Raw genomic sequence first — 57671 nt, forward strand, 5'->3', positions numbered from 1 at the left:
CTGATCGCCAAGGCGGTCGCGAACTCGCTCGCCAAGAAGGTCGCCGAGGTCACCGGCCGCCCGCAGGGCAAGAGCTACTTCCTCAACATCAAGGGCCCCGAGCTGCTCAACAAGTACGTCGGCGAGACCGAGCGGCAGATCCGCCTGGTCTTCCAGCGGGCTCGTGAGAAGGCCAGCGAGGGCACGCCCGTCATCGTCTTCTTCGACGAGATGGAGTCGCTCTTCCGCACCCGCGGTTCGGGTGTCAGCTCGGACGTGGAGAACACCATCGTCCCGCAGCTGCTGGCCGAGATCGACGGTGTGGAGGGCCTGGAGAACGTCATCGTGATCGGTGCCTCGAACCGCGAGGACATGATCGACCCGGCGATCCTGCGGCCCGGCCGGCTGGACGTCAAGATCAAGATCGAGCGTCCGGACGCCGAGGCGGCCAAGGACATCTTCTCGAAGTACCTCAGGGACTCGCTGCCCTTCCACCCGGACGACCTCAAGGAGCACGACGGCTCGGTGGACTCCACCGTGGCGGCGATGATCCAGGCGGTGGTCGAGCGGATGTACACCGAGACCGAGGAGAACCGCTTCCTGGAGGTCACCTACGCCAACGGTGACAAGGAGGTCCTGTACTTCAAGGACTTCAACTCCGGCGCCATGATCCAGAACATCGTGGACCGGGCGAAGAAGATGGCCATCAAGGACTTCCTCGACCACGGCCAGCGCGGCCTTCGCGTCTCCCACCTGCTCGCCGCCTGCGTGGACGAGTTCAAGGAGAACGAGGACCTGCCCAACACCACCAACCCGGACGACTGGGCCCGCATCTCCGGCAAGAAGGGCGAGCGGATCGTCTTCATCCGCACGCTCGTCACCGGCAAGCAGGGTGCCGAGTCCGGCCGCTCCATCGACACCGTGGCCAACACGGGGCAGTACCTCTAACCAGGTCCCTCCCCGTTCCGCCGACCCCGTCCGGCTGTGGCGCCTCGCGGCCCCGCAGCCGGACGGCGCGTCTCGGGGCCGGGCTGTCGGTGCGGCGTTCTAGGCTCTACCCACCGTTCGCGGGCGTCCGGCTCGGGAGGGTGTTGTTCAGCGGTACGTCAGTGCGTTCCGCCCGTGGGGGGCGGCGCACAGGGCAAGGAGGGCCGCATGACCGTACGGCGCGTGATGGGGATCGAGACCGAGTACGGGATCTCCGTACCCGGGCACCCGAACGCCAACGCCATGCTCACCTCGTCCCAGATCGTCAACGCGTACGCGGCGGCGATGCACCGGGCTCGGCGGGCCCGCTGGGACTTCGAGGAGGAGAATCCGCTGCGCGACGCCCGGGGCTTCGACCTCGCGCGGGACGTCGCCGACGCCAGCCAGCTGACCGACGAGGACATCGGCCTGGCCAACATCATCCTCACCAACGGCGCCCGGTTCTACGTGGACCACGCCCACCCCGAGTACAGCTCGCCCGAGGTCACCAACCCGCGCGACGCCGTGCTCTGGGACAAGGCCGGTGAGCGGATCATGGCGGCCGCCGCGGCCCGCGCCCTGGAACTGCCCAACGGGCAGACCATCCACCTGTACAAGAACAACACCGACAACAAGGGCGCCTCCTACGGCACCCACGAGAACTACCTGATGAAGCGGTCGACGCCGTTCGCCGACATCGTCCGCCACCTCACGCCGTTCTTCGTCTCCCGCCAGGTGGTCACCGGCGCCGGCCGGGTGGGCCTGGGCCAGGACGGCTCGGTGCACGGGTTCCAGATCAGCCAGCGCGCGGACTACTTCGAGGTCGAGGTGGGCCTGGAGACGACGCTCAAGCGCCCGATCATCAACACCCGCGACGAACCGCACGCCGACGCGGAGAAGTACCGCCGGCTGCACGTGATCATCGGGGACGCGAACCTCTCCGAGATCTCCACCTACCTCAAGCTGGGCACCACGGCGCTCGTCCTGTCGATGATCGAGGACGCCTTCATCGCCTCCGACCTGGCCGTCGACCAGCCGGTGCGCACCCTGCACCGGGTCTCCCACGACTCCACCCTGAAGCACCTGATCACGCTGCGCAGCGGTCGCCGGCTGACCGCGGTCCAGCTCCAGCTGGAGTACTGCGAGCTGGCCCGCAAGTACGTCGAGGACCGCTTCGGCAACGACGCGGACGAGCAGACCCTCGACGTGCTGGCCCGCTGGGAGGACGTCCTCGGGCGGCTGGAGCGCGATCCGATGAGCCTGTCCCGGCAGCTGGACTGGGTGGCCAAGAAGGAGATCCTGGAGGGCTACCGCAGTCGCGACGGCGTCGGCTGGGACAACTCCCGGCTGCAGCTGGTCGACCTCCAGTACAGCGACGTGCGCCAGGAGAAGGGCCTGTACAACCGTCTGGTGGCCCGTGGGCGGTTCGACCGGCTGGTCACCGAGGAGGAGGTCCAGCGGGCCGCGGGCAAGCCTCCGGAGGACACCAGGGCCTACTTCCGCGGCCGCTGTCTGGAGCAGTACGCCGAGCACGTCGCCGCGGCCTCCTGGGACTCGGTGATCTTCGACCTCCCGGGCCGTGACTCGCTGCAGCGGGTCCCGACCCTGGAGCCCCTGCGCGGGACGCGCAACCACGTCAAGGAGTTGCTGGACCGCTGCCGCACGGCCGAGGACCTGGTACGGGTCCTCTCCGGCGACCGGGGCCGGAACGGCACCTGACCGCAGGCCGTCCGCCCGCGCCCCGCGTTCTCCGGGTAACTTTTCGATCACCACGGGTGAACGCCTCCTGAATGGGAATCATCCGGGGGAGCGTCGGACGTTGCACAGGAAGTGCCACACGCAAACCGGGAGCGATTCCCGCACCCGGTGTATAGGGTCGACGCAAGTGGCGAGGACCCAGCACCACCAAGCCGTGCCAGACGAATGAGCGGGGTGAGGGAAATGGCGAGCAAGGACACCGGTGGCGGCCAGCAGCGGGCGAACCGTGCCTCCGAGGAGGTCGAGGAGCAGGCCGCCGAGGCGCAGAATTCCGAGGAGCTCCAGGAGCGCCAGGAAAAGCTGAGCGACGACGTCGACGCGGTCCTGGACGAAATCGACGAGGTCCTCGAGTCGAATGCCGAGGATTTCGTGCGGCAATTCGTCCAGAAGGGTGGCCAGTAGCGGCCCGGGCGCAGTCGGGAGGCCGGCCGGGAGAGCGGTCGGGAGGCCGGTCCGGGGCCTGCGGGAAGAGCAGCCCGGGCCATTCGCGGAATTCACGGTTGCGACCGCCGAGGGCGGGCGGGCGGCGTCGGCCTCCCGTCCGTCCGGGTCCGCCCCCGTCACAGGTGGATAGTGATCGCCGGGCGGGTAGGGTGCGGGCAGCGCGCGCTTTCAAGCTACCTGGAAGGAATCGTGTGGAAGCCAACACTCGTGGCACCGGGCGTCTACCGGCTGCCTTCCTGACCCCCGGGTCCTCCTCGTTCATGGACTTCCTGGCGGACCACTCGCCGGAGCTGATCCCCGGCCGCCGCCGCCTTCCGGAGGGGCTGACGATCGAGGCCCCGCACGGCACGACGATCGTCTCGGCGGTGTTCGACGGCGGTGTGGTGATCGCGGGTGACCGCCGGGCCACCATGGGCAACGTGATCGCCCAGCGCGACATCGAGAAGGTCTTCCCGGCCGACGAGTACAGCGCGGTCGGCATCGCCGGAACGGCCGGCCTGGCCGTCGAGATGGTGCGGCTGTTCCAGCTGGAGCTGGAGCACTACGAGAAGATCGAGGGCACGGTGCTCTCGCTGGAGGGCAAGGCGAACCGGCTCACCACGATGATCCGGGGCAACCTGGGCATGGCGATGCAGGGTCTGGCCGTCGTGCCCATGTTCGCGGGCTACGACCAGGACCTGGAGCGCGGCCGGATCTTCACCTACGACGTCACCGGCGGCCGCTCCGAGGAGCGGGGCTTCGCCGCCACCGGCTCGGGCTCGGTGTTCGCCCGGGGCTCGATGAAGAAGCTCTACCGCGAGGGCCTCTCCTCGCAGCAGGCCTCCACGCTCGTCGTCCAGGCGCTCTACGACGCCGCCGACGACGACTCCGCGACCGGTGGGCCCGACCTGGCCCGCAAGATCTTCCCGATCGTCTCGCTGATCACCGAGGACGGCTTCCGGCGGCTCTCCGAGAGCGAGGTCTCGGACATCGCGCACTCGATCACCGACCAGCGCCTGGAGCACCCCAACGGCCCGCAGGCCCCGCTGCTCTAGCAGCCCCCGCCCGATCCACCTCCCGACCCTCCCTCCCTCGCCGTCGGGCCGGAGGGAGGCCCTGACAGAAGGGGACGACCGCCGGTGTCGACACCGTTCTACGTCTCGCCTCAGCAGGCCATGGCGGACCGCGCGGAGTACGCCCGCAAGGGCATCGCGCGCGGTCGCAGCGTGGTCGTGCTCACCTACGCCGACGGCATCGTCTTCGTCGCCGAGAACACCTCCCGGGCCCTGCACAAGGTGTCCGAGATCTACGACAAGATCGCCTTCGCGGCCGTCGGCCGCTACAACGAGTTCGAGAACCTGCGCATCGGCGGCGTCCGCTACGCCGACCTGCGCGGCTACTCCTACGACCGGGCCGACGTGACGGCCCGGGGCCTGGCCAACGTCTACGCGCAGACGCTGGGCACCATCTTCTCCTCGGTGGGGGAGAAGCCCTACGAGGTCGAACTGATCGTCGCGGAGGTCGGCCGGACGCCGGACGACGACCAGATCTACCGCCTCACCCCCGACGGTTCGGTGGTGGACGAGCAGAACAGCGTCGTGGTCGGCGGCAACGCCGACTCGATCGGCAACTACCTGGGGCAGCGTCACCGGGTCGGCCTGAGCCTCACCGAGGCGCTGAAGCTGGCCGTCGACTCCCTCGCCAGGGACCCGAACGGCGGAACCCCCCGCACCATGACGCCCGAGCAGCTGGAGGTGGCGGTGCTCGACCGCCAGCGCTTCCAGCAGCGCAAGTTCAAGCGGATCCTCGGCAGCCAGCTCGGCCGGCTGCTCGACGGGGACCAGTCCGCGGAGGCGGACGACGAGGACAAGCCGGCGGCGACGTCGGAATAGTCCAGGTGAGTGAATCCCGTACGGCCGGCCTCACGGCCGTACGGGATTCCGTGCCCCTACGGTGAACGGACGTCACATTCCCTGGGTCGGACCAGGTCGGTCGTGAACGCATGTGCACCGTGGAGGCGGTTTCGGACAGCTCCAATCAGAGAATGGATGCCTCATGGACCGCCGAATTTTCGGGCTGGAGAACGAGTACGGCGTCACGTGCACGTTCCGGGGACAACGACGTCTGTCCCCGGACGAGGTGGCCAGGTACCTCTTCCGCCGCGTTGTCTCCTGGGGCCGCAGCAGCAATGTCTTCCTGCGCAACGGTGCACGGCTCTACCTCGACGTCGGATCGCACCCCGAGTACGCCACTCCCGAGTGCGACGACGTCACCGAACTGGTGACGCACGACAAGGCGGGGGAGCGGATCCTCGAAGGCCTCCTGGTGGACGCCGAACGGCGGCTGCACGAGGAGGGCATCGCCGGCGACGTCTACCTCTTCAAGAACAACACCGACTCGGCCGGGAACTCCTACGGCTGCCACGAGAACTACCTGGTGGCCCGGCACGGCGAGTTCTCCCGTCTCGCCGACGTGCTGATCCCGTTCCTGGTCACCCGGCAGCTGATCTGCGGCGCCGGAAAGGTCCTGCAGACGCCGCGCGGCGCGGTCTACTGCGTCAGCCAGCGGGCCGAGCACATCTGGGAGGGCGTCAGCTCGGCGACCACCCGCTCACGTCCGATCATCAACACCAGGGACGAGCCGCACGCCGACGCCGAGCGCTACCGCCGGCTGCACGTCATCGTCGGCGACTCCAACATGTCGGAGACCACCACCCTGCTCAAGGTCGGCGCCACCGACCTCGTGCTGCGCCTGATCGAGGCCGGCGTGGTGATGCGCGACCTGACGCTGGAGAACCCGATCCGGGCGATCCGCGAGGTCAGCCACGACCTGACCGGCACGCACCAGGTCCGGCTGGCCAACGGCCGGGAGGCCAGCGCGCTGGACATCCAGGAGGAGTACTACAGCAAGGCGCTGGAGTTCGCCGACCGCAAGGGCATCAACACCGGCACCATCGCCCGGGTGCTCGAGCTCTGGGGCCGGACCCTGGAGGCCGTGCGCACCGAGGACCTCGCGAAGGTCGGCAACGAGATCGACTGGATCATGAAGTACCGGCTGATCGAGCGGTACCGCGAGAAGCACCAGATGAGCATGTCCAACCCGCGGGTGGCGCAGATCGACCTCGCCTACCACGACATCCACCGCCGGCGCGGCCTGTTCTACCTGCTGCAGGGCAAGGGGCAGGCCGAGCGGGTGACCACGGACCTCAAGACCTTCGAGGCGAAGTCCGTCCCGCCGCAGACCACCCGGGCCCGACTGCGCGGCGACTTCATCCGGCGGGCGCAGGAGCAGCGGCGCGACTTCACCGTCGACTGGGTGCACCTGAAGCTGAACGACCAGGCGCAGCGCACGGTGCTCTGCAAGGACCCGTTCCGCTCGGTGGACGAGCGGGTGGAGAAGCTGATCGCCGGAATGTGACGCGAACGGCCCGCCGCCCCGGGCCGCACGCCCCTCCTCGGACGGGACGTGCGGCCCGGGGCCGCGCCGTGCCGTGGGTGACGCACGACCGTGCCCCGGTGCCGCCTACCGGGGCGCGGCTCGGTCTCGGCATACGCTGTCGGAGGAGTCCGAACAGCTGCACTTGACCGACAGTTAGGAACACCGTGCGCCGCACCGCCGGTTTGCTCGTAGCCCTGCCCCTGATGCTGCTGGTGGCCTGCAGCAGCAACGCCAAGGCGCCGGCCGAGGTCTCGCCCACGGCGTCGAGTGCCGCGCCGACGGTGCCGGCCCCGGTGGACGAGGCCGCGCCGATGCCGACCGTCGAGGGCAGCTTCGGCAGCAAGGCCGTGATCACCATCCCGGCGGGGCAGCCCAGCGGCCAGTTCGTGATCAAGACCCTCAGCGAGGGCGACCGGCAGACGGTCGCCAAGGGCGACTGGGTCACGGTCAACTACTCCGCGAAGGACTGGACGACCGGCAAGGAACTGCCGAGCTCCTACGACTCCGGTGGCAAGCCGCAGCTCTTCCAGGCCGGCAGCGGCCAGCTGGTTCCGGCCTTCGACCAGGCCGTGGTCGGCAAGAAGGTGGGCAGCCGGATCCTGGTGGTCGCCCCGCCGGAGGCCGCCTTCGGCAGCCAGGGCAACACCACGCTCGGGGTGGCACCGGGCGACACCGTGGTGTTCGTGCTGGACATCGCCGAGGCGCTGCCGCAGGACGCCTCGCTGACCGGCGCCATGACCCAGGCGCCCCCGACCTCCCCGCAGGTCAAGGACAACGGCAAGGCCGCGCCGACGATCACCATCCCGGCCGGCCAGGCGCCGCCCACCGACCTGCAGACCTTCGTGCTGATCAAGGGCGAGGGCAAGCAGGTCCAGGCCGGGCAGACCCTGGTGGTCCAGTACACCGGGGTGCTGTGGAGCAACGGCCAGCAGTTCGACTCCTCCTGGAGCCACGGCGGCGCGCAGGCCCTGCAGATCGGCACCAAGAGCCTGATCGAGGGCTGGGACAAGGGCCTGGTCGGCCAGACGGTCGGCAGCCGGGTGATGCTCGTCGTGCCGCCCGCCCTCGGCTACAAGGACCAGGCGCAGGGCCAGGTGCCGGCGAACTCGACCCTGGTGTTCGTGATCGACATCCTTGAGGCGGTCTGACGCGCGGGCCGTCGTGCTCGTACGCTTGGCGGGCGCTCGTACACCAGGAGCGCCCGTCCTCATACTGACCTGTCATACTGCTGCCCTCCCGCACTGTGGTGGCCAGGGCTTCCCGGTGCGGCGGCAGTACGGCAGGATCTCGGCGATCAGCAAGCCGGCCGGTAGGCCTCGAAGACCTGGTGAGATGGATGGGGAGTCATGTCTGAGAAAGCGTCGAGCCCGGGCGGGACCGGCACCGCGAGCGGCGGCTCCGCCGGCGACCCGACGGACTCACGGCCGGGCGGTCCGCTGCCCGGCGACGGCGAGTCGATCGTGGTTCCGCCGTCGATCCTGAAGCAGCAGGCCGGCTGGGGCAGCCCCGGTGACGCGCCGCGGCCCGGCACCGGCACCAAGGCGGACGAGGCCCCGCAGATCTTCGCCTCGAACGTCCGCCGCCAGGACACCTCCGAGGCCGGGTACTACGAGAACCCGCCGAGCGTGGGCAAGCTCGGCATGATCCTCGGCACCGTGCTGGCCGTCCTGCTGGCCGGTAGCGCCGTGACGCTCTACCTGGTGAACCGCGACGGCAAGAGCTCGGCCGCCTCCACCCCCGTGGACGCCGCGCCGACCGCCCCCGCGACCCCCAGCGCGGACCCGGTGCCGCCGATCAAGGACACCGCCAAGGTGCTCCCGACGGTCACCGGCGACTTCGGCAAGAAGGCGGTCATCACGACGCCCGCCGAGGCCGCCGACGGCACCTTCGTGGTGAAGGTCCTCTCCGAGGGCAGCGGCCCGGTCGTCGAGAAGAACTCCTGGACCTCGGTGGACTACACCGCCAAGGACTGGACCACCGGCAAGGACATCCCCAGCTCGTACGACGAGAAGGGCAAGCCGCAGATCTTCCAGGCCGGCACCGACGCGCTGATCCCGGCGCTCGACCAGGCCGTGGTGGGCAAGAAGGCCGGCAGCCGCGTCCTGGTGGTGGCCCCGCCGGCCGCCGCCTTCGGCGCGCAGGGCAACACCGGCATGTCGATCGGTGCGAAGGACAACCTGGTCTTCGTGATCGACATCCAGCGGGTGAACGCCCCCGACGCGGTGGTCAGCGGCACCGTGACCCCGCCCCCGGCGGACTTCCCGCAGGTGAAGGACAACGGCAAGAAGGCCGCCGAGATCACCCCGGTTAAGGGTGCGGCCGAGCCGACCGAGCTCAAGAGCCACGTCCTGATCCAGGGCACCGGCCCCAAGGTCGAGTCGGGCGAGAAGGTGCTCGTCCAGTACACCGGCGCGCTGTGGAAGGACGGCAAGAAGTTCGACTCCTCGCTCGACAAGGGCCAGGCGTTCTCCTTCTCCGTCGGCGGCGGCCAGGTCATCGAGGGCTGGGACAAGGGCCTGCAGGGGGTGGCGGTCGGCAGCCGGATCGAGCTGGTGATCCCCGCCTCGCTCGGCTACAAGGACCAGGCCCAGGGTGACATTCCGGCCAACTCGACGCTGGTCTTCGTGGTGGACGTGCTGGACGCGGGCGTGGGCTGACCCGCCTTCGGGTGACAATAGATCGTGAATGACCTTCGAGCGGGGCCGCGTGGCCTGCGCTCGGGCGGGCGGCGGGCGCCCGTACCGTGGTTCCGGTAGGGACGGCGGTACGGGTACCTGCCGCTCCGTCGTGTACGTAACGAACCGTGAGAAGAGGCAGTTGTGAGCAAGCCCGAGATCGACTTCCCCGTTGGCGACCCGCCCACCGAGCTGCAGATCCGTGACATCACGGTCGGCGACGGTGCCGAGGCCAAGGCCGGCCAGGTCGTCGAGGTGCACTACGTCGGTGTCGCGTTCAGCACCGGCGAGGAGTTCGACGCGAGCTGGAACCGTGGCTCGTCCTTCAAGTTCCCGCTCGGCGGCGGCCGCGTCATCAAGGGCTGGGACCAGGGCGTCGTCGGCATGAAGGTCGGTGGCCGGCGCGAGCTGACCATCCCGGCGCACCTCGCCTACGGCAACCAGTCGCCGACCCCGGCCATCAAGCCGGGCGAGACCCTGATCTTCGTCGTCGACCTGCTCGGCGTCTGAGACCAGCTCGCCGCCGGGTCCGCCCGGCGTCCGACCGGCCGGGCCGGTCGCGCAGCACCACGGGCCGTACCCCTGCCGAGGGGGTACGGCCCCGCTGCGTCCTGGCCGGCAGGCGCGTGAGCAGGACTCGGCTTTCGCCGACGGCGGCGCTACCGGTACGGTCGGGGCGCCGGGTACACGGATTCCCGGTGGGCGCAACCCCGCGCGCGGCGCGGCACACCGGAAGGGTCAGCGATGGCGATCGCCAAGGCAGAGCGGCTGATGAATCTCGCCCTGTGCCTGATGAACACCAGAAGGCCGCTCTCCAAGAAGGAGCTGCGGGAGTCCGTCGAGGCCTACCGCGAGGCGTGGCAGAACGGCAGCGAGGACGCCTTCAACCGGATGTTCGAGCGGGACAAGGACGACCTGCGCGAACTCGGCCTGGTCATCGACGTCGACGAGAACTCGCTGGACGGCGAGCTCGGCTACCTGGCCCGCGCCGACCGCAACCGACTGCCGGAGATCGCGCTCGACGCCGAGGAGGCCGCGGCGCTCACCCTGGCCGCCCGGGTCTGGCAGCAGGCCAAGATGTCCGGCGCCGCCAGCGGGGCCCTGCAGAAGCTGCGCGCCGCCGGTGTCCCGTTCGCCGAGCCCGAGACGCACAGCGCGCTGGAGCCCCGGATCCCCGTCCGCGAGGCCGCCTTCGAGCCGCTGCTCACCGCCGCCCGGGACCGCCGCCCGGTCACCTTCGAGTACCGCAAGGCCGGCGCCGCCGCCACCGAGCAGCGCGCCGTGGAGCCGTGGGCCCTGGAGTGCTGGCGCGGCCACTGGTACCTGGCCGGCTGGGACCGCGACCGCCGGGACGCCCGGGTGTTCCGGCTGAGCCGGATCACCGGCAAGGTCCGCTCCCGCTCCGGCGCCTTCACCGGCGCGGTGCCCGAGCACGTGGACGTCCGCGCGTACGTCGCCACCTTCGCCGGCGAGGGCGCCACCGCCACCGCCACCGTCCGGCTGCGCCGCGGCGCCGGGTTCCCGCTGCGCACCAAGGCGCTGAGCACCAGCCGGGTGGACGAGCACTGGGACGAGCTGGAGATCCCGTACGGCAACGGGCTGGGCGCCGACCTCGCCGAGTTCGGCCCCGCCCTGGTGGTGCTGGGCCCGGACGACCTGCGGGCGGACGTCATCGACCGGCTGCGTGCGGTGGCAGGACTGGAGTCGGGCCCGGCCGTGGCCGGCGCCGCGAGCGAGGGAGCACAGGCATGAGCAACGCCATCGACCAGACCCGCCGGATGCTCTCGCTGGTCACCTACCTGCGCGAGCGGCCCGGCGCCGAGGTGGCCGAGGTCGCCCGCGCCTTCGGGATCACCGAGCGCGAGCTGATCGGCGACCTCAACGTGCTGCCGATGTGCGGCACCAGCTTCCGCGGCGGCGACCTGCTCGACATCGACACCGACGGCGAGCGGATCTGGTGGCACAACGTCGACGACGTGGCCCAGCCGCTGCGCCTGGCCGCCGACGAGGCGACCGCGCTGCTGGTCGCCGCCCGCGCCGTGGCGGGGCTGCCGGGCCTGCGCGAGCGCGACCGCGAGGCGCTCACCCGGGCCGTCGCCAAGATCGAGAACGCGGCCGGGGACAGCGCCGAGGGCAGTGCCCGGGTCGGTGTCACCTTCGAGGCCGAGAGCCACGTCTTCGCCGACATCGACCGCGCGCTCAGCGAGGGCCGCCGGCTGTGGCTGCGCTACTACTCGCACGGCCGCGGCGGCATGACCGAGCGCGAGGTCGACCCGATCCGCCTGGTCACCGAGGGCCACACCTACCTGGAGGCCTGGTGCCGGGTCTCCGAGGACCGGCGGATGTTCCGGCTCGACCGGGTGGCCGAGATCAAGGTGCTGGACACCCCCTCCGACCCGCCCCGGCTGGAGCCGCGCGACCTCTCCGGCGGCCTGGTCAACCCCTCCGCCGACGACCCCGAGGTGGTGGTCGAGGTCGGCCCCGGCGGGCGCTGGGTGGCCGAGTACTACACCCACGACTCGGCGCAGGAGCTGCCCGACGGCGGGCTGCGGATCACCCTGCGCAGCGCGGACCCCTCCGGGCTGCGCCCGCTGGCCCTGCGGCTCGGCCGGGACGGCCGGATCGTCTCGCCGCCCGAGCTCGCCGAGCAGGCCGCGGCCGCCGCCCTGGAGGCGCTGGCCGGCTACCCGCAGGGGCAGGTCTGAGCCATGGAGCCGGGTACCAGATTCAAGGTCTACTGCTCGGAGTGCCGGGAGAAGGTGGAGCTGGCCGCCGACCGGTTCCGCCTCACCATCGGCCGGACCCAGGCGCAGTCGTACTACAGCTTCAGCTGCCCCTCCTGCGGGGCGGCGGTCCGCAAGGCCGCGGGTGAGAAGATCGTCGAGGCGCTGACCGCCGCGGGTGTGCGCACCATGCGGCTGGTCCCGGCGGAGGGGTAGCGCGGGGGCGGGCGGAGCAGGCTCTAGGCTGGCGGGCATGTCGTGGACTCTCGTCGCCGCCGTTCTGCTCTCCACCGCCGGGCTGCTGGTGCTCGGCCTGCTCGCCGGGCGGCTCTGGCTGGACGTCAGGGTGCTGGCGCGGGAGGTCGACACCGCGTCCCGCGCCCTGGCCGAGGCGGCGGGGGAGCTCGCCGCCGCCGGCCGGGTCCGCTGAGTCTTCATTTTCCGGTGGCCCTGGGGTCTGCTCGGCGCAGGTGCGGCGGGTTACCCTCTGACCGTGGCTCCCGACCGTTCGGCGGGTGCTCTCCCCGACAAAGCGGCGGCGACGACCTCGTCACCGCGCAGAGGAAGGTGGCCGAGCATGCGGATCTCGCCGATCGCGATCCTGGTGGTCGTGGTCCTCGCCATTCTGCTCTTCGGTGCCAAGCGGCTGCCCGACCTGGCGCGTTCGCTGGGCCAGTCGATGCGGATCCTGAAGAGCGAGACCAAGGCCATGCGCACCGAGGGCGGCGAGGCCGAGGAGCCGCAGGCCGCCCCGGCGCCGAAGACCATCAAGGCCGCGCCCGGAGTCCCCGGACCGTCGCGGCCGGTCGTGGCCGACGAGCAGCCGTCGCAGGAGACCACGCAGCCGCGATGAGCCGGCGCGCGACCAGGGGGGCCCGCCGTCCGGCGGGCTTCGACGCACGAGTTGAGGACCGGGGTTGAGCAAGTCTTCCAAGGCGCTGAAGGCGCCCAAGGACTCCGAGGGGCGGATGGCCCTCGCCGACCACCTCCGCGAGCTGCGGAACCGGGTGGTGAAGTCGGTCCTGGCGATCGTGGTGCTCACGATCGTCGCGCTGATCTACCACAAGCAGATCGAGACCTTCCTGCTGAAGCCGCTGCCGCAGTGCACCGTGGACACGGCGGCGCAGTACAACGGCAAGTGCGCGCAGGTCTCCAACATCGGTCTCACCTCGGGTTTCACCTGGATGCTGCAGGTGGCGCTGACGGCGGGTGTGGTCGGGGCCGTGCCGATCTGGCTCTACCAGGTCTGGGCGTTCGTGGTCCCCGGGCTGCACAAGCACGAGCGCAAGTACACGATGATCTTCATGGCCTGCGGCGCCCCGCTGTTCCTCGCCGGTGCCGTCTGCGCCTTCCTGCTGCTGCCGACCACGGTCGAGGTGCTGATCTCGTTCACCCCGAACGGGACGACCCCGATCCTGCCGCCGAACGACTACTTCAACATCGCCACCCGGATGGTGCTGGTCTTCGGCTTCGCCTTCGAGTTCCCGCTGCTGCTGGTGATGCTCAACCTGATCGGCATGGTCAGCGGCCGGCGGCTGCTCGGCTGGTGGCGCGGCATGATCATGGGCATCACGGTGTTCGCGGCCTTCGCGACGCCGAGTGCCGACCCGCTGAGCATGCTGGCGCTGGCCGCGCCGATCTGGGCGCTGTACTTCGTCGCCGTGGGCGTCGCGATGCTCAACGACCGCCGCAAGTCCCGTCGCAACCCGGACGCCGGGCTGGACGACGAGGAGGCCTCGCGGCTGGACCTCTCGGTGGACGCCGTCGCCCTCCCCGGCCCGGTGGAGGCCTCGCTGGCCCCGGCCGCGAGCGCCCCGGTGCCGGCCGCCCGCCGCGAGCAGCTGGACGACATCACCTGACCGGGGTCGCCCCCGCAGCCGTAGCCCCGGTCCGCCGACACAGGCGGGCCGGGGCTTTCGCGTGCCGCCGGCCGGGTGCGGAACGGGGCCGCGTCGGGGTCGCCGGGGGCGGTCCGGTGTTGTCGTGGACAGGGCGCGGCGCCCTTGGCAGGCAGCAAGCAATGTGACATATTACTGAGGTGAACAGAGCTCCCCTGGACGTGGTCGTGGTCGGCGCCGGAGTCGTCGGCGCCGCCTGCGCGTACTACGCGACGCTGGCCGGACTGCGGGTCGCCGTCGTCGACCGGGGCCCCGTCGCGGGCGGCACCACCGGCGCCGGCGAGGGCAACCTGCTGGTCTCCGACAAGGAGCCCGGCCCCGAACTCGACCTGGCGCTGCTCAGCACCCGTCTCTGGCGCGAGCTGGCCGCCACCCTCGGTCCCGCCGTCGAGTACGAGCCCAAGGGCGGCCTGGTGGTCGCGGCCGAGCCGGCCGGGCTGGACGCGCTGCGCGCCTTCGCCGCCGGGCAGACGGCGGCCGGCGTGAGCGCCGTCGAAGTCCCCGGCGACGCCCTGCACGACCTCGAACCCCACCTGGCCCCCGGCCTGGCCGGCGGCTTCCACTACCCGCAGGACGCGCAGGTCCAGCCCGCCCTGGCCGCCGCGCACCTGCTGCGCGCCGCCCGCGAGGGCGGCGCCGAGCTGCGCCTCGGCGAGACCGTGCGGGCCGTGCGCACCGGCCCGGACGGCACCGTCCGCGGCGTCGGCACCGACCGGGGCGAGCTGGCCGCGCCCGCCGTGGTCAACGCGGCCGGCACCTGGGGCGGGGAGCTGGCGGCGCTCGCGGGGGTGGCGCTGCCGGTCCTGCCCCGGCGCGGCTTCGTCCTGGTCACCGAGCCGCTGCCGAGGATCGTCCGGCACAAGGTCTACGCCGCCGACTACGTCGCGGACGTCGCCAGCGGCTCGGCCGCCCTGCAGACCTCGGCCGTGGTCGAGGGCACCCCGGGCGGTCCGGTGCTGATCGGCGCCAGCCGCGAGCGGGTCGGCTTCGACCGGACCCTCTCGGTCGAGGTGCTGCACCGGCTGGCGGCCCAGGCGGCCCGGCTGTTCCCCGTCCTCGCGGACGTCTCGGTGCTGCGCGCCTACCGCGGGTTCCGTCCGTACCTGCCCGACCACCTGCCGGCCGTCGGCGCCGATCCCCGCGTCCCCGGGCTGTACCACGCCTGCGGCCACGAGGGCGCGGGGATCGGGCTGGCGCCGGCCACCGGGCTGCTGATCAGCCGCCAGTTGGTCGGGAAGCCGCCGGGGCTCGACCTCGGGCCGTTCCGGCCGGACCGCTTCCCGCAGGCGGCCTGACCCGCTCGGGCTCCGCCGCCCCGCGCCGGCCCGTGCACCGGCCCCCCGACCCGCATCCTCCGAGCACCGCGCCCCCGCCACGGGCGCCCACCGAACCCGCCCGCACCCGACCGGAACGGAAGACCCGCCGTGCGCCGAACCCCCGCCGCCCTGGTCAGGGCCCAACCGCAGCCCGCCCACACGATCGAGTTCGACGGCCGTCCGGTCCCCGCGCAGCCGGGGCAGAGCATCGCCGCCGCCCTCTGGGCCGAGGGCATCCTCGCCTGGCGCACCACCCGGGTCGGCGGCCGCCCGCGCGGCGCCTTCTGCGGCATCGGCGTCTGCTTCGACTGCCTGGCCACCGTCAACGGCCGCCCCAACCAACGCACCTGCCTGCTGCCGGCCGGCCCGGGCGACACCGTCACCACCCAGGAGGGCCACGGCCGTGCCGACCTCGCCGTCTGAGACCACCGCCGTCGCCGCCGCCGGCTACGACCTCGCCGTCGTCGGCGCCGGTCCGGCCGGGCTCGCCGCCGCCGTCACCGCCGCCGACCTCGGCCTGCGCTGCGCGCTGCTGGACGCCGGTCCGCGCACCGGTGGGCAGTACTACCGCCACCCCGTCCCGGGCCTCGGCGCCACCCGTCCGGGCCGGCTGCACCACGGCTGGTCGCACTACACCGCACTGGCCGCCAGGCTCGCCGCGCACACCCGGGCCGGCCGGGTCGACCACCTCGCCGAGCACCACGTCTGGACGGCCGAGCGGGCGGACGGGGGCTGGTCGTTGCACGCCACCCTCGGGCCGGCGGCGGACGCCCGCGCCGTCGTCCGGGCCCCCGCCGTCCTGCTCGCCACCGGCGCCTACGAGCGGCAGCTGCCCTTCCCCGGCTGGACCCTGCCCGGGGTGGTCACCGCGGGCGGCGCCCAGGCGATGCTGAAGTCGGGCCTGGTGCTCCCGGGCCGCCGGATCGTGGTCGCCGGCAGCGGACCGCTGCTGCTCGCGGCGGCCTCCTCGCTGGTCACCGCCGGCGCCGAGGTGCCCGTGGTGGCCGAGGCGGGCGACTACCTCGGCTACGCCGGGCGACCGGGCGTGCCGGCCGCCGTCCCCGGCAAGCTGGCCGAGGGCGCGGTGCACGCGACCGCGCTGCTGCGCCACGGAGTGCGGCTGCGCCGGCGGACCGCGGTGGTCGAGGCGCACGGCACCGACCGGATCACGGCCGTCACGCTCGCCCGGCTGGACCGGGACTGGCGCCCGCTGCCCGGCACCGAGCGGCGGATCGCCTGCGACGCGCTGGCCGTCGGCCACGGCCTGCTGCCGCAGATCGAGCTGGCCACCGAGCTCGGCGCCGAGACCCGCCGCACCCCCGACGGTGCGTCCGCCCTGCGGGTGGACGCCCGGCAGCGCACCAGCCTGCCGGGGTTCTGGGCCGCCGGGGAGACCTGCGGGGTGGGCGGCGCCGACCTCGCGATGACGGAGGGCGAGCTGGCCGCCCACGCGGTCGCCGGGCGGCCCGTCACCGCCCGGCTGGTCCGGCGGCGGGCCCGGCTGCGGGCCTTCGCCGAGCTGATGGCCGCCGCCCACCGCCCCGGTACCGGCTGGCCCGGTTGGGTCCGGCCGGACACCGAGGTGTGCCGCTGCGAGGAGGTCCCGGCCGAGCGGATCCGGGTGGCGGTCGAGGAGCTCGGCGCGGGCGACGCCCGGACGGTGAAGCTGCTGACCCGGGCCGGCATGGGCTGGTGCCAGGGCCGGATGTGCGGCCCGGCGGTGGCCTGTCTGGCGGGTGGCGCGCCCGCCGGCCCGGACAGCCGTCCGCTGGCCTGTCCCGTCCCGCTCGCGCAGCTCGCGGCGGACCCGGCTTCCTGAGACGCGCCCCGGCGGACCCTTGTCACGGACTGCGCCCGCTAATAAAATGTCACACCTCACCAAGGAGTAAAGCTGTGTCCATCACCCCGCACGACACGACCCGTCCCTGGCGCGGAATCATGGTCGCCACCACGACCCCCCTGCGCGCCGACCTCTCCGTCGACTACGACGCCTACGCCGAGCACGTCCGCCGCCTGATCGACGCCGGCTGCGACGGCGTCGTCCCCAACGGATCGCTGGGCGAGTACCAGACCCTCACCGCCGAGGAGCGGGCCCGGATCGTCACCACCGCCGTGGAGGCGGCCGGCGACGGCTCCCGGGTGATGCCCGGCGTCGCCGCCTACGGCAGCGCCGAGTCCCGCCGCTGGACCGAGCAGGCGGCCGAGGCCGGCGCCGGCTCGGTGCTGCTGCTCCCGCCCAACGCCTACCGGGCCGACGCCGCCACCGTCCGGGCGCACTACGCCGAGGTGGCCGCGGCGGGCCTGCCGATCGTCGCGTACAACAACCCGTACGACACCAAGGTCGACCTGGTGCCCGAGCTCCTCGCCCAGCTGCACGGCGAGGGCTCGATCGTGGCGGTCAAGGAGTTCAGCGGCGACGTCCGCCGGGCGTACGAGATCGCCGAGCTCGCCCCCGGCCTCGACCTGCTGATCGGCGCCGACGACGTCCTGCTGGAGCTGGCGCTGGCCGGCGCGGTGGGCTGGATCGCGGGCTACCCGAACGCCCTCCCGGAGGCCTCCGTGGCGCTCTACCGGGCCGCGGTCGCCAAGGACCTGGAGACCGCGCTGCCGCTCTACAAGGCCCTGCACCCGCTGCTGCGCTGGGACTCGAAGACGGAGTTCGTCCAGGCGATCAAGCTCTCGATGGACATCGCCGGGCTGCCCGGCGGTCCGACCCGCCCCCCGCGCGGACCGCTCTCGCCGGAGATCGAGGCGGCCGTCCGCGCCGCCACCGAGAAGGCCCTGGCCGAGGGCCTCGGCTAGCCGCCTCCCCGGCCGTGAACGGGCCGGCTGCGGCGGCAGCCGGCCCCCTCGACACCCGCCCCCTCGACACCCGCCCCCACCCTCACCCACGGGAGCCCCACCATGCGCAGCCGCCATGTCTTCCACGCCGTCGACTCGCACACCGAGGGGATGCCGACCAGGGTCGTCACCGGCGGCTTCGGCGTCATCCCGGGCGCGACCATGGCCGAGCGCCGGGTCTACTTCCAGCAGCACCTGGACCACTTCCGCACCCTGCTGATGTACGAGCCGCGCGGCCACGCCGCGATGAGCGGCGCCCTCCTCCAGCCGCCCACCCGGCCCGACGCCGACTTCGGCGTGCTGTTCATCGAGGTGTCCGGGCTGCTGCCGATGTGCGGGCACGGCACCATCGGGGTCGCCACCGTGCTGGTCGAGACCGGCATGGTCGAGGTGGTCGAGCCGGTCACCACCGTGCGCCTCGACACCCCCGCCGGGCTGGTGGTGGTCGACGTGCAGGTCCGGGACGGCGCGGCGCTGGCGGTGACGCTCCGCAACGTGCCCTCGTACGCCGTCGGCCTGGACCTCAAGGCGGAGGTGCCCGGCTACGGCACCGTCGGCTACGACCTCGCCTACGGCGGCAACTTCTACGCCGTGCTCCCGCTCGCCGAGTTCGGCCTGCCCTTCGAGATCGAGCGCAAGCAGGACGTCCTGGCCGCGGGCCTCGCCCTGATGGACGTGATCAACGTCGACCCGCCCGTCCACCCGGAGGACCCGTCGATCCGGGGCTGCCACCACGTCCAGCTGCTCGCCCCCGGCTCGACCGCCGAGCACTCGCGGCACGCGATGGCCATCCACCCCGGCTGGTTCGACCGCTCGCCCTGCGGCACCGGCACCTCCGCCCGGATGGCCCAGCTGCACGCCCGCGGCGAACTGCCGCTCGGGCGGGACTTCCGCAACGACTCCTTCATCGGCACCAGCTTCACCGGCCGCCTGGTCGAGGAGACCACGGTGGCCGGCCGGCCCGCCGTGGTGCCCACCGTCACCGGCCGGGCCTGGATCACCGGCACCGCCCAGTACTTCCTCGACCCGACCGACCCCTTCCCGGCCGGGTTCCTGCTCTGACCGCCCGGCGTCGCTCGACGCCGTCCGGAACCCCTCAGCACGCGCACCCCGGCACTCCCGCCCCGAAAGGCCCCGTCGTGACCGTCACCTCCCGCAACCCCGCCGATCCCACCGACCTGGTGGTCAGCGTCCCGGCCCCCGGCGCCGCGGGCGTCGAGGCCGCCGCCGCGCGGGCCCGCGAGGCCCGCCACGCCTGGGCCGGAGCCGGCGCCGCCGCCCGCTCCGCCGCGCTCACCCGGGCCGCCGACGCGGTCGAGGCGCACGCCGAGGAGCTCACCGCGCTCATCGTGCGCGAGGTCGGCAAGCCGCTCGCCGAGGCCCGCGGCGAGGTGGCCCGCACCGCCGCGATCTGGCGCTACTACGCCCAGACGCCGTACGCCCCGAGCGGCGCCGTGCACGAGCCGGCCGCCGGCCGGGGGATGCTGCTGACCCGCCGCCGCCCGTACGGGGTGGCCGGGCTGATCACCCCGTGGAACTTCCCGCTCGCCATCCCCACCTGGAAGGCCGCCCCCGCGCTCGCGGCCGGCAACACCGTGCTGCTCAAGCCCGCTCCGGAGGCGACCGCCTGCGCCCTGCGGCTGGCCGAGCTCGCCGGGCTGCCCGAGGGAGTGCTCACCGTCGTGCCCGGCGGCGCGGAGGAGGGCGAGGCGCTGGTCCGCGCCGCCGACGTGGTGTCCTTCACCGGCTCCACCGCCGTCGGCCGGGCCGTGGTGCACGCCGCCACCGAGCGCGGCATCCCCGTCCAGGCCGAGCTGGGCGGGCTGAACGCCGCCGTGGTGCTGCCCGACGCCGACATCGAGCAGGCCGCCGCCCACCTGGCCGCCGCGATCGCCGGGTACGCCGGCCAGAAGTGCACCGCCACCAGCCGGGTGATCGCGGTCGGCGCCGCCCACGGGCCGCTGCGCGAGGCACTCGCCAAGGCGCTCGCCGCCCTCGCCGAGCCCGCCGCGCTGGAGGGCGACTGCGGCCCGGTGATCTCCGCCGCCGCCCGCGACCGGCTCACCGGCGCGATCGCCTCGGCCGTCGCCCAGGGCGCCGCCGTGCTGGCCGGCGGGGGCGTGCCGGAGCGACCGGGCTGGTACCTCGAACCGGCCCTACTGGCGGACGTGCCCGCCGGGCACCCGCTGCGCACCGAGGAGTTCTTCGGCCCGGTCGCCGTCCTGCTGCCCGCCGCCGACCTGGACGAGGCCGTGGCGCTGGCCAACGACACCCGGCACAGCCTCGCCACCTCCCTCCACACCCGCGACCTCGACGCGGCGCTGGACGCCGCCGAGCGGCTGGACGCGGGCATGATCCGGGTCAACGCCCCCTCCAGCGGAGTCGACTTCCACCTGCCCTTCGGCGGCACCGGCGCCGCCATCCACGGCGACCGCGAGCAGGGCCTGGCCGCCCTGGACTTCTACACCGCGAGCCGGACCGTCACCCTGCTGCCGGCGGGAGGCCCGCGATGACCGACCGGACGACCCCTGCCGAGGCGGCCGCGACCGCCGACGGCACGCCGACGGCGCCGATCGACACCGTGGACTACCACGCCGGCGGCGAGCCGTTCCGGATCGTCACCGCCGGCCTGCCCGCCGTCCCCGGCGACAGCGTCGCCGAGCGACGCGCGATCGCGATCGGCGCCGGCGGCACCGCCACCGCGCCCCGGCCCGGCGCCCTGGACACCGTGCGGCGGCTGCTCACCCACGAACCGCGCGGCCACGCCGGCATGTACGGGGGCTTCGTCGTGCCGCCCGACGACGGCGGGGCGCACCTCGGGGTGCTGTTCTGGCACAAGGACGGCTACTCCACCGCCTGCGGGCACGGCACCATCGCCCTCGGTGCCTGGGCGGTCGACTCGGGCCTGGTCACCGCGCCCGCGGACGGCTTCGCGCGGGTGCGGATCGACGTGCCGTCCGGGCGGGTGACCGCGACAGTGCACCGGGCGGGCGGCCGCACCACCGGGGTGACCTTCCGCAACGTGCCGACCCGGGTCAGCGCCCGCAAGCTGCCGGTCGTCACCTCGCGCGGCACCGTCGAGGTGTCCGTCGCCCATTCGGGCGCCTGCTACGCGGCCGTCCCGGCGGCGGCGCTCGGGCTGGCGGTCACCCCCGCGCTGCTGCCCGAACTCACCGCCGTCGGCCGGGAGATCCGCGCGGCGCTGGCCGGGGCGCCCGAGACGCTGCACCCCGTCGACCCCCGGCTCTCCGGCGTCTACGGCGTGATCCTGTACGAGGACCTGCCGGACACGCCGGCCGGCCCGGCGCAGCGCAACGTCACCGTCTTCGCCGACGGCCAGATCGACCGCTCGCCCTGCGGCTCCGGCACCTCCGCCCGGCTCGCGGTGCTCGCCGCCGAGGGCCGGATCGGGCCCGGCGAGGAGTTGCGGCACGAGTCGGTGATCGGCACGGTGTTCACGGGCCGCCTGGCCGGCTACTACCCGGACGGCGTCGTCACGGACGTCACCGGCAGCGCCCACCGCACCGGCGAACACCGCTTCGTGCTGGACCCGTACGACTCCCTCGGAACCGGATTCCTGCTGCCATGACCGATCCCGGCGATCCCCGCCCCGCCCTGCCGGACCCCGGCCCGCACCCCGCGCCGCCCGTCACCGAGGCGGTCCCGCTCACCCCGGCCGAGGCCGCCGACGCGATCGAGCGCGTCCTCGCCGAGGGGCTGGACCCCGAGGACTGCCCGCCCCGCACCGGCGTACCCGTGCCGGCCGGCGAGCTGCTGCTGATGCCGGCGGCCTCGGCGGCGTACGCGGGCGTCAAGATCGCCGGGGTCGCCCCGGCCAACCCCGGCCGCGGGCTGCCCCGGATCACCGGCAGTTACCTGCTGCTGGACGGGCCCACCCTGCGTCCGCTCGCGCTGTACGACGGCGCGGCCCTCACCGCGGTCCGCACGCCCGCGGTCACCGCCGTGGCGCTGCGCCGTCTCGCCGTGCCGCAGGCCGCGCACCTGGTGCTGTTCGGGGCCGGGCCGCAGGCCTACGGGCATCTGGACGCGGTGCTGGCGATCCGGCCGCTGACCCGGGTCACGGTGGTCGCCCGGCGGCGCGGGCCCGCCGAGGAGCTGGTCCGGTACGCCCGGGCGCTCGGCCTGGCGGGGGTCGTCGGCACCCCGGAGGCGGTCGCCGGGGCGGACGTGGTGGTCTGCTGCACCACCGCCCGCACGCCGCTGTTCGACGGCGCCCTGGTGCCCGGCCACGCGGCCGTGGCGGCGGTCGGGTCGCACGAGCCGGCGGCGCGGGAGGTGGACGCGGCCCTGGTCGGCCGGTCCGCGCTGTACGTGGAGGCACGCGAGGCCGCGCTGCGGGAGGCGGGGGACCTGCTGCTCGCCGGGGTGGCGGCCGGGTCGCTGCACAACCTGGCGGAGCTGGTGGCGGGGAAGGCGCCGGTGCCCGAGGACCGGCCGCGGTTCTTCAAGAGCGTCGGGCAGGCCTGGCAGGACCTGGCGGTCGCGGCCGAGCTCCACCGGCGGGCCGCCGGGCTCCGCTGAGGGCGCCCCGGGCCGTGCCGACCGGGCGGTGGTGACCGGGGCGTTGTGGCCGGGGGCGGACGCTGCCACGATGGGGCCGGTACCCGCCCGGGCGGGCGTCCGGTCGGCGTCCGGATGACGGAATGTTGCACACTGCACGCAACGTGACATTGTACAATGGTGTCCTGCGACCAGCCGGAGGAACACCATGGCCGACCTCAAACCCCGCAACCTGATCTCCGTTCAGGAGCGGCTGCGCGACCAGGTCGCCCACGCCCTGCGGGCCGCCCTGATCTCCGGCGAACTGCGCCCCGGCGTCGTCTACTCGGCCCCCGCCCTCGCCGCCGACTTCGGCGTCTCCGCCACCCCGGTCCGCGAGGCCATGCTCGACCTCGCCCGCGAGGGGCTCGTGGAGGCCGTCCGCAACAAGGGGTTCCGGGTCACCGAGCTCACCGAGGGCGACCTCGACGACTTCACCGAGATCCGCGCCCTGATCGAGGTGCCGACCGTCGGCCTGGTCACCCGCACGGCCACCCCCGAGCAGCTGGAGCGCCTGCGCCCGGCCGCCCAGGCGATCGTCGACGCCGCCGGCCGGCACGACCTGATCGGCTACCTGGAGGCCGACCGGCAGTTCCACCTCGACCTGCTCGGCCTGGCCGGCAACGCCCGCCTGGTCGAGGTGGTCGGCGACCTCCGCAAGCGCTCCCGGCTCTACGGCCTGACCCGCCTGGACGAGCGCGGCGAGCTGGTCTCCTCCGCCGAGGAGCACCTGGAACTGCTCGACCTGATGATCTCCGGCGACGCCGAGGCCGCCGAGGCGTGCATGGCCCGCCACCTCGGCCACGTCCGCTCGCTCTGGGCCGAGGGCCGCGCGGACGCCCGCGAGGAGCGCCCGCTGCTGCGGCTGCGGGCGCGCTGACGGCACTCGTCCGGGTGAACCCGCGGCGAAGTCCGGTGGCGCCCGGTGCGCCCTACGATGATGGTCCCGACATCGGCAGCCAGGAGGAAATCCATGTCCGCCGCAGCAGTGGAACAGCCCTTCGAGCCGCCGACGCTGCTCGAAGCGGCTGACCTGATCTCCGACCAGCTGGTCGGGTACCGGGTCGAGATCATCGGGAGCCAGATCGCCGTGACGCCACCCGCCAGCGGTTCGCACGGCGACGCATTGACCGACATCATGATCCCCTTCCTGGCAGCCGGCCTGCACGGTTCACAGTCGCGGATCATCCAGGCGATCGGCCTGTGGTTGCCGGACGGCCCGTTCGACTACGCGGTGCCCGACCTCGCACTGGTCGACGCCGACTACGAAGACCACCGTGCCGAGCGCAACTGCTACGACCCCGCGGTCTTCCGGCTCGTCCTGGAAGTCACCTCCACGAACCACGCCTACGATCTGAAGGTCAAGCCCGCCGCGTACGCGAGCGCGGCCGTCCCGGTGTACGTGATCGTCGACCGGAAGCACCGGAAGGTTCGGGTGCTCACCGACCCCTCGGACGGTGAGTACCGAGTCCACGCGGTGCACCACCCCGGGCAGTCCTTCGAGCTCCCGGCGTCCGTCGGCGCACCGGTGACGCTCTCCGTCGACACCGTCCTCGGCCCCGAGAAGTAGCGCCGCGGCGCCGGGGCCCCGACCGAGGAGCCGGCCGGGGCCCCGGCGCCGTTCAGGCGCGGGCCGGCACGGTCAGTCGCCCGTCGTGCACCTCGGCGACCTGGTCGACGGCGGTCAGGTGCGTCCGGTCGTGGGTGACCAGGACGGTGGCGGTGGCCCGGCGGTGGGTGAGCTCGGTGATCAGGTCGATCACCGCGGCGCCGCGCTCGTGGTCCAGGGCGCTGGTGGGCTCGTCCACCAGCAGGACGGTCGGCTCGTTCACCAGCGCGCGGGCGATGTTCACGCGCTGACGCTGGCCGCCCGAGAGCTGGTGCGGGCGCCGGCCCGCCAGGGCCAGCAGCCCGACCGCGTCCAGCAGCTCCAGCGCCCGGGCGCGGGCGGCCCGCGGGGAACGGCCGTCCAGGTGGGCCATCACCTGGAGCTGCTCGGCGGCGGTCAGTGAGGGCAGCAGGTTCGGCTGCTGGAAGACGATGCCGATCCGCTGCCGGCGCAGTGCGCTCAGCCCCGCCCGGTCCAGCCCGGCGGTGTCCACGCCGTCCAGCACCACCCGCCCGCTGTCGGGGGAGATCAGCGTCGCGGCGACGGCCAGCAGGCTCGACTTGCCGGATCCGGACGGGCCCACCACGGCGGTGATGCTGCCGGCCGGGACCTCCAGCGAGACGTCGTCCAGCGCCGTCAGCCGGCCGTCGCCGTCCGGGTAGGTGAGGGTGATGTTCGCGAGCTGCAGGCTCATCGGGCGCTCCCCAGGGCGGTCAGCGGGTCGACGGAGGTGATGCGGCGGATCGAGAGGCCGGCGCCGAGCGCGCCGAGCGCGATCATCACGCCGGCGGGCAGGAGCACGGTCGGCGCGTCCAGGACGAACGGCACCGCCGAGCCGAGGGCCGCGCCCGCGCCGACCGCGATCGCGGTGCCGAGGGCGGTGCCCAGCACCAGCAGCACCACGGCCTGGCCGAGCGCGTCCCGCAGCAGGTAGCGGGTGGAGGCGCCGAGCGCCTTCAGGACGGCGACGTCGCCGCTGCGCTGGATCGTCCAGACCGTGAAGAAGGCGCCGACGACCAGCGCCGAGATCGCGAACAGGAAGCCGCGCATCAGTTGCAGCGAGCCGTTCTCCGAGGTGAAGGAGCCGATCGCCGCCAGCGAGTCGTCCGGCGTGAGCGACCTGGTGCCGAACCGGTGGTCGGCGTCCGCGAGGGCGGCGCCGGTGGTCAGCGACAGGGCGATCACGGTGGCGTGCTCACCGGTGCCGGCGGCGGGGGCCACCCGCTGCCAGTCGTCCAGGCCGGTCCAGACGACCGGCAGGTGGCTGAAGGAGGCGTCGCCCGCCACCGCGGCCACCGTCAGCTCCCGGCCCGCGAGGGTGAGCGTCGAGCCGGGCGCGACCTCGAGGTCCGCCGCGGCGGCCGTGGACAGCACCACCCGGCCGGGGGCGAGCAGCTCGCCGCGCGGCGCCAGCGAGGAGCCGGCCGGCACGCCGAAGGCGGACAGCGCGGCGGTGCGCTGCCCGGCGGCGGCCTTGGCGGTGCTGATGCCCACCGGCTGCGCCGAGGTGACGCCGGCGACCCCGGCCCAGCCCCGCCACTGCTCGGGGGTGACCTGGGAGTCGGTGAAGGACGGCTTCCGGCCGTCCGCCGGCGCCGAGAACACCAGGCGGTCGGCGGGCAGGCCGGTGATCGCCGAGGTGTTCTGCCGGCCCAGCCCGGCGGTCAGTCCGGAGAGCAGGCCCACCAGCACGGTGATGAGTACGATGACGGTCCCCATCAGGGCGAACCGCCCCTTGGCGAACCGCAGGTCCCTCCAGGCGACGAACACGGTGTTCCCTTCTCTCGGCAGCGGCTCGGACCGCCGGACGACGGGGAGCGCGGATCGCGGAGCGGCGCGCCCTGTCGCCGGGCGGTCCCGACCCCACCAATCTCCCGGTCGGACCTGCGCTCCGGCATCGCGCCGGGGATTGGATCCCCCGCATCGAAGGACACAGCCGCGGGTCAACCTTTCGATTGATGCCCGGGCCCCGTGCGGGCGCCTAGCCTGGAGGGATGGCGACCGACCGTTCACTGACCCCCGTCGCCGCCGTGCTCCGGATCTGTCTGCACCTGCTGGTGGCCGGCCTGCTCGCGCTGGCGGTGGCCCGCTCCTCCGTCCACAGCTCCCGGCCGGCGGCCGTCACCGCCGCCGCCGTCGCGATGGCCGCCGTCTACGCCGCCGGGCCCCTGCTCGGCGTCGTCCGGCGTTCGCGGACCGGCTCGGCCGTCTGGCTCGCCGTGCTGACCGCGGCCTGGCTCGCGCTGCTGGCGCTCACCCAGGACGGGGTCTGGCTCGCCTTCCCGCTGTACTTCCTCCAGCTGCACCTGCTCGGGCGCCGCATCGCACTGGTGGCGGTGGGCCTCACCACCGCGGCCGCCGTGCTCGGGTTCGCCTGGCACCAGCACCGGTTCGACGTGGCGGCGGTGATCGGGCCGACCCTCGGCGCCGCCGTGGCCACCGCCACCGTACTCGGCTACCAGGCGCTCTACCGGGAGAGCGAGGAGCGCCGGCGGCTGATCGACGAGCTCAGCGCCGCCCGCGCCGACCTCGCCGCCGCCCACCACACCGCCGGCGTCCTCGCCGAGCGCGAACGCCTGGCCCGCGAGATCCACGACACGCTGGCGCAGAGCCTGTCCAGCATCCAGCTGCTGCTGCGGGCCGCTGGCCGGGCCCTGCCCGAGCAGACCGAGGCCGCGGCCGGGTACGTGGAACAGGCCCGCCGCGCCGCGCAGGACAACCTCGCCGAGGCCCGGCGCTTCGTCCGCGCGCTCACCCCGCCCGATTTGGAGGACTCCTCGCTGCCCACCGCGCTGGAGCGGCTCTGCGCCACCACCTCCGAGCACAGCGGTGTGCCGGTCCGCTTCCACCTCTCCGGCGATCCGGCGCCGCTGCCGGCGCCGCACGAGGTGGCGCTGCTGAGGATCGCCCAGTCGGCGCTGGCCAACACCGTGCGGCACGCGCGGGCCACCCACGCCGAGGTCACCCTGAGCTACATGGACTCGGAGGTCGCCCTGGACGTCTTCGACGACGGCACCGGATTCGACCCGGCCGCCGTCGCCGCCCCCGGGACCGGCGACGCCGGGTTCGGCCTGCCCGCGATGCGGGCCAGGGCCCGCGCCCTCGGCGGCACCTTCACCGTGGAGTCCGCCCCCGGCCAGGGCACCGCGCTGGCCGTCCTGCTCCCCGAACCCGCCGAGGAGGGCGCCCCGTGAGCGAGCCGACCCGACCGCAGCCGACCCCCCGGACGGGCGACCCGGCGCCGATCCGGCTGCTGCTCGCCGACGACCACCCCGTGGTCCGGGCCGGGCTCCGCGCCGTCCTGGAGGGCGAGCGCGACCTCGCCGTGGTCGCCGAGGCGGCCACCGCGGAGCGGGCGGTCGAGCTGGCCGCGGACCTCGACGTCGACGTCGTCCTGATGGACCTCCAGTTCGGCCGGGGCATGAACGGCGCGCAGGCGACCGCCGCGATCACCGCCCGGCCCGGCGCACCCCGGGTGCTGATCGTCACCACCTACGACACCGACGCCGACACCGTGCCGGCCCTGGAGGCGGGCGCCACCGGCTATCTGCTGAAGGACGCCCCGCCGGAGGAGCTGGCGAGGGCCGTACGGGCGGCCGCCGCCGGGCGCTCTGCCCTGGCGGCCACCGTCGCCGACCGGCTGCTGGAGCGGATGCGCACCCCTTCGGCCGCGCTCAGCGTCCGTGAGGGCGAGGTCCTCGGGCTGGTCGCGGACGGGCTGACGAACCAGCAGATCAGCCAGCAGCTGCACCTCAGCCAGGCGACCGTGAAGTCCCACCTGGTGCACATCTACACCAAGCTCGGGGTGGACTCCCGGACCGCCGCCGTCCGGGCGGCCACCGATCGCGGGCTGATCCGGCGCGGCGACCGCTGAGCGACCGGCGACCGACCGGCGACCGACCGGCGACCGACCGGCGACCGACCGGCGACCGGCCGGCGAGCGACCGCTGAGCGCCCGGTGAGCCCGTCGGGCCGTCCGACGGACGGGTCAGCCGACCGCGCCGCCGGGCAGCGGCCGCCCCGCGAGGTAGCCGCGCCAGCCGCCGTACCCGGTGATGTCCTCGGCGCCCTCCAGGGCGGCCGGCTCGCAGAGGAAGCCCGCCACCCGGGTACCGTCGGCCAGCCGGACGCTCCCGACGGCCATCGGCTCGGGGAGCGCGGCGGTCAGCTCGCCCAGGCCGGCGGCCGGCAGCTCCCAGACCTCCGCCTCGACCGACGCGCCGCCGGCCGCCACCCGGACCAGGCCCGGCTTCGCCGGGACGGTGTCCAGCGCGTACAGGCGGTAGTCCGCGGCGGTGCCGGTACGGGCGGCCAGCGCGGCGCCCAAGGCGAGCAGTTGGCCGTTCAGCGGCTGGCCGCTCAGGTGCGCGCCGACCACCGCGAGCCGGACCGTGCCGGGCGGGCCCCCCGGACGCGGCGCCGCCGGTGGAGCCCCGGCGAGCTGCCGGGCCAGCAGGCCCAGCCGGCGTTCGGTGTGCGGGCGGCCGATCAGCATCACGCCGAAGGGCAGGCCCCCGACCTCGCCGGCCGGTACCGCGAGGGCGCAGAGGCCCAGCAGGTTGGTCGAGTTGGTGAACCGGCCGAGCCGGGTGTTGACCCCGACCGGGTCGGCGGCGACCTCGGCGAGGGTCGGATGGCCCGGGGTGGTCGGCAACAACAGGGCGTCGGCCTCGCCGAGTTCGGCCAGGGCCAGGGCGCGGAGCCGGTCCAGCTCGGCCAGGCCCTGGTGGAGCAGGTGCGCCGGGACGTCCCGACCGGCGGTGATGATCCGGCGCACCACCTCGTCCAGGTCCGCGGAGTCCCCCTGCTTCTCGATGAACTCGCCCACCGCGGCGTAGCGTTCGGCGACGAAGGCACCCTGGTACAGCATCTGCGCCACCGTGCTGAACGGCGTCAGGTCGAGGGTGAGCAGCTGCGCCCCCGCGTCCGCCAGTCGCTGCACCGCCGCCAGGTACGCCGTCGCCCAGCCCTCGTCCAGCTCGCCGAGCTGGTCGAGGGGCGGCACCGCGACCCGCCACGGCCCGGGCCGGCGCGGCGCGGGCGCGACCGGCACCGGGTCGGCGACGATCTCGTAGGCGAGTTCGGCGGACTCGACCGAGCGGGCGAACACCGAGACGCAGTCGAGGCTGCGGCAGGCCGGGACCACGCCCGCGGTGGGCACGACGCCCCTGGTGGGCTTGAGGCCGACGACGCCGTTGAGGGCCGCCGGCACCCGGCCCGAGCCCGCGGTGTCCGTCCCCAGGGCCAGGTCGACGAGGCCCAGTGCCACCGCGACCGCCGAACCGGAGCTGGAGCCGCCCGAGATCCGGGTGGGGTCGACGGCGTTGCGGACCGCGCCGTACGGACTGCGGGTGCCGACCAGGCCGGTGGCGAACTGGTCCAGGTTGGTGGTGCCGAGGGGCACCGAGCCGGCGGCCCGCAGCCGGGCCACGGCCGGGGCGTCCGCCTCGGGGAGCCGGGCGTAGGACGGGCAGCCGGCGGTGGTGGGCAGCCCGGCCAGGTCGATGTTGCCCTTCACCGCGAACACCGTGCCCGCCAGCGGGAGGTACTCCCCGGCGGCCCGGCGGGCGTCCACCTCGGCCGCCTCGGCCTCGGCCTGCGCCTGCGGGCGCAGCCCGATCCACACCTCGGGCCGGTCCGCCCCGGCGATCCGCCGGTAGGCCTCGCGCACCCGCTCGACGGCGCCGGGCCCGGTGCTTCCGGGCCCGCCGGCCGCACGGGTCGCGGCGCCACCGTCCGTCATGGTCGCGTCGGGCTTCACGAGGCCACCTCCAGTGCGAGTGCGGCCAGCACGACCAGCGGGGAGCCGGCCTCCACCTGGTCGCCGGGCTTCACCAGCAGCTGCGCCACCACGCCGTCCCGGTCGGCGAACACCGGGGACTCCATCTTCATCGCCTCCACCGCCATCAACTGCTGTCCCTTGCTGACGCGTTCGCCCGCCCGGACGTCCACCTTCCAGACGCAGGCGGTGAACTCGGCCTCGACCACGGAGCCGCCGGGCGGGGCGAGCGCCTGCCGGACGGGTCCGGGGGCGGCCTCGGCGGCGCTCTCGGCCCGGTCGAACTCGCCCGCCTCCTCCCAGGCCTGGCGCTCGGCCCCGAAGGCGGCCGCCTGCACCGCCCGGAACTCCTCGATCGGGCCGGCGTTCGCGGCCAGGAAGGCCAGATGGTCGGCGAGTGCGAACTCGCCCTCCTCCACCTTCAGTTCAAGGCGTCCGGCAGCCATGTCGGCCCGCATCTCCAGCAGTTCCTCCGCCGAGACCGGGTACCACCTGATCCGGTCGAAGAACCGCAGCAGCCACGGCGCGCCCGCGGTGAACGGCCCGCGCTGCTGCCAGCCGGACCACATCTGCACGGTGCGGCCGACGAACTGGTAGCCGCCGGGCCCCTCCATCCCGTACACGCAGAGGTAGGCGCCGCCGATGCCGACCGAGTTCTCGGCCGTCCAGGTGCGGGCCGGGTTGTACTTGGTGGTGACCAGCCGGTGCCGGGGGTCGAGCGGGGTGGCGACCGGCGCGCCCAGGTAGACGTCACCGAGGCCGAGGACCAGGTACTCGGCCTCGAAGACCGTCCGGTAGACCTCGTCCACCGAGGCCAGGCCGTTGATCCGGCGGATGAACTCGATGTTCCACGGGCACCAGGGCGCGTCGTCGCGCACGCCGGCCATGTAGCGGGCGATCGCCTCGCGGGTCGCCGGGTCGTCCCAGGAGAGCGGCAGGTGGACGGTCCTGCTGGGCACCCGCAGCTCGCCGGTGGGGGGCAGCGCCGCCTCGATCTCCCGGACCAGCTCCAGCAGTCGGGGGACGGGCAGGACGTCCGGGTCGGTGTGCACCTGCAGCGAGCGGATGCCGGGGGTGAGGCCCAGCATGCCGGCCGGCTGCGCGGCGGCCAGCCGCTCGGCGAGCGCGTGCACCCGCATCCGCAGGGCCAGGTCCAGCTGCATCGGGCCGTACTCGACCAGCAGGTTGTCGTCCCCGCTGCGCCGGTACGTCACGCTCGGCCGGCCGGGCGCCTCGGGCAGCCGGGCCAGGACGCCGCCGTCGGTGATCGGTGCGCGGGAGGGCGCCGGCGCGGCGGCGGGGGAGCGGCGCAGCTGCGCGGCGGCCGTCAGGGTGACGGGGACGAAGCGCACGGTGTCGCCCGGCCGGAGCTGGCCGAGCTTCCAGCGCTGCCCGGTGACCACGGTGGCCGGGCAGACGAACCCGCCGAGGGAGGGGCCGTCCGGGCCGAGCAGCACGGGCATGTCACCGGTGTAGTCGACGGCCCCGACCGAGTACGGGGTGTCGTGGATGTTGGACGGGTGCAGCCCGGCCTCGCCGCCGTCGGTGCGGGCCCAGACGGGCTTGGGGCCGACCAGCCGCACGCCCGTCCGGGCGCTGTTGAAGTGCACCTTCCAGTCGGCGGCGTAGAAGGTCTCGACGTCCTGCTCGGTGAAGAACTCGGGTGCGGCGTGCGGCCCTTCGGCGGCCGGCAGCTCCCAGACGGAGCCGAACTCGGGGCGCTCCGCGGCCGGCACGGGGGCGAAGGCGGGATCGGCCTCGCCGGTGCCGCCGTGCAGGACGTCGCCGATCCGCAGCGCCCGGCCGCCGTGGCCGCCGAACCCGCCGAGGGTGAAGGTGGCGGCGCTGCCGAGGAATTCGGGGACGTCGAGCCCGCCGGCCAGCAGCAGGTAGGTGCGCAGGCCCGGTCCGGGCGGGGCGGCGACGTCCAGGACGCCCCCGGCGGGGACGAGCACGGGCTCCCACTGCGGGACGGGCACGTCGTCGACCGTGACGGCGGCGGGGGCGCCGGTCACGCAGACCCAGCTGGCGCGGGTGAAGCGCAGCGCCGGCCCCTGCAGGGTGCATTCGAGGCCGGCCAGGCCCTCCGGGTTGCCCAGTGCGCGGTTGCCGAGCCGGAACGAGAGGTCGTCCATCGGCCCGCAGGGCGGTACCCCGACCTGCCAGTACCCGGTGCGGCCGGGCCAGTCCTGGACGGAGGTGAGGGTGCCGGCCCGCAGCACCTCGATCCGCGGCGTCGGGTCGGTCACGGTGGCCAGGGTCGCGGTGTGGTGGGTCGCCGAGCGGACGGCCTCGACGGCGGGGATGGCGCGCAGCAGGCCGAGGTTGGTCTCGATGCCCTCGATCCGGGTGTCGCCCAGGGCGGCCGTCAGCTCGGCCAGTGCCCGGTCGCGGTCGGCGCCGTGCACGATCACCTTGGCGAGCATCGGGTCGTAGGAGGTGGTGACCTCGGTGCCGGTCTCCACCCAGGCGTCCACGCGGGCGTCCGGGGGGAACCGCACCTCGGTGAGCAGGCCGGCGCTGGGCCGGTGGTCGCGGCTCGGGTCCTCGGCGTAGACCCGCGCCTCGACGGCGTGGCCGACCGGCGGGCCGACCTCGCGGACCACCGCGGTGTCGCCCTGCGCGAGCCGCAGCATCCACTCGACCAGGTCGACTCCGTGGACCGCCTCGGTGACCGGATGCTCCACCTGCAGGCGGGTGTTGACCTCCAGGAAGTACGCCTCCTCGCGGGTGGCGTCGTAGACGTACTCGACGGTGCCGGCCGAGCGGTAGTCCAAGCCGGCGCACAACGCCCGGGCAGACTCGGCGAGTTGGCGGCGGACGTGGTCGGGCAGGCCGGGGGCGGGGGCCTCCTCCAGCACCTTCTGGTTGCGGCGCTGGAGCGAGCAGTCCCGGTCGCCCAGGGTGACGACCCGGCCGGTGCCGTCGCCGAACACCTGCACCTCGACGTGCCGGGCCCGCTCCACCAGCCGCTCCAGGAACACACCGGCCGTCGAGAAGCTGGCGGCGGCGACCCGCTGCACCCGCTCCCAGGCGTCGGCGAGTTCGGCGGCCGAGCGGCAGGCCTGCATGCCGATCCCGCCGCCGCCGCCGGTGGCCTTGAGCATCACCGGGTAGCCGACCGAATCGGCGGCGACCAGGGCCTCGTCCAGGCCGGGGAGCAGCCCGGTGCCGGGCAGCAGCGGGACGCCGGCGGCCTCGGCGGCGGCCCGGGCGGTGTGCTTGGCGCCGAACACCTCCAGCTGGTGCGGGGTCGGCCCGACGAAGGACAGTCCGGCGGCCTCGACCCGGCGGGCGAACGCGGCGTCCTCGGAGAGGAAGCCGTAGCCGGGGTGGACGGCGCCCGCGCCGTGGTCCAGGGCGGCCGCCAGCACCAGGTCGGCGCGCAGGTAGCTGTCCTTGGCCGGGGCGGGGCCGAGCCGGACGGCGTGGTCGGCGAGCCGGACGTGCGGCGCCGAGCGGTCGGGGTCGGAGAAGACCGCGACCGTGCGCAGGCCGAGCCGGTGGGCGGTGCGGATGATCCGGGCGGCGATCTCGCCGCGGTTGGCGACCAGCAGGCTGTCGAAGGTCATCGGGCGTCCTCGGTGATCGTCATCCGGACCGGCGTCGGGTCGAAGCCGTTGCACGGGTTGTTGATCTGGGGGCAGTTGGAGACCAGCACGAGGACGTCGGTCTCGGCGCGCAGCACGACCCGCAGACCGGGCGCGGAGAGGCCGTCCACGATGCCGAGGGTGCCGTCGGGCTCGACGGGCACGTTCATGTACCAGTTGATGTTGCTGACCAGATCGCGCTTGCCCAGGCCCCAACGGGCGCCCTCCGCGAGGAAGTTCTCCACGCAGGCGTGCTGGGACCAGGTGTGGTGCCCGTAGCGCAGGGTGTTGGACTCCTTGGAACAGGCACCGCCGATGGTGTCGTGCCGGCCGCAGTCGTCGGCCAGCACGGTCATCAGCGGGGTGTGCTCGTTGGAGAGCAGCACGCTCCCCTCGGTGAGGAACAGCGACCCCTGGGCCTGCAGGGTGTCGGGGGCGCTGTACCGGACGGCGGTGTCGTGTGCGTCGTACAGCAGGCAGTCCACGGCCTGGTTGCCGCCGAGGTCGGTGACGGTCAGCAGCTGTCCGCGCCGTACGACGGCCGACCAGCCGGCGCGGGCGGGGACGGTCAGCTCCGTGACGACGGTGGTCATCGGCCCTCCCGGGGGGTGGAGTTGGCGGCATCGGTGTTGAGGTAGGCGCGGTGCGCCTCGGGGGTCGCGGTGCGCAGCGGGTCGCCGGCGGCGGTGGGGGTGCCCGGGACGGCGCGGACGAGCAGCGGCGTGCAGTGGTAGCCGGGGCGCGGGTCGAGCGGATGCGCGGTGTTCGCGATCAGGACGGTGAGCGGCTGCTCGGCGCGCAGGGTGACCCGGGCGCCGGGGCCGGCCGCACCGGTCGGGGTGAGGGCGCCGTCCGGTTCGGCCCGGACACCGCGGAAGAAGGAGATGCTGGGCGGCAGGTCGCGCGCGGTGAGGCCGTGTTTCGCGGCGGCGAGCTTGAAGAGCTCGCGACCGGCCGGGGACGGGCCGTGGGCGCTGCCGTCGCCGTACCGGGCGGTGTTGCGGGCGGCCGTCGAGGTGCCGGTGAGGGTGTCGTGGTGGCCGGAGGTGTCCCGGAGCACGGTGGCGAGCACCCGGCCCTGGTCGGAGAGGAGCAGGCTGCCGGCGCCGAGGTAGGCGTTCCACTGGACCTTGGCCGTGTCGGCGGTGTTGAGCCGCTCCCAGGGGCGGTCGGTGACGTACAGCAGCAGGTGCGCGCAGGCCTCGCCCTCGGTGTCGGTGAGGGTGAGTTCGGCGCCGGCGGGGACGGTGAGGTGGGTGTAGTTGCCGCCGGCCACCTTCTCCTCCCACAGGGTGCCCGGCGGGGGCGGGAGCAGGGGCATGCAGTCGACGACGGTGCCGTGCTGGGCGCGGGCGTGGGCGCGGGCGGCCACGGCGGTGGCCGTGGATGTGGTGGGGGTGGTCACGGCGCCTCCTGGGCTGCTGCCGGGGTTTCTGTCGCTTGACAGAAATTAGGGCGACCGGACGTCGCCGCCGTTGCCCGCGGGTTTCGCCCCGGTTACCGTCCCCTCACCGCCGCGGTGCTGTGCGAGGATCGAGCCGTGCCCGCCAACCCAGCAACCCCGCCCCGCGTCGGACGCCCACGTGCCCGGGGCCGGTCGGACAGCGAACTGACCCCGCGTGCAGAGGTGTTGGCGGCAGCCGCCGAACTCTTCACGGTCAACGGCTACGCGGCCACCACCACCCGCGCGGTGGCCGACCGGGCCGGACTGCGGCAGGCCTCGCTCTACCACTACTTCGCCGGCAAGGAGGACATCCTCGCCAGCCTGCTGGAGAGCACGGTCGAGCCCTCGCTCGCCTTCGCCACCGAACTGCTGGCCGGACTCGGGACTCCCGCCGAGGCAGCGGGCGAGGATGCGGGCGAGGACGAGGACGCGGGCGAGGACGAAGCCGCCGCCGGGCTCTGGGCGCTGGCGGCCTTCGACGCCGAACTCCTCTTCGGCGGGCTCTACAACCTGGGCGCGCTCTACCAGTTGCCCGAGGTGCGCGGCGAGCGCTTCGCCGAGTTCCGGCGCTCCCGCGGCGCGCTGAAGTCCGTGTACGGCACCCTGCTGACCCGGCTGGACGCCGCCGGTGACCCGGTGCTGCGCACCGACCTGCTGCTCGGACTGGTCGAGGGCGGGGTGGCGGTCGCCCGGGAGAGCGGCGACCGCGAACCCCGGACGGTCGGTGAGGCCGTCGCGGACGCCGCCCTGCGACTGGCGGGCCGCAGCGCCCGGCAGATCACGGCCGCACGAACGGCGGCGGCCCGCCTCCGTCCCGCCTGAGCGGGGGCGGACGGGAGGCGGGCCGGCGGTCGGGCGGTGAGGTCGCGAGGGGTCGGGGCGGTGAGGTCGGGCGGGGGCGGGCCGTGAGGTCGGGCGGGGTCCGGACTGCTCCGCCTACCGGTCGGCACCGGTGCAGCCGCAGTGGTGTCGCAGGCTCGGCCTCATCGCCGGTGCAGCCGCGGTGTCATCGGCGGCACAGCCGTAGCGTCATTGCCGGCGCAGCCGCAGTATCATCGCCGGCGCAGCCGGTATGCCCCGCCCACCGCCAGTGCACCGGCCAGGAAGAGCAGGCTGAACCACTGCAGGTACCAGTGCCCGCCGGCCGGGTCGTACACCGCCGCGCGCGGCCAGGCCAGGTTGACCGTCATCGCCACGCCGTACACCAGGGCGAGCACGTTCACCGGCAGGCCCCAGCGGCCCAGGCTGAACAACGGGCGCCCCTGCTCGTCCAGTTCGTCCCCGCTGCCGATCGGCCGGCCCTGCAGTCGGCGGCGCAGCATCGCCCCCACCACCAGCGCGTAGGCCGTGTAGACCAGCACGATGCAGGTGGTCTCCAGGGCCAGGAACGCGGACGGCGCGAGCAGGTTGACCAGCAGGAACCCGATCGCGAGGCCGCCGGACACCAGGGCCGGCAGGTGCGGGGTGCCGGTGCGCGGGGACACCGCCGCCAGGCGGCGGGAGTACGGGAGGGCGCCGTCCCGGGCCATCGAGAAGATCATCCGGGCGCCGGCGGTCTGCATCGCCAGCGTGCCGACGCAGACCGCCACCGCCACGTCCGCGAGCAGCAGGCGGCCCGGGAGTTCGCCGAGCGTGCTGGTCAGGACGTACGCCATGCCCTCGGTCGCGAGCCGGCCGTCCGAGAGGCTGGGCGCCGCCAGCAGGGCGCCGAGGATCAGCAGCCCGCCGCCGAGGCCGGCGGCGGCGAGCGCGCCGAGGATGGTGCGGGGAGCGGTGCGGCGCGGGGCGCGGGTCTCCTCGGACATCTCACCGGCGCTGTCGAAGCCGATCATCACGTAGGCGGCGGTGAACGAGCCGACCAGGAACATCCAGAGGTACCCGCTCTGCCCGCCGGTGTGCAGCGTCACGGTCGGGGTGCGCTCGCTGTGGGTGAACAGCAGGACGGCGATCAGGGCGATCCCGGTCAGTTCGGCGGTGACGCCGACGCTGTTGATCACCGACATCAGCCGGATGCCGATCACGTTGACCAGCGTGGTGGCGGAGATCAGCGCGGCGCCGAGGAGCACGGCGTTGGCCGCCCCGGTGCGGGAGCTCAGGGCCGGGTCGCCGCCCACGAGTTGGAAGCCCGACCAGACGGAGGGCAGTACCACCTGGAGGGCCAGTGCGGCTGCGGTGACCACGACGATCTGCCCGATCACCATCAGCCAGCCGGTGAACCAGCCGTACACGGCGTTGCCCAGCCGGGTGGCCCACTGGTAGATGGAGCCGGATATCGGGTAGCGGGCAGCGAGTTCGGCGAAGCAGGCGGCGACCAACAGCTGCCCGCCCAGGACGAGCGGCCAGCTCCAGAAGAACGCCGGCCCGGCGAAGCCGTAGCCGAAGGAGAAGAGCTGGAACACGGTGGTGAGCACCGAGATGAAGGAGAAGCCGGCCGCGAAGGAGGCGAACCTGCCCATCGTGCGGTGCAGTTGCTGGGGGTAGCCGAACTCGCCGAGCGACTGGTCGGCCACCGCCGGGCCGGCCTGCGGGGGGTCGCCGAGCCACCCGCCGGCGCCGGGCGGGGCGGGGTTCTCGGGCGGTGCGAGGGAAGGGCTGGTGGTCATCGGGCACCGGCTTTCCACGGGGGCGGGAGCTGTCGGCCGCACAGTTTCTGTCGGCTGACAGAAATGTGGGGGCAGACGGCTTCCCCCGCATTGCCCGTTCGTTGCCGGGACGTTGCCTTGTGCTCACCGCCGTCACCTGGCGCCCGTACCCCCGGTGGCCGGCGGTGGAGGCCGGGCGCCGCGGATCGGCGGCGGTCCGGCATCCCGTGCCCGGGCATGCGACCGGGCCGCAGGACGGAACGTCACTGCGGCCCGGCAGGGGTGGTCAGTTGGCGGCGGAGGCCGTCGACCCGGCAGGGAGCTCCAGCTCGGAGGCGGGGTCGGCCGCCTCCTCCGGTCCCGCCTCCGCGGCGGGCGTACGGGCCGGCCCGTCGAAGGCGGCCCCCCGGCGCCGGCCGAGGGCTTCGGCGGCCGGCTGGGTCCAGCGGGCGGTGAGCGGCCCGATGATGACGAGCAGCAGGACGTACGCGGTGGCGAGCGGTCCGAGCTCGGGTTCGATGCCGGCGGTGACGGCCAGCCCGGCGATGACGATGGAGAACTCGCCGCGCGCGACCAGGGCCCCGCCCGCCCGCCAGCGCCCGCCCGGCCCGATGCCGGCCCGGCGGGCCGCCCAGTACCCGGTGGCTATCTTGGTGAACACGGTGACCACGGCCAGCGCGAGGGCCGGCAGCAGCACCGGCGGGATGCTCGCCGGGTTGGTGTTCAGGCCGAAGAAGACGAAGAACACGGCCGCGAAGAGGTCCCGCAGCGGGCTGAGCAGCGAGTGCGCGCCCTCGGCGGCCTCGCCCGACAGCGCGATGCCGACCAGGAACGCGCCGACCGCCGCCGAGACCTGCAACTGCTCCGCGATGCCCGCGACCAGCAGGGTCAGGCCGAGCACGACCAGCAGCAGCTTCTCCGGATCGTCATGGGACACGAACCGTGAGATCAGCCGTCCGTAGCGCAGTGCCACGAAGAGCACGGCGCTGGCCGTGACCAGGGCGATCGCGAGCGTGATGCTGCCGGCGAGCAGGCCCGCACCGGCCAGCAGCGCGGTCAGGATCGGCAGGTAGAGGGCCATCGAGAGGTCCTCCAGCACCAGGATGGAGAGGATCACCGGTGTCTCGCGGTTGCCCAGCCTGCCCAGGTCGCCGAGCACCTTGGCGATCACGCCGGAGGAGGATATCCAGGTGACCCCGGCGAGGACCACGGCCGCGACCGGACCCCAGCCGAGCAGCAGGGCCATCCCCGCGCCGGGCAGCGCGTTGAGTGCGAAGTCGACGGCGCCGGCGGGGTACTGCGCCTTGAGGTTGGTGACCAGGTCGGCGGCGGTGTACTCCAGACCCAGCATCAGCAGCAGCAGGACCACGCCGATCTCGGCGCCGGTGGCGACGAACTCCTCGCTGGCGGAGAGCGGCAGCAGCCCGCCGTGGCCGAAAGCCAGGCCGCCCAGCAGGTACAGCGGGATCGGGGAGAGTCCGTACCGGCCGGCTATCCGGCCCAGCAGGCCCAGCACCAGGATGATCGCGCCCAGTTCGATGAAGACGGAAGCGCCGTGCATCCGATCACTCCCTTCCCAGAATGGCGGCGGCGGCGTCGACGCCTTCGCGGGTGCCGATGACGATCAGGGTGTCGCCCCCGGCGAGCCGGAAGTCCGGCGCGGGGGACGGGACGGCGCCGGTGCGGCGCAGCACGGCGACGATCGAGGCACCGGTCGCGGTGCGCATCCGGGTCTCGCCGAGCAGCCGGCCGTTCCAGTACGAGACGCCGCTCAGCGGGATCCGCTCGGCCACCAGGCCGAGGTCGGTGGTGTGCAGCAGCCCCGGGCTGTGGTGGGCCGGGAGCAGCGCGTCGACCAGGGCGGCGGACTCGCTCTCACTCAGGTGCAGGCTGTGCGCGCAGGCGTCCGGGTCGTCGGCGCGGTAGAGGTTGAGGCTGCGTGAGCCGTCGCGGTGGGCGATGACCGAAAGGTGCCGCTGTTCTCGGGTGGTGAAGTCGTACTGGACTCCCACGCCGGGCAGGCTGGTCGTCCGGACGCGCGGGATCGCCATGGCTGCTGTCCTCTCGTCAGGGCCTCGGCCGGGGCCTTCCTCGGGGCCACGGGCCGGGGCTTCTCGTCAGGGCACGGGTCGGGGCCTCCAGGGCGGTGCATCTCCGCCGAAGAGTAATGCAATAGTAAAGTAATGGTCATGACGGTCGGTAGCCGGAGGGTGTCGGCCGGGGTGCGTACGTGTACTGAGGGGTGGTCCGGGCGGCGGCGGACCGGGCTCCCGACCCGACGGGGGCCGGTCCGTGGCACGCCGGCCGGTCCGAGCGGGGCGGTGGCGGGGCGATGGCGGTGGCGGTGGCGGTCTAGGGTGGACGTACCCGACCGGTCGTCGGTGCGGCGGCACCGGGACGCGAAGGAGTACGCGATGACGGTCCGGCTCGACGACCTCGCCGTTCCCGTACTGGCGGCACCGATGGCGGGCGGCGCCTCGACCCCGCGCCTGGTCGCGGCGCTCGCCGCGGCCGGCGGTATGGGCCTCCTCGCCGCCGGGTACCTGAGCGCGGCCGCGGTCGCCGAGCAGATCCGCCTGACCAGGGAGCTGACGGACCGCCCCTTCGGAGTGAACCTCTTCGTCCCCGCCGAACCGGGGGACGCCGCCGCGGTCGCCGGGTACCGGGAGCGACTGCGGCCCGAGGCCGAGCGGTACGGCGTCGAACTCCCCGCGGAGATCCCCGCCGACCGCGACGACTGGGACGCCAAGATCGAGACGCTGGTCGCGGACCCGGTGCCCTGGGTCTCCTACACCTTCGGCCTGCCCTCGCCGCGGGAGGTCCGCGCGCTGCGCGCCGCCGGCAGCCTGCAGATCGCCACCGTGACCGGCGCCGCCGAGGCCCGGCTCGCCGCGCGGGCGGGGATGGACGCGCTCTGCGTCCAGGGGCCGGCGGCGGGCGGGCACCGGGGCACCTTCCGGATCGCCGACCGGCCCGGCACCACCCCGCTGCTTCCGCTGCTCGCCGAGGTCGCGGCGGTGACCGGCCTGCCGCTGATCGCCGCCGGCGGGATCGGCGACGGCCCGGCCCTCGCCGCCGCGCTGCGGGCGGGCGCCGGCGCCGTCCAACTCGGCACCGCCTACCTGCGCGCGGACGAGTCCGGGGCGTCCGAGCCGCACCGCGCGGCACTGGTCGACGGGCGCCTCACCGAGACCGTGGTGACCAGGGCCTTCACCGGCCGCCCCGCGCGCGGCCTGCGCAACGCCTTCATCGACCGGTACGGGGCCGCGGCGCCGGCGGCCTACCCCGAGGTCCACCACCTGACCCGGCCGGTCCGGGCCGCGGCCGCCGCGCTCGGTGACACCGGGGCGATGCACCTGTGGGCGGGCACCGCGCACGGGCTCGCCCGGTCCGGCCCGGCGGCCGAGATCACCCGGGAGCTCTGGCGGGAGGCTCGGTCCGCGGTCTGGATGTCCTGACCTGACGCGCCGACCCCGCGCGCCTACCCCGCCGCGCCAATCCGCCAAGATAATCCGCCAAGATCCGCCGGACAGGCCCTAGGCCTCCGCCGTCCGGAGCTCCGTGGCCGAGGAGTCGGCCGCCGAAGGGGCGGTCGCCGAAGAGCCCGTCGCGGAGCGGTAGAACGCGATCTTTCCGTGGATCAGTTCCTGCTGGCGTCGCAGGTGCGCGATCCGCTCCTCCACCTGGACGTCGTGCTGCTCCAGCACCGCGAGCCGGGCGCCGGAGGTGCCCTCGCCCGCGCGCACGAGTTCGGCGAAGCGCCGCATCTCGGCGATCGGCATGCCGGTGTCGCGCAGGCAGCGCAGGACGCCGAGCCACTCCAGGTCGTGCGGGGTGAACCGGCGGTGCCCGGTGCGTGAGCGCTCCACCGTGCCGAGCAGGCCGATCCGCTCGTAGTAGCGCAGGGTGTCGAGGCTGAAGCCCGACCGCTCGACGGCCTGAGCCGGCGTCAGCCACCCCTCCCCGCCGGGCTGGTCGCCGGGCTGGGTGCCCGGACGGACACCGGGTTCCGCGGCGGTACGGGCGGCAGGCTGCTGGGGCGCGGTGGCGTGGGTCATGCGGGAGATCATGCCAGCGCCGCCGGGCGGCTTGACCTGGAGTGCGGTCCAGTTGGCAGGGTTCCGGGCAGCTCGCAGCACACCCAGTACCTGGAGGAACCATGCGATTTCGTACCCTCGGCCGGCGCGCGGACGGCACTCCCGGCCCCGAGGTCAGCGCGCTCTGTCTCGGCGTCCTGCCGTTCGGCACCCGGGTCGACCGGGCGGGGTCGTTCGCCGTGCTGGACCGGTTCGTCGAGCGCGGCGGCACCTTCGTCGACACCGCGAACTGCTACAGCTTCTGGATCGACGGCGCGACCGGTGACGAGAGCGAACTGATGCTGGGCGGCTGGCTGGCCGACCGGGACGCGCGCGCCGAGGTGGTGCTCGCCACCAAGGTCGGCGCCCGGCCGGCCGGCCCGGGGGAGTGGCCGGCCAACGCCGAAGGGCTCTCCGCCGAGGCGATCCGGGCCGGCGTCGAGGGCAGCCTCCGGCGGCTCGGGACCGACCGGATCGACCTGCTCTACGGGCACATCGAGGACCGCTCGGTGCCGCTGGAGGAGACCGTCGACGCCTTCGGGGCACTGGTCCGGGACGGCGCCGCCGACCTGCTCGGCATCAGCAACCAGCTGACCTGGCGGCTGGAGCGCTCCCGCGCCACCGCCCGGGCCCGCGGCGTGGCCGGGTACAGCTGCGTCCAGCAGCGGTACAGCTACCTGCGGCCCGCACCCGGGGCGAGCTTCGGCACCCAGGAGCACGTCACCCCCGAGCTGCTGGACTACGTCCGCACCGAGCCCGGGCTGAGCCTGCTCGCGTACAGCCCGCTGATCCACGGCGCCTACACGGACCCGGCCAAGCCGATGCCCCCGCAGTACGACCACCCCGGCGCGCGGGCCCGGCTCGACGCACTGCGCGAGGTCGCGGCGGAGACCGGTGCCACCGCCGGCCAGGTCGTGCTCGCCTGGCTGCTGGGCGGGGACGTCCCGGTGATCCCGGTGGTCGGTGCCACCACGGTGGCCCAGCTCGACGAGTCGCTGGACGCCGTCGAGTTGGACCTCACCCCGGCCCAGCGCCGCCGGCTCGACGAGGCGTGAGCGGGCGGCGCGCGGACCGGAGCGTCGCATCCCCGGGGAGGGGGGATCTCCGGCGGACGGGGAGTTGTCGTAAAGGGAGAACTCAGTCTGGCTGTCTCGGCCGGGCTGCTCGGGTGAGCCGGGCGCGGGTGTCGCAGGTCGAGCACGGGCAGGTGGACGGGCTGGACAACCTGCGGGCGTATGCCGCCGCGATCGGCGGCGCGGTGGCGGTGTCGGTGCGGCCCGGCGACCGGACGGTCGAGGTCGCCTGACCGCGGGCCGGGCCGGGCACGGCGGGGCCGCTCCGCCGAGGGCCCCGCCGTGCCCGCCTTTCCCGCCGGAGGCGGCCCGGGTCAGCCCAGCAGGCGGCTCATCCACTCCTCGATGCCGGCCACCGAGCGCGGCAGGGCGCCGGACATCAGCCGGGCGCCGTCGGCGGTGATGACCAGGTCGTCCTCGATCCGGATGCCGAGTCCGCGCAGTTCGAGCGGGAGGGTCTCGTCGTCCGGCTGGAGGTAGAGGCCCGGTTCGACGGTGAGGACCTGCCCCTCCTCCAGCACGCCGTCGAGGTAGGCCTCGGCCCGGGCCTTGGCGCAGTCGTGCACGTCCATGCCGAGCATGTGGCCGCTGCTGCAGAGGGTGTAGCGGCGGTGCAGGCCGCTGTCCTCCCGCAGGGACTGGCCGGCGGGGATCCGGAGCACCCCCCAGTCGGCCAGGCCCTCGGCGATCACCTGCATCGCGGCCCGGTGGAAGTCGCGGAAGGACGCGCCGGGGCGCAGCGCCGCGATGCCGGCGTCCTGGGCGGCGAGGACCAGTTCGTACGCCTGGCGCTGGACGGGGGAGAAGGTACCGCTCAGCGGGAGGGTACGGGTGATGTCGGCGGTGTAGAGCGTGTCGGTCTCCACGCCGGCGTCCAGCAGCAGGAGTTGGGTGGGGTCGAGGCGGCCGTCGTTGCGGGTCCAGTGCAGGACGCAGGCGTGGGCGCCGGAGGCGGCGATGGTGTCGTACCCGAGGCCGTTGCCCTCGGCGCGGGCGCGCAGGTTGAAGGTGCCCTCGATCCAGCGCTCGCCGCGCGGGTGGCGCAGCGCCGCGGGCAGGGCGCGGACGGCGTCCTCGAAGCCGGAGACCGTGTGGTCGACGGCGAGTTGGAGCTGCTCGACCTCCCAGGGGTCCTTGACCAGGCGCAGTTCGGACAGGACGGCGTCGAGCCGGGCGTCGGCGGTGCGGTCCGCGGTCGTGCCGGGGCGTCCGGTGGCGGCGTCCAGGACGGGGTCGACGCCGGCGAGCACCCGGGTGGTGGGGGCGGGGCCGGTGAGCAGCTTGGCGAGGTCGTCGAGGTGTTCGGTGCGCAGGCCGGTGAGCCGTTCGGCCTCGGCGAGGTCGGGCCGGCGGCCGACCCAGAACTCGCCGTAGCGGCGGTCGCGGTAGAACTCGGAGCCGTGGCTGCCGCCGGACCCGCCGCGCGGGGAGCGGGGCCGCAGGTAGAGCACCGGCTCGTGGCCCTCGGGGCCGGCGGGCTCCAGGACGAGGACGTGGCCGACCTGGTCGTCGCCGGTGAGGCCGGTCAGCCAGGCGTAGGCGCTGTGCGGGCGGAAGCGGTAGTCGTCGTCGTTGCTGCGCACCTTCAACTCGCCCGCGGGGACGATGATCCGCTCGCCGGGGAAGGCGGCGGAGAGGCGGGCCCGGCGGGCCGGGGTGCGGTCGTGGCCGGGCACCCGCAGGTCGGCGGGGAGCGGGGTGGCGGCCCAGGCGGTGCCCATGAAGGAGTCGAGGGCGGGGGATACGGCCATGTCGTGGCTTCCGGTGTTGAGCCGGGTTTCGGGGGTGGTGGCGGTCATCGGGCGGCTCCTTGCCGGTTTCGGTGGGCTGAGCTGGGACAACAGCTCGTTGCGCGAGGGGTGTTGGCGGTGCGGGCGGGGGTGGTCGCCGGACACAGCTCGGTAACGGGCGGCTCCATCCCTTGCCAGTGCAATTTCACATTACTATGTTACGGGTCACATCGCGGAGCGGCTAGACCTCGAAAGGCCGCCCTCCCCGGTCGCCCCCGGATCAGCGCCGGGGTGAACTTCGGGCCGCAAGTCGGGCCCCCCATAGCGGAGTTGCACATGAACAGGCGCACTCACGCCGCCCTCGCGGCGGCGATCGCAGCGACCCTCACGCTCGGTCTCGGGGCTTGCGGCCCGACGGACAAGAGCGGCTCCGGTGGCTCGGCCGACGGCACCAAGGCCCCTGGTGCCGCGTCCGGCACGATCGTCGGCGGTACGCCGGTGAAGGGCGGCACCCTCACGGTGCTGTCCAACCAGGACTTCGCCCACCTCGACCCGGCCCGCAACTGGAACCTGCCGAACATGAACGTCGGCACCCGGCTGCTGTACCGCACCCTGGTGACCTTCAAGGCCGAGCCCGGCGCGGCCGGCAGCGAGATCGTCCCCGACCTCGCCACCGACGTCGGCCGCCAGTCCGACGGCGGCAAGACCTGGACCTTCACGCTCAAGGACGGCGTGAAGTACGAGGACGGCACCCCGATCAAGTCCGCCGACGTCAAGTACAACGTCGAGCGCTCCTTCTCGCCCGACCTCACGGGTGGCCCGGACTACGCGGCGCAGTACCTGGCCGGCGGCGAGAACTACAAGGGCCCGCTCACGGGTGAGCACCTGGCGAGCATCGAGACGCCGGACGACCGGACGATCGTCTTCCGCCTGAAGCGTCCGGTCGCGGAGTTCTCCTACACCGCCACCCTGCCGACCTTCGCCCCGGTGCCGCAGTCGCAGGAGAAGGGCACCCAGTACGACCTGCGCCCGTTCTCCTCCGGCCCGTACAAGATCGAGACGTACGACCGCGGGAAGCAGCTCGTACTGGTCCGCAACACCAACTGGGACCCGGCCACCGACCAGGTCCGCAAGGCGTACCCGGACAGGATCGTCGTCACCCAGGGCCTCAAGGGCGGCCAGATCGACGACCGCCTGATCGCGAGCGAGGGCGCCGACGCCTCCGCCGTCGAGGCGTTCTGGATGCGCCCGGAGTCGGTCGCCAAGGTGCTGCCCAAGCCGGACGTCAAGTCCCGCCTGGTGGCCGAGATGACCGGCTGTACCGAGATGCTCTTCATGAACAACTCCAAGGCGCCCTTCGACGACCCGAAGGTCCGCGAGGCGATGATGTACGCGGTCGACAAGGACGCCCAGGTCACCGCCTTCGGCGGGCCCGCGCTCACCGACTCCGCCACCTCCTTCCTGCCGCCGGCGATGACCGGCGGCACCAGGCAGGACCCGCTGAAGGTCGCCACGACCGGTGACCCGGCCAAGGCCAAGGAACTGCTGAAGGCCGCGGGCAAGAGCGATGTCAAGGCCGCCCTGACCGTCTCCACCGGTGACAAGACCCGCGCGGAGGCACTCCAGCAGTCGCTCTCCAAGGCCGGTATCACCGTCACGATCAGCACCGTCGACCCGTCGGCGTACGCCGACTCCCTGGGCGACATCAAGAACGCCCCCGACCTGTCGATGAGCGGCTGGTGCCCGGACTACCCGTCCGGTGCCACCTTCATCCCCTTCGTCTTCGACGGCCGCACCATCAAGGAGAAGGGCAACCAGGGCAACTACAGCCAGTTCCGGGACCAGGCCACCATGGACCGGATCGACCAGATCAACGCGATGACGGACGTCAAGGAGGCCGGCGACGCCTGGGTGAAGCTCGACAAGGACCTGATGGCCAAGTCCCCGGCCGTGCCCACCCTCTGGCAGCGTCGCCCGCTGCTGGTCGGCACGAACATCGCCGGTGCCTTCGGTCACCCGGTCTGGGCCGGCTTCTTCGACTTCGCCACGCTCGGTCTCAAGGACCCCTCGAAGAGCCAGGGCTAAGGGACCGCAACCGATGAGTTCAACCACTGAGCCCGCCGCCGTGGCCACCACGGCGGCGGGCCCCGCAAAGGGCGCCGGCCGCGGCCCGTGGCGGCTGGTCTGGGACCAGCTCTGGGCCAAGGGATCGGCGAGGTTCGGCCTGGTGATGGTCGCCGTGCTGGTCCTGATGGCGGCACTCGCGACCCCGCTGAGCGCGCTCGGCGGGTGGACGCCCGAGGACTTCGACAAGACCGCCATCGACCCCTACCTGGGCGGCCTGCCGCTCGGGGACTTCGGTGGGATCGGTCCGGACCACTGGTTCGGTGTCGAGCCCGCCACCGGCCGCGACCTGTTCGCCCGCGTGCTGCACGGCGGCCAGGTGTCCCTGACCATCGCCTTCGTCGCCACCGCCGTGGTCGTGACCGCCGGCACGCTGGCCGGCATCGCGGCCGGCTACTTCGGCGGCCGGATCGACGCCGCGCTCTCGCGCCTGATGGACCTGACCATGTCCTTCCCCTCGCTGATCTTCATGATCGCGATGATGTCGGTGGCCAAGGACGTCAACCGGATCCTCCTGATGACCCTGGTGATCGGCCTGTTCGGCTGGCCCGGCATCGCCCGGGTGGTCCGCGGGCAGACCCTCTCGCTCAAGCACCGCGAGTACGTCGAGGCGGCCAAGGTCGGCGGCGCCCGCTCCTGGCGCATCCTCACCCGCGAGATCCTGCCCAACGTCTCGGGCCCGATCATCGCGTACACCACGCTGCTGATCCCCGGCATGATCAGCACCGAGGCCGCGCTCGGCTACCTCGGGGTGGGCGTCCGCCCGCCGACGCCCTCCTGGGGCCAGATGATCGCCGAGAGCATCAACTTCTACGAGACCGACCCGACCTACTTCCTCATCCCGACGGTCTTCCTGTTCCTCGCCGTGCTCGCCTTCACCCTGCTCGGTGACGCGTTGCGCGACATCCTCGACCCCAGAGGAGGCCGGTCGTGATCCTCTACCTCGGCCGACGGCTGGTCGGCGTGGTGGGCATCCTGCTCGCCATCTGCGCGATCACCTTCGTCATCTTCTACCTGCTGCCCAACGACCCCGCCGCCGCCGCCTGCGGAAAGACCTGCAGTGCCGAACGCCTCGCCGAGGTCAAGACCGCGATGGGCCTGGACAAGCCGGTCTGGGAGCAGTTCGGCACCTACCTGACCGGGATCTTCGCCGGCCGTGACTACGGCAGCGGCCCCAGCGCGGTGCGCTGCGAGTTCCCCTGCCTCGGCTACTCCTACGAGTACTCGATGCCGGTCTGGGACCTGCTCTCCGACCGGCTGCCGGTCTCCGTCTCGCTGGCGCTCGGCGCGGCCGTGCTCTGGCTGGCGCTCGGCCTCGGCGTCGGCGTGGTGTCCGCCCTGCGCAAGGGCAGCATGACCGACAGGTCCCTAACCATCCTCTCGGTCGCCACCGCCTCGCTGCCGGTCTACTTCACCTCGATCATGCTGATCTGGGGCGTCGTCAGGACCACCGGACTGCTGCCCTACCCCACGTACGCCAGGTTCACCGACGATCCGCTCGACTGGGCGTCGAACCTGCTGCTCCCGTGGATCGCGCTGGCACTGCTGTACGCCGCCACGTACGCCAGGCAGAGCCGCAACTCGATGATCGAGACGATGGCGGAGCCGTACATCCGCACCGCCCGCGCCAAGGGCATGCCGAGCGCCACGGTGACCGTCAAACACGGGCTGCGCTCCGGGATGACACCGATCCTCACCATCTTCGGGATCGACCTCGGCGGACTGCTCGCCGGCGCCGTCATCACCGAGTCGATCTTCGGCCTCCCCGGCGTCGGACGACTCTTCTACGACGCGCTGACCCGCTCCGACCAGCCCGTCATCCTCGGCGTCACCCTGCTGGCGGCGTTCTTCATCGTCGCGGCGAACCTGCTGGTCGACCTGCTCTACGCCTACGTCGACCCGAGAGTGAGGTACTGATGAGCGCACTGCTGGAGGTCCGTGACCTCAGGGTCGCCTTCAACACCCCGCGCGGCACCGTCCGGGCCGTGGACGGGATCAGCTTCGACGTGGCGCAGGGCCGTACCCTCGGCCTGGTCGGCGAGTCCGGCTCGGGCAAGTCCGTCACCTCGCTGGCCGTGATGGGCCTGCACCGCGGCGCCGACGTCACCGGCTCGATCAAGCTCGCCGGCCAGGAGCTCAACGGCCTGCCCGAGCGGCAGCTGAACACCGTCCGCGGCCGGCGGATCGCGATGATCTTCCAGGACCCGCTCTCCAGCCTGCACCCCTTCTACACGGTCGGCGAGCAGATCGCCGAGCACTACCGGGTGCACTTCAAGGCCAACCGCAAGGTGGCCAGGGCACGGGCCGTGGAGATGCTCAAGGAGGTCGGCATCCCCGAACCCTCCCGCCGGGTCGACGAGTACCCGCACCAGTTCTCCGGCGGCATGCGCCAGCGCGTCATGATCGCCATGGCGCTGGCCTGCGAACCCGACATGCTGATCGCGGACGAGCCCACCACGGCGCTCGACGTCACCGTGCAGGCCCAGATCCTGGACCTGATCGCCCGGATCCAGCAGGACCGCGGCCTCGGCGTCGTCATGATCACCCACGACCTGGGCGTGGTCGCCCGGGTCGCCCACGAGGTGCTCGTGATGTACGGCGGCAGGGCCGCCGAACAGGCACCGGTGGACCGGCTGTTCGGGGCCCCCGCGCACCCGTACACCCGCGGCCTGCTGGACTCGCTGCCCCGCCTCGACGACACCGACGACGCCCCGCTGCGGGCCATCCCCGGCAGCCCGCCGTCGCTGCTCGTCCCCGCCCCCGGCTGCTCCTTCGCTCCGCGCTGCGCCCGCACCACCGCCGCCACCGCTCCGGAACACGCCCGCTGCCTGGCCGAACGCCCGTCGTTCGGCCCGCTCGCCGCCGGCCACCAGGCCGCCTGCCACCTGCCCCTGGTGCCGGAAGGAGCTCTCTCATGAGTCCCGCCACCGCCCGCGCCGACGCACAGGACACCGCCGGGGGAGGCGGCTCCGCAGCCACCGGCACCCCGCTGCTGTCCGTCCGGGACCTGGTCAAGACCTTCCCCGGCAAGCGCACCCGCACCGGCAGGGCCGGCCCGCCGGTGCGTGCCGTCGACGGGGTCGGCTTCGACGTGGGGACGGGCGAAACCCTCGGCCTGGTCGGCGAATCCGGCTGCGGGAAGTCCACCACCGGGCGCATGATCGTGCGACTGCTCGATCCCACGTCGGGCACCGTCACCTTCGACGGCACCGAGATCGGCTCGCTCGGCCAGGCCGAACTCCGCCCCTACCGGCGGCACCTGCAGATGGTCTTCCAGGACCCGCACTCCTCGCTCAACCCCCGTCAGACGGTCGCCCGGATCATCTCCGAGCCGCTGCTCGTCCAGGGCCGGAGCGCCGCCGACGCCCGCCGACGGGCGGCCGAGCTGATGGAACTCGTCGGGCTCATCCCGGAGCACATCGACCGCTATCCGCACGAGTTCTCCGGCGGCCAGGCACAGCGCATCGGCATCGCCCGCTCGCTCGCCACCTCGCCGCGCCTGCTCATCGCCGACGAGCCGGTCTCCGCGCTCGACGTCTCGATCCAGGCCCAGGTCGTCAACCTGATGGAGCGCCTGCAGGACGAGCTGGGCCTGGCCTACGTGTTCATCGCGCACGACCTCTCGGTCGTGAAGCGGGTCTGCGACCGGGTCGCGGTGATGTACCTCGGCCGGATCGTCGAGATCGGCGACAAGGAGGAGGTGTACGGCAACCCCGCCCACCCCTACACCCGGGCGCTGCTCTCGGCCGTACCCCTTCCCGACCCGGCCGCCGAACGGGCCCGCGAGCGGATCGTCCTGCTCGGCGACCCGCCCAGCCCGGCCAACCCGCCCAGCGGGTGCAGCTTCCACCCGCGCTGCCCCAAGGCGCAGGACCTCTGCCGCACCGAACGTCCGCTGCTGCGGATCACGGGCGCCGGTGCCCGCCAGGCGGCCTGCCACTTCCCGGAGGCCTGACCCACCGCCGCGCAGCGGCCCGGCGCCGTACCGCCCCGCCCCGCCCCGCTCCGGGGCGGTACGGCCCGAGGTCGCCCCACAGCTCGCCGTCCGGTGCCGGCGCCACGTCCGGTCGCGCGCCACTCGCGGGCCTCCGCGCCACCGCCGTACCCGCGCCGCCTGCCGTACTCACGCCCCTTGCCGTTCGCCGCATTCACGCCCCCAGGACTGGCGCCACCCGCCGTACCCGCACCGCACCGCACCGCTCTCCCCCCACTCCTCCACGAAACAGGAGCACTGGTGTCAACTCACCGCACTGCGCGTCGAGTTCTGCTCGCGGCCGCGATGGCCGCCACCCTCACCCTGCCCGCCGTCCAGAGCGCGCAGGCGTTCGGCGCGGAGGCGCCGCCGGCCGCCGCCCGGACGACCACCCCCGCCGCCGACCCGACAGCCACCCGGACCACCGAGCCGGCGCCGACCGGCTACGACGAGGTGGACCGCCTCGGTGACGCGGTCGCCAAGGCCGGTACCGCGGCGCCCGCCCCCGGCGGCGGCTCGCTCGGCGACGCGCTCGTCCCCGGCCTGCTCCCCGACCGGGTGGGCGCACCCGCCCCGACCGCCGACAGCGCGAGCACCGCCGCCGGCGCCGTGACCGTCACCGCCGCGGGCGTGCCCTGCACGCTCGACGGCATGACCGGCCTCGGCCCGGCGGCGCTGGCCGACTTCCTCACCGACCCGGCGGTGAGCGCCGACGGCTGTCTGAAGACCTTCCTGTGGACCTGGGACGCCCGGTTCGCCATCACCATGGACGACGAGCACGTCCGGGCCGTCGCCGACCGGATCACCGCGCTCGCCGCCCACGACGACGGCACCGGCGCCTCGCAGCTGTACGAGCTGTGGACCTTCCTGCACGCCACCGTCTACCACGACTTCAGCCGCGCCGAGATCGACATCACCGACGCCCCCACCCTGGCGGCGGTCCAGCAGGCGATCGAGGCCTACACGGGCGGTGCGCACGCCTTCGAGGCCACCGACCGCGCCGCGGCCACGCTGCGGGAACTGGCCATCACGGCGGGCAGCTCCGGCCTGCGCCAGCACAACCTCGCGGTGGCCGGCCGGATCCTCGCCGTGCTCGCCCCGGGCACCACGGTCGCCGACAGCGCCCAGTGGGGCAAGGCCGCGCTGGCCGCGCTCAACCTGAACTACCTCGGCATCCTGAACCAGGACCCGGCGTTCACGGCGGCGGTCGCCGCCGACACCGGCTACCGGGACGCCTTCCGCGCCTTCGCCTCCTACGGCCACCTCAAGGGCACCAAGAACGCCTGGGTGGCCCGGGACGCGATGGCCGAGGCCGGGCGCTTCGGCCAGATAGCCGAGCTCCGGGCCGCCGTCGCCGCGGACCTCGGGCCGCTGCTCGACCGCACCAAGGCGGCGTTCGGCGAGTTCTCCGACCCCTGGGTGAAGCTGATCGGCTGGGCCGCCTACTACGGCGTGTGCGCGCAGTACGGCGTCTGCACCGACCAGTTGGAGGAGCGGATCTTCCCCCACACCTACCGGTACGACAACGGCGCCATCGAGGTCCGCACGGCCCTGGACAAGGCCACCGTGGACCAGATGTACTACGCGGGCAAGCAGGTGAAGAGCCAGTTCTTCCGGGTGCTCGGCACCGACCAGCCGCTGGCCGGCGACACCAACGAGACGCTGCACATCCACCTGTACGCCTCGCGGGCCGACTACGAGGTCTACCACCCGGTGCTGACCGGCTACTCCACCGCCAACGGCGGGATCTACATCGAGCGCGGCGCCACCTTCTACACCTACCAGCGCCGGGTGCCGCAGGACTCCCAGCTCACGCTGGAGGAGCTGTTCCGGCACGAGTACGTCCACTACCTCAACGGCCGCTGGGCGACGCCCGGTTACTTCGGCGACCCGCGCTGGTACGCCGGGGACAAGACCACCGCGATGGACGAGGGCACCGCCGAGTTCTTCGACGGCGCCACCCGGGACCAGGGCATCCTGGTGCGTCGGTCACTGGTGCGCAAGCTCGCCGCCGACGAGCGGGCCGGCATCCCGCGGATGACGGTCAATGAGCTGATCCACGCCACCTACTCGGACACCCCGGCGTTCCACTTCTACAACTACGCGGGCACCTTCTTCGAGTTCCTGTGGGAGCAGCACCCGTCGCTGATCCGCGAGATGTACGGCTACCAGCGCGCCGACGACCCGGCCGGCTTCGACGCCTGGCGCAACCGGGTCGGTGCGGACGCCGCGCTCCAGGCGGGGTACAGCGCCTTCCTGGACGCCCGGATCGCGGCGGTGGAGAGCCTGTACGTGCCGGCCACCACCTTCACCCCGAACGGCTGGCTGCAGTACGCCTACGCCTCCGAGGTGCAGGAGGCCTTCGCCCGGGCCACCTCCAACACGCCGAACTGCAAGGACAACGGCGACTGGGACAACAAGCCGATGCGCTTCGTCTGCACCGGCCGGATCACCGCCAACCTGGCCGACGCCACGAACCCGGACCAGGTCTTCAAGGACATGTCCGGCACGGTCGACTACTTCATCCTCACCAGGACGAAGGACGTCGCCAACAACTTCAACGACATGAACTGCACCTTCGGCAAGGTCGACGTGTGGCAGTCCGGCGTGGCCGGCACCGCCGACTACACCTGTGAGGGCCCGCTGCGCCGCTGACCGCGCAGCCCCCGCCCCACCCCGAACTCCCGTGCGGGTCCGCCGTCCTGACCGCTTCCGCGGCGGACCCGCACGGGGCCGCCCCGGCCGTACACCCCGCCGTGGCCCGCCCCGCCCGGAGCGCCGCCTCTCCCCACAGCGCCCCGCGGGCCGACCCCGCGCGTCCGCCTCCACCTCCCCCATGGACGCGTGCCGGCCCGTGCACGACACCAGCCCGTCACCCCACACTCCCAGGAGTCTTGGTGTCTTCCACCCGACGCATGCGCAACACCCTGCTCTGTGCCGCACTGGCCACCGCACTGGCCGCCCCCCTCGTCCAGAGCTCCCAGGCCCTCGGCGGGCCGGCCGGGGCCGTCGGCCCTGCCGCAGCCGCGGTAGTCCCGGCCGGGCCGGCCCTCTCCGGGCCCGGGGGCGAGGTCGCACATGCGGCCACCAACCCGGCCGGGGCCTTCTCGGCCGGCCCCGCGGGCTGGCCCGGAGCCGCCGGGCGCCAGCCGACGGCCGTCACGCCGCAGGCCGCCGATCCGTCCGGTCTCGCACCGGCCGAGGCGGCCCTCACCGCGCAGGGCACGCCCTGCACGCTCGACCAGTTCAGCGCGCTCGCGCCGGGTGCGCTGGCCGACTTCCTCGTCGACCGCTCCCACACCTACCAGGACTGCCTGCGGCCCCTGCTGGGCACCTGGGACCCGCGACTCGCCAAGGTGATGACCGGCCCCCACGTCCGGGCGGTGGCGGACCGGATCAGCGGCCTCGCGGCCTCCTTCGACAGCGCCAACAACCTCAACCAGCAGGAGCTCTGGTACTTCCTGCACGTCGTGGTGCTGTTCGACTTCTACCACCACGACGTGATCGACATCCGGGACGACGCGACCAGCTCGGCCCTGGACCAGGCGATGAACCGCTACACCGCCAACCCCGCGGTGTTCACGCCGACCACCGGCAACGGCGACACCATGGGCGAGCTGCTGCAGACCAGCACCTCGCCCCGACTGCGGGTCGCCAGACTGCCGTTGGTCGGCCGGGTGCTGCGGATGTTCGCCCCCGGCAGCGCCGCGGTCGGCGACCGGGGCTGGAACTGGGCCGTCCAGGGCGCCCTGCAGCTCAACTTCCAGGGTGTCGAGAACGTCGGGGAGGACCCGCAGGGGCTGTTCCGCGCAGCCGTCGCCGCCGACGCAGGCTACCGCGAGGCCCTGCGGGCCTACGCCGGCTACCAGCACCTCAAGGGCACCGCCAGCGAGTGGGCGGCCTCCGACGCGATGCTGGAGTACGCCAGGTTCGCCCGCATCGACGCGCTCAAGGACGAGCTGCGCGCCCGGCTCGGCCCCACGCTCGACCAGGTCACCGCGCTGTACGGGCGGTTGAGCAAGCCGTGGGCGAACCTGGCGGTGCCGGTCAACGACTTCGGCCTCTGCGCCCAGTACGCCGCCTGCCGGGCCGACGTCGAGCGGGAGGTGTTCCCGCACTCCTACAGCTACGACAACGGCACCCTGATCGTCCGCACGGCGCTCGACCGGGCCACCGCCGACCAGCTGTACTACGCCACCAAGCAGGTCAAGGGCCAGTTCTTCCGGGTCGTCGGCACCGACCAGCCGGTGGCCGGCGACACCCACCCCGTGCTGGAGGTCCGCCTCTACGACACCAAGACCCGCTACCAGAACCTGCAGAACATGCTGTTCGGGATCGGTGACGTCAACAACGGCGGCATGTTCCTGGAGGAGCGCTCCACCTTCTACACCTACCAGCGGACCAGCGCCGAGTCCTACTTCAGCCTGGAGGAGCTCTTCCGCCACGAGTACACCCACTACCTCAACGCCCGCTGGGCCATCCCCGAGAACGGCTACACCACCCGCTGGCCCGGCGCCGCCACCTTCGCGATGAACGAGGGCACCGCCGAGTACTTCGCCGGATCCACCTCCGCCGGCGGTGTCAAGGCGCGCAAGTACATGGTCCGCCAGGTCGGTTGGGACGACCAGGCGGGGGTGCCCCGGCTGACCGTCGACCGGATCCTGCACGCCACCTGGGAGGAGCTGGGCTTCCAGGCGTACCCGTACGCGGCGACCTTCTTCAACCTGCTCGGTGAGCGGCACCCCGACCAACTCGCCGAGATGTACCGGCTGCTGCGCGCCGACGACCGCGCCGGCTACGACGCCTGGCGGGACCGGATCGGGCGGGACGCGGCGCTCCAGCGCGAGTACACGGCCTTCCTGGACGCCGAGATCCCGCTCGCGGACGGCCTGTTCGTGCCGGCGACCGCCTACACCCCGAACGGTTCGCTGCGCTACGCCTTCGCCTCCGAGGTGCAGGAGGCCTTCGCCAGGGCCACGTCCAACACGCCGACCTGCAAGGACAACGGCGACTGGGACAACAAGATGCGGTTCACCTGCACCGGCCGCATCACCGCCAACCTCACCAACTCGGCCGACCCGGGCCGGATCCGGGCGGACATGGCCGGCACCGTCGACTACTTCCTGATCTCCCGGGGAGCGGCGGCCGCCAACAACCTGGCCGACATGAACTGCTGGTTCGGCAAGGTCGACGTCTGGCCCTCCGGTCAGGCGGGCACCGCCGACTACACCTGTGAGGGCCCGCTGCGCCGGTAGCCCGCCGGGGCCCGGGCAGTCACGACTCCGGTCGGGCGCGGCGGGGAACCTTACACGAGGGCCGCGCCCGGCCGGGCACCACCGCGGTACGGCACCAGCGCCACCGCGGTACCGCAGGAGCACCACAGAGGAACAGGACGGCAGTTGAGCACCGGGGCGGCGGTTCCCACACGGGAGCCGCCGCCCCGGCCTGCGTGTGCCCGGGGGCTGTCCCGTCGGACGAGCCCTAGCGTCCGAGCGCGGCCAGGTAGTCGTCCACCCGCCGGCCCTCCGCGGCCGGGGCGAGCAGCGCGAGGTGGTGGTCGGGCCGGACCAGGACGAGGTCGTCGCCGGTGATCCCGTAGGCGTGCCGGATCCGCCCCTGCGGATCGGCCGGTGTGCCCGGGCCCGCGTCGAGGGCCAGGGTGCGCAGGCCGGGTCGGCGTTCGGCCGCGGCGGCGAGGGCGGGCAGTGCGGCGGCGCCGAAGCCGAGCAGGGTGAACCGGCCGCCGCCGAAGTGCTCGTGGAGCCGGGCGGGAGCGCCGTCGGGGCCGGGGCAGGCGGCGTCGGGTGCGCGGTCGCCCGGGCGGGGCCGCTCGTCGGCGCCCCCGGAGCCGGCCGTGGCGCTCCCGGCGAGGGAGCTCCACCGGTAGTGCACGGCCAGCCCGCGCAGGTCGGGTGTGGCGACCGCCTCGACCCCGACCCCGGGCACCCGGACCGCCTCCATCACCTTGGCGTGCGCACCGGTGCTCAGGTCCAACGCCAGTGCGGCCACCGGCAGTCGCTCCTCCTGGTAGGTGTCGAGGAGGGCGTCACCCGCCTGCCCGGTCAGCACGTGGGCGAGCTTCCAGCCGAGGTTCCAGGCGTCCTGGATGCCGGTGTTCATGCCCAGCCCGCCCGCGAACGGGTGGACGTGGGCGGCGTCCCCGGCCAGGAAGACCCGCCCGACCCGGAAGTGCTCGGCCATCCGGACGTTGGCCCGCCAGACGGAGAGCCAGGTGGCGTTGCGCAGTCGCACGCCGGGCATCCGGGCGTGCCGGTCGAAGATCCGCTGGAAACCCTCCAGCGAGGGCTCCAGCGGGCGGCCGTCCGGGCCCGTCTCCGGGGTCGCCTGGAACTGCCAGACGGACGACCCCTCGAACGGGCAGAGCAGCACCGCCCCGTCGGGGCCGAACCACTGGTGCCAGACGGTCGGGTCGAGTTCGCCGTCGACCTCGACGTCCCCGCAGAACATCGTCTGCTGCTCGTCCGTGCGGCCCTCGAAGGCCACCTGGAGCCGGCGCCGGACGGGGCTCCGTGCGCCGTCGCAGCCGACCAGGTAGTCGGCCGGGATCCGCCGGCCGTCGGCGAGTTCGGCCCGTACGCCCTGCTCGTCCTGGGTGAATCCGACCAGTTCGGTGCCGAGTTCGACCTGCACGCCGTACTCGGCGAGGCGCTCGCGGAGCAGGTCCTCGGTGCGCCACTGCGGGATGGAGAGCGGGCCGGCGTACCGGGATTCGGGGCCGTCCGGCGGCTCGGCGAGCGGGTCGGTGTCGGAGACGTGCTCCCCGGCGAAGTACTTGCGGAACACCAGGCCGGTGCGGCCGGCGGCGGTGAGCCGCTCGCCCAGGCCGAGGTCGGCGAGCACCTCCAGGCTGCGGGGGTTGAGCGCCTTGCCGCGCGAGATCCGGTGGAACCCGGGCGACTTCTCGATCACGCGGACGGTGACCCCCTGGCGGGCGAGGGTGCAGGCGAGGGTGAGTCCGGTCGGTCCGGCTCCCACGATCAGTACGGCTGGCATGGCGTGCTTCCCACTTCCGGTGGCGTGTCAGGTCCTGTTGCACCCCATGAAAGAGCAACCCGGGAAGAAATGCAACCGGGTAACAAATCTTCCTGGGTTA

Annotated in this window: 50 protein-coding genes; 38 read left to right on the top strand and 12 right to left on the bottom strand. The window is 73.6% G+C overall.

Annotated features, from left to right (window positions below; genetic code table 11):
• The 25 genes from arc to ACFTWP_RS33940 form a co-directional block, all read left to right on the top strand.
• A partial coding sequence (gene arc / locus ACFTWP_RS33820) for a proteasome ATPase (RefSeq protein ID WP_380268821.1) occupies positions 1-927 on the top strand: 927 nt, incomplete at its 5' end.
• A 207-nt stretch (positions 928-1134) separates the two neighbouring features.
• Positions 1135-2664, top strand: a complete 1530-nt coding sequence (dop, locus tag ACFTWP_RS33825) for a depupylase/deamidase Dop (protein WP_380268822.1) — start codon at positions 1135-1137, stop codon at positions 2662-2664.
• A gap of 222 nt (positions 2665-2886) precedes the next feature.
• Positions 2887-3105, top strand: coding sequence for a ubiquitin-like protein Pup (locus tag ACFTWP_RS33830; RefSeq protein ID WP_380268823.1), 219 nt, complete (start codon positions 2887-2889; stop codon positions 3103-3105).
• Positions 3106-3338: 233 nt separating this feature from the next.
• Positions 3339-4181 carry a proteasome subunit beta gene (prcB, locus tag ACFTWP_RS33835; protein WP_380268824.1) on the top strand — a complete coding sequence of 281 codons (843 nt, stop codon included), beginning with the start codon at positions 3339-3341 and terminating at the stop codon, positions 4179-4181.
• Positions 4182-4265: 84 nt separating this feature from the next.
• A complete protein-coding gene (gene prcA / locus ACFTWP_RS33840) occupies positions 4266-5018 on the top strand; it encodes a proteasome subunit alpha (protein WP_380268825.1) in 753 nt (250 codons plus the stop codon).
• A 163-nt stretch (positions 5019-5181) separates the two neighbouring features.
• A complete protein-coding gene (gene pafA / locus ACFTWP_RS33845) occupies positions 5182-6543 on the top strand; it encodes a Pup--protein ligase (RefSeq protein ID WP_380268826.1) in 1362 nt (453 codons plus the stop codon).
• A gap of 185 nt (positions 6544-6728) precedes the next feature.
• Positions 6729-7712 carry an FKBP-type peptidyl-prolyl cis-trans isomerase gene (locus ACFTWP_RS33850; RefSeq protein WP_380268827.1) on the top strand — a complete coding sequence of 328 codons (984 nt, stop codon included), beginning with the start codon at positions 6729-6731 and terminating at the stop codon, positions 7710-7712.
• Between the two features lie 198 nt (positions 7713-7910).
• Positions 7911-9221 carry an FKBP-type peptidyl-prolyl cis-trans isomerase gene (locus ACFTWP_RS33855; RefSeq protein ID WP_380268828.1) on the top strand — a complete coding sequence of 437 codons (1311 nt, stop codon included), beginning with the start codon at positions 7911-7913 and terminating at the stop codon, positions 9219-9221.
• A 162-nt stretch (positions 9222-9383) separates the two neighbouring features.
• On the top strand, positions 9384-9749 hold the full coding sequence (locus ACFTWP_RS33860) for an FKBP-type peptidyl-prolyl cis-trans isomerase (RefSeq protein WP_380268829.1): 366 nt from the start codon (positions 9384-9386) through the stop codon (positions 9747-9749).
• 234 nt (positions 9750-9983) lie between these two features.
• A complete protein-coding gene (locus ACFTWP_RS33865) occupies positions 9984-10991 on the top strand; it encodes a helix-turn-helix transcriptional regulator (protein WP_380268830.1) in 1008 nt (335 codons plus the stop codon).
• On the top strand, positions 10988-11944 hold the full coding sequence (locus ACFTWP_RS33870; RefSeq protein WP_380268831.1) for a helix-turn-helix transcriptional regulator: 957 nt from the start codon (positions 10988-10990) through the stop codon (positions 11942-11944). The genes ACFTWP_RS33865 and ACFTWP_RS33870 overlap by 4 nt, the downstream gene beginning before the upstream one ends.
• A 3-nt stretch (positions 11945-11947) precedes the next feature.
• A complete protein-coding gene (locus ACFTWP_RS33875; protein ID WP_380268832.1) occupies positions 11948-12178 on the top strand; it encodes a hypothetical protein in 231 nt (76 codons plus the stop codon).
• 37 nt (positions 12179-12215) lie between these two features.
• Entirely contained in the window at positions 12216-12392 is a 177-nt protein-coding gene (locus ACFTWP_RS33880; RefSeq protein ID WP_380268833.1) for a hypothetical protein, read from the top strand.
• 147 nt (positions 12393-12539) lie between these two features.
• Entirely contained in the window at positions 12540-12815 is a 276-nt protein-coding gene (gene tatA / locus ACFTWP_RS33885; protein ID WP_380268834.1) for a Sec-independent protein translocase subunit TatA, read from the top strand.
• A gap of 115 nt (positions 12816-12930) precedes the next feature.
• Positions 12931-13821: a twin-arginine translocase subunit TatC gene (gene tatC / locus ACFTWP_RS33890; RefSeq protein WP_380268883.1), complete on the top strand. Its 891-nt coding sequence runs from the start codon at positions 12931-12933 to the stop codon at positions 13819-13821.
• A gap of 179 nt (positions 13822-14000) precedes the next feature.
• On the top strand, positions 14001-15155 hold the full coding sequence (locus tag ACFTWP_RS33895; protein ID WP_380268835.1) for an NAD(P)/FAD-dependent oxidoreductase: 1155 nt from the start codon (positions 14001-14003) through the stop codon (positions 15153-15155).
• Positions 15156-15284: 129 nt separating this feature from the next.
• Entirely contained in the window at positions 15285-15599 is a 315-nt protein-coding gene (locus ACFTWP_RS33900) for a (2Fe-2S)-binding protein (RefSeq protein WP_380268836.1), read from the top strand.
• Positions 15580-16995 carry an NAD(P)/FAD-dependent oxidoreductase gene (locus ACFTWP_RS33905; protein WP_380268837.1) on the top strand — a complete coding sequence of 472 codons (1416 nt, stop codon included), beginning with the start codon at positions 15580-15582 and terminating at the stop codon, positions 16993-16995. The genes ACFTWP_RS33900 and ACFTWP_RS33905 overlap by 20 nt, the downstream gene beginning before the upstream one ends.
• A 119-nt stretch (positions 16996-17114) precedes the next feature.
• Complete coding sequence (locus ACFTWP_RS33910) at positions 17115-17978, top strand: dihydrodipicolinate synthase family protein (protein ID WP_380268884.1); 864 nt, start codon at positions 17115-17117, stop codon at positions 17976-17978.
• A 102-nt stretch (positions 17979-18080) separates the two neighbouring features.
• Positions 18081-19079: a proline racemase family protein gene (locus ACFTWP_RS33915; RefSeq protein ID WP_380268838.1), complete on the top strand. Its 999-nt coding sequence runs from the start codon at positions 18081-18083 to the stop codon at positions 19077-19079.
• 77 nt (positions 19080-19156) lie between these two features.
• Complete coding sequence (locus tag ACFTWP_RS33920) at positions 19157-20530, top strand: aldehyde dehydrogenase family protein (RefSeq protein WP_380268839.1); 1374 nt, start codon at positions 19157-19159, stop codon at positions 20528-20530.
• The gene (locus ACFTWP_RS33925) at positions 20527-21606 is read left to right on the top strand and encodes a proline racemase family protein (protein ID WP_380268840.1); all 1080 of its coding nucleotides are present in this window, start codon (positions 20527-20529) and stop codon (positions 21604-21606) included. Before ACFTWP_RS33920 ends, ACFTWP_RS33925 begins: the two co-directional genes overlap by 4 nt.
• On the top strand, positions 21603-22559 hold the full coding sequence (locus tag ACFTWP_RS33930; RefSeq protein ID WP_380268841.1) for an ornithine cyclodeaminase family protein: 957 nt from the start codon (positions 21603-21605) through the stop codon (positions 22557-22559). The genes ACFTWP_RS33925 and ACFTWP_RS33930 overlap by 4 nt, the downstream gene beginning before the upstream one ends.
• Positions 22560-22746: 187 nt before the next feature.
• Positions 22747-23457, top strand: a complete 711-nt coding sequence (locus ACFTWP_RS33935) for a GntR family transcriptional regulator (RefSeq protein WP_380268843.1) — start codon at positions 22747-22749, stop codon at positions 23455-23457.
• A 93-nt stretch (positions 23458-23550) separates the two neighbouring features.
• Entirely contained in the window at positions 23551-24147 is a 597-nt protein-coding gene (locus ACFTWP_RS33940; RefSeq protein WP_380268844.1) for a Uma2 family endonuclease, read from the top strand.
• Between the two features lie 52 nt (positions 24148-24199).
• Here ACFTWP_RS33940 and ACFTWP_RS33945 read toward each other — a convergent pair whose 3' ends face one another.
• Together ACFTWP_RS33945 and ACFTWP_RS33950 are read right to left on the bottom strand one after the other, a co-directional pair.
• A complete protein-coding gene (locus ACFTWP_RS33945; protein ID WP_380268846.1) occupies positions 24200-24880 on the bottom strand; it encodes an ABC transporter ATP-binding protein in 681 nt (226 codons plus the stop codon).
• Positions 24877-25956, bottom strand: coding sequence for an ABC transporter permease (locus ACFTWP_RS33950; protein ID WP_380268847.1), 1080 nt, complete (start codon positions 25954-25956; stop codon positions 24877-24879). Before ACFTWP_RS33950 ends, ACFTWP_RS33945 begins: the two co-directional genes overlap by 4 nt.
• Before the next feature lie 224 nt (positions 25957-26180).
• Here ACFTWP_RS33950 and ACFTWP_RS33955 point away from each other — a divergent pair, with 224 nt between their 5' ends.
• Together ACFTWP_RS33955 and ACFTWP_RS33960 are read left to right on the top strand one after the other, a co-directional pair.
• Positions 26181-27380 carry a sensor histidine kinase gene (locus ACFTWP_RS33955; RefSeq protein ID WP_380268848.1) on the top strand — a complete coding sequence of 400 codons (1200 nt, stop codon included), beginning with the start codon at positions 26181-26183 and terminating at the stop codon, positions 27378-27380.
• Positions 27377-28060 (top strand): response regulator, encoded by a 684-nt coding sequence (locus tag ACFTWP_RS33960; protein ID WP_380268849.1) that lies wholly within the window; start codon positions 27377-27379, stop codon positions 28058-28060. The genes ACFTWP_RS33955 and ACFTWP_RS33960 overlap by 4 nt, the downstream gene beginning before the upstream one ends.
• A 114-nt stretch (positions 28061-28174) precedes the next feature.
• Here ACFTWP_RS33960 and atzF read toward each other — a convergent pair whose 3' ends face one another.
• From atzF to ACFTWP_RS33980, 4 genes are read right to left on the bottom strand one after another with little or no spacing between them, the layout of a single operon-like run.
• Positions 28175-29929 (bottom strand): allophanate hydrolase, encoded by a 1755-nt coding sequence (atzF, locus tag ACFTWP_RS33965; protein WP_380268885.1) that lies wholly within the window; start codon positions 29927-29929, stop codon positions 28175-28177.
• 14 nt (positions 29930-29943) lie between these two features.
• Positions 29944-33537, bottom strand: coding sequence for an urea carboxylase (gene uca, locus ACFTWP_RS33970; RefSeq protein ID WP_380268850.1), 3594 nt, complete (start codon positions 33535-33537; stop codon positions 29944-29946).
• Positions 33534-34148, bottom strand: coding sequence for an urea amidolyase associated protein UAAP2 (locus ACFTWP_RS33975; protein WP_380268851.1), 615 nt, complete (start codon positions 34146-34148; stop codon positions 33534-33536). Before ACFTWP_RS33975 ends, uca begins: the two co-directional genes overlap by 4 nt.
• Positions 34145-34960, bottom strand: a complete 816-nt coding sequence (locus ACFTWP_RS33980; protein WP_380268852.1) for an urea amidolyase associated protein UAAP1 — start codon at positions 34958-34960, stop codon at positions 34145-34147. Before ACFTWP_RS33980 ends, ACFTWP_RS33975 begins: the two co-directional genes overlap by 4 nt.
• Positions 34961-35182: 222 nt before the next feature.
• Between ACFTWP_RS33980 and ACFTWP_RS33985 the strand changes: the two genes are divergently transcribed.
• On the top strand, positions 35183-35821 hold the full coding sequence (locus ACFTWP_RS33985; protein WP_380268853.1) for a helix-turn-helix domain-containing protein: 639 nt from the start codon (positions 35183-35185) through the stop codon (positions 35819-35821).
• Positions 35822-36051: 230 nt separating this feature from the next.
• Here ACFTWP_RS33985 and ACFTWP_RS33990 read toward each other — a convergent pair whose 3' ends face one another.
• From ACFTWP_RS33990 to ACFTWP_RS34000, 3 genes are all read right to left on the bottom strand, one after another.
• Complete coding sequence (locus ACFTWP_RS33990; RefSeq protein WP_380268854.1) at positions 36052-37602, bottom strand: amino acid permease; 1551 nt, start codon at positions 37600-37602, stop codon at positions 36052-36054.
• A 265-nt stretch (positions 37603-37867) separates the two neighbouring features.
• Complete coding sequence (locus tag ACFTWP_RS33995; RefSeq protein ID WP_380268855.1) at positions 37868-39142, bottom strand: cation:proton antiporter; 1275 nt, start codon at positions 39140-39142, stop codon at positions 37868-37870.
• A gap of 4 nt (positions 39143-39146) precedes the next feature.
• On the bottom strand, positions 39147-39632 hold the full coding sequence (locus ACFTWP_RS34000; protein ID WP_380268856.1) for a cation:proton antiporter regulatory subunit: 486 nt from the start codon (positions 39630-39632) through the stop codon (positions 39147-39149).
• Positions 39633-39995: 363 nt separating this feature from the next.
• Here ACFTWP_RS34000 and ACFTWP_RS34005 point away from each other — a divergent pair, with 363 nt between their 5' ends.
• Positions 39996-41039, top strand: coding sequence for a nitronate monooxygenase (locus ACFTWP_RS34005; protein WP_380268857.1), 1044 nt, complete (start codon positions 39996-39998; stop codon positions 41037-41039).
• A gap of 78 nt (positions 41040-41117) precedes the next feature.
• On the opposite strand, the gene ACFTWP_RS34010 is transcribed toward ACFTWP_RS34005, so the two are convergent.
• Positions 41118-41639, bottom strand: a complete 522-nt coding sequence (locus ACFTWP_RS34010) for a MerR family transcriptional regulator (RefSeq protein ID WP_380268858.1) — start codon at positions 41637-41639, stop codon at positions 41118-41120.
• A gap of 101 nt (positions 41640-41740) precedes the next feature.
• On the opposite strand from ACFTWP_RS34010, the gene ACFTWP_RS34015 reads away from it, so the two are divergent.
• Together ACFTWP_RS34015 and ACFTWP_RS34020 are read left to right on the top strand one after the other, a co-directional pair.
• Positions 41741-42712 carry an aldo/keto reductase gene (locus ACFTWP_RS34015; RefSeq protein WP_380268859.1) on the top strand — a complete coding sequence of 324 codons (972 nt, stop codon included), beginning with the start codon at positions 41741-41743 and terminating at the stop codon, positions 42710-42712.
• A gap of 128 nt (positions 42713-42840) precedes the next feature.
• Entirely contained in the window at positions 42841-42963 is a 123-nt protein-coding gene (locus tag ACFTWP_RS34020; RefSeq protein WP_380268860.1) for a hypothetical protein, read from the top strand.
• An 81-nt stretch (positions 42964-43044) separates the two neighbouring features.
• Here the strand turns inward: ACFTWP_RS34020 and ACFTWP_RS34025 are convergent, their stop codons facing one another.
• On the bottom strand, positions 43045-44529 hold the full coding sequence (locus tag ACFTWP_RS34025) for an aminopeptidase P family protein (RefSeq protein ID WP_380268861.1): 1485 nt from the start codon (positions 44527-44529) through the stop codon (positions 43045-43047).
• Between the two features lie 267 nt (positions 44530-44796).
• On the opposite strand from ACFTWP_RS34025, the gene ACFTWP_RS34030 reads away from it, so the two are divergent.
• From ACFTWP_RS34030 to ACFTWP_RS34060, 7 genes are all read left to right on the top strand, one after another.
• Positions 44797-46545 (top strand): ABC transporter substrate-binding protein, encoded by a 1749-nt coding sequence (locus ACFTWP_RS34030; RefSeq protein ID WP_380268862.1) that lies wholly within the window; start codon positions 44797-44799, stop codon positions 46543-46545.
• A 13-nt stretch (positions 46546-46558) separates the two neighbouring features.
• Complete coding sequence (locus ACFTWP_RS34035) at positions 46559-47518, top strand: ABC transporter permease (RefSeq protein ID WP_380268863.1); 960 nt, start codon at positions 46559-46561, stop codon at positions 47516-47518.
• Positions 47515-48501, top strand: coding sequence for an ABC transporter permease (locus ACFTWP_RS34040; RefSeq protein WP_380268864.1), 987 nt, complete (start codon positions 47515-47517; stop codon positions 48499-48501). Before ACFTWP_RS34035 ends, ACFTWP_RS34040 begins: the two co-directional genes overlap by 4 nt.
• Entirely contained in the window at positions 48501-49502 is a 1002-nt protein-coding gene (locus tag ACFTWP_RS34045) for an ABC transporter ATP-binding protein (RefSeq protein ID WP_380268865.1), read from the top strand. The genes ACFTWP_RS34040 and ACFTWP_RS34045 overlap by 1 nt, the downstream gene beginning before the upstream one ends.
• Positions 49499-50539, top strand: coding sequence for an ABC transporter ATP-binding protein (locus ACFTWP_RS34050; protein ID WP_380268866.1), 1041 nt, complete (start codon positions 49499-49501; stop codon positions 50537-50539). Before ACFTWP_RS34045 ends, ACFTWP_RS34050 begins: the two co-directional genes overlap by 4 nt.
• A gap of 279 nt (positions 50540-50818) precedes the next feature.
• Positions 50819-53212 carry a collagenase gene (locus ACFTWP_RS34055; RefSeq protein ID WP_380268867.1) on the top strand — a complete coding sequence of 798 codons (2394 nt, stop codon included), beginning with the start codon at positions 50819-50821 and terminating at the stop codon, positions 53210-53212.
• Between the two features lie 242 nt (positions 53213-53454).
• Entirely contained in the window at positions 53455-55812 is a 2358-nt protein-coding gene (locus ACFTWP_RS34060; RefSeq protein WP_380268868.1) for a collagenase, read from the top strand.
• Between the two features lie 226 nt (positions 55813-56038).
• Here ACFTWP_RS34060 and ACFTWP_RS34065 read toward each other — a convergent pair whose 3' ends face one another.
• The gene (locus ACFTWP_RS34065) at positions 56039-57571 is read right to left on the bottom strand and encodes an FAD-dependent monooxygenase (protein WP_380268869.1); all 1533 of its coding nucleotides are present in this window, start codon (positions 57569-57571) and stop codon (positions 56039-56041) included.
• Positions 57572-57671: the final 100 nt, after the last annotated feature.

The sequence above is a fragment of the Kitasatospora sp. NPDC057015 genome (assembly GCF_042673745.1).
GTDB lineage: Bacteria > Actinomycetota > Actinomycetes > Streptomycetales > Streptomycetaceae > Kitasatospora.

Coding starts and splice junctions, on each gene's coding strand:
- dop (WP_380268822.1), top strand. CDS start 1,135: ATGACCGTACGGCGCGTGATGGGGATCGAGACCGAGTACGGGATCTCC.
- ACFTWP_RS33830 (WP_380268823.1), top strand. CDS start 2,887: ATGGCGAGCAAGGACACCGGTGGCGGCCAGCAGCGGGCGAACCGTGCC.
- pafA (WP_380268826.1), top strand. CDS start 5,182: ATGGACCGCCGAATTTTCGGGCTGGAGAACGAGTACGGCGTCACGTGC.
- ACFTWP_RS33855 (WP_380268828.1), top strand. CDS start 7,911: ATGTCTGAGAAAGCGTCGAGCCCGGGCGGGACCGGCACCGCGAGCGGC.
- ACFTWP_RS33865 (WP_380268830.1), top strand. CDS start 9,984: ATGGCGATCGCCAAGGCAGAGCGGCTGATGAATCTCGCCCTGTGCCTG.
- ACFTWP_RS33870 (WP_380268831.1), top strand. CDS start 10,988: ATGAGCAACGCCATCGACCAGACCCGCCGGATGCTCTCGCTGGTCACC.
- ACFTWP_RS33875 (WP_380268832.1), top strand. CDS start 11,948: ATGGAGCCGGGTACCAGATTCAAGGTCTACTGCTCGGAGTGCCGGGAG.
- ACFTWP_RS33880 (WP_380268833.1), top strand. CDS start 12,216: ATGTCGTGGACTCTCGTCGCCGCCGTTCTGCTCTCCACCGCCGGGCTG.
- tatA (WP_380268834.1), top strand. CDS start 12,540: ATGCGGATCTCGCCGATCGCGATCCTGGTGGTCGTGGTCCTCGCCATT.
- tatC (WP_380268883.1), top strand. CDS start 12,931: ATGGCCCTCGCCGACCACCTCCGCGAGCTGCGGAACCGGGTGGTGAAG.
- ACFTWP_RS33910 (WP_380268884.1), top strand. CDS start 17,115: ATGGTCGCCACCACGACCCCCCTGCGCGCCGACCTCTCCGTCGACTAC.
- ACFTWP_RS33915 (WP_380268838.1), top strand. CDS start 18,081: ATGCGCAGCCGCCATGTCTTCCACGCCGTCGACTCGCACACCGAGGGG.
- ACFTWP_RS33925 (WP_380268840.1), top strand. CDS start 20,527: ATGACCGACCGGACGACCCCTGCCGAGGCGGCCGCGACCGCCGACGGC.
- ACFTWP_RS33930 (WP_380268841.1), top strand. CDS start 21,603: ATGACCGATCCCGGCGATCCCCGCCCCGCCCTGCCGGACCCCGGCCCG.
- ACFTWP_RS33935 (WP_380268843.1), top strand. CDS start 22,747: ATGGCCGACCTCAAACCCCGCAACCTGATCTCCGTTCAGGAGCGGCTG.
- ACFTWP_RS33940 (WP_380268844.1), top strand. CDS start 23,551: ATGTCCGCCGCAGCAGTGGAACAGCCCTTCGAGCCGCCGACGCTGCTC.
- ACFTWP_RS33945 (WP_380268846.1), bottom strand. CDS start 24,880: ATGAGCCTGCAGCTCGCGAACATCACCCTCACCTACCCGGACGGCGAC.
- ACFTWP_RS33955 (WP_380268848.1), top strand. CDS start 26,181: ATGGCGACCGACCGTTCACTGACCCCCGTCGCCGCCGTGCTCCGGATC.
- atzF (WP_380268885.1), bottom strand. CDS start 29,929: ATGACGGACGGTGGCGCCGCGACCCGTGCGGCCGGCGGGCCCGGAAGC.
- uca (WP_380268850.1), bottom strand. CDS start 33,537: ATGACCTTCGACAGCCTGCTGGTCGCCAACCGCGGCGAGATCGCCGCC.
- ACFTWP_RS33975 (WP_380268851.1), bottom strand. CDS start 34,148: ATGACCACCGTCGTCACGGAGCTGACCGTCCCCGCCCGCGCCGGCTGG.
- ACFTWP_RS33990 (WP_380268854.1), bottom strand. CDS start 37,602: ATGACCACCAGCCCTTCCCTCGCACCGCCCGAGAACCCCGCCCCGCCC.
- ACFTWP_RS33995 (WP_380268855.1), bottom strand. CDS start 39,142: ATGCACGGCGCTTCCGTCTTCATCGAACTGGGCGCGATCATCCTGGTG.
- ACFTWP_RS34000 (WP_380268856.1), bottom strand. CDS start 39,632: ATGGCGATCCCGCGCGTCCGGACGACCAGCCTGCCCGGCGTGGGAGTC.
- ACFTWP_RS34005 (WP_380268857.1), top strand. CDS start 39,996: ATGACGGTCCGGCTCGACGACCTCGCCGTTCCCGTACTGGCGGCACCG.
- ACFTWP_RS34010 (WP_380268858.1), bottom strand. CDS start 41,639: ATGACCCACGCCACCGCGCCCCAGCAGCCTGCCGCCCGTACCGCCGCG.
- ACFTWP_RS34015 (WP_380268859.1), top strand. CDS start 41,741: ATGCGATTTCGTACCCTCGGCCGGCGCGCGGACGGCACTCCCGGCCCC.
- ACFTWP_RS34025 (WP_380268861.1), bottom strand. CDS start 44,529: ATGACCGCCACCACCCCCGAAACCCGGCTCAACACCGGAAGCCACGAC.
- ACFTWP_RS34030 (WP_380268862.1), top strand. CDS start 44,797: ATGAACAGGCGCACTCACGCCGCCCTCGCGGCGGCGATCGCAGCGACC.
- ACFTWP_RS34035 (WP_380268863.1), top strand. CDS start 46,559: ATGAGTTCAACCACTGAGCCCGCCGCCGTGGCCACCACGGCGGCGGGC.
- ACFTWP_RS34045 (WP_380268865.1), top strand. CDS start 48,501: ATGAGCGCACTGCTGGAGGTCCGTGACCTCAGGGTCGCCTTCAACACC.
- ACFTWP_RS34050 (WP_380268866.1), top strand. CDS start 49,499: ATGAGTCCCGCCACCGCCCGCGCCGACGCACAGGACACCGCCGGGGGA.
- ACFTWP_RS34065 (WP_380268869.1), bottom strand. CDS start 57,571: ATGCCAGCCGTACTGATCGTGGGAGCCGGACCGACCGGACTCACCCTC.